The following is a 57,671-nucleotide window of genomic DNA, read 5'->3' as shown; positions in this document are numbered from 1 at the left end:
AGCCCAGATCCGAGGCCTGCAGGTCGGCCAGATTGCGGCCCGCCACCTCTACCATAGCCTGAATGCCCGGACGACAGCGTCCACTACGAATCCGCTGAAGGCCCTGGTGGACCAATACGCGATTGTTCTGATCCAGCATCACCACGTCGGCAATGGTCCCTAAGGCCACCAAATCCAAAAAGTCCGCCGGATTCGGCGCCTTCTGCTGTTCGAAATAGCCCTGCTGCTGCAGATGACGACACAAGGCCAGCATCAGGTAAAATGCCACCCCGACTCCCGCCAGGTGTTTCGACATAAACTCACAGCCCGGCTGGTTGGGATTAACGATAGCATCCGCCTCGGGGAGTTCTTCCGCCGGCAGGTGATGGTCGGTAACGATAAGATCCATGCCTAATTCACGAGTCCGGCGAGCTCCGGCCAGACAGGCAATGCCATTGTCCACTGTGATAATCAGCTCGGCACCATTTTGATGGGCCACCTCGACGATTTCCGGGCTCAGGCCATAACCAAAGTCAAAGCGATTGGGCACCAGATAATCCAGTGACTGAAAGCCCATCTGTTTCATCGCCAGAAGACACAGTGCCGTGCTGGTGGCACCGTCAGCATCAAAATCACCGACAATGATAATCTTGTGGTTCAACTCCAGTGCCTGACACAAGCGCTCCACCGCCGACGACAGACCATTGAGCCCATCGTAGTGCAACAACGATCTGGTACTGTGGTCCAGTTCAGAACTGTCCGTCACACCACGGCTGGCATAGATCTGTTGCAAGCGCCTGGAAAGGTTCGACAAATTTGGTAACGAATCGGGCACCGCCCGGCGCACGATATTCAGCGGCTCTGACACGAATTACGAACCCGAACCCTGTAATGCCTGTTCCAAACGCGCCGGTGGCTGATAGCCGGGGATCATGCTGCCATCATCCAGAATTAATGCTGGCGTGCCGTTAACACCAACCTTCTGGCCAAATTCATACTGCTGACGCACCTTATTTTCACAGCTGTTTGCTGGGATATTGTCACCCGCTTTAGCGGCGGTCAGCGTTGCTTTTGGCTCATCAGAACACCACACCGACACCATGTCTTTGTAGGTCTGTGTGTTCAAACCACCTCGTGGGAAAGCCAGATAGCGCACGGTAATGCCACGACGGTTATACTCGTCGATCTGGCTATGTAATTTACGGCAATAGCCACAGCTAATGTCTGTAAATACGGTAATTACATGACGTTCGTCGTCGGCTTTAAATTCAATCGTCGAATCCTGAAACTGTTCCAAACCTTCCAGACGGATTTCAGCCAACGCCTGTTCGGTCTCGTTCAAAAGTCCCTTGTTGATGTTATAGACCCGACCATGGATCAGATAACCTCCGTCAGTGCTGACGTAGAACAAGCCCCGACTGGTAACCGCCTGATACAACCCCTCAACCGGGGCAGGCTCTAAACTGGTTACCTTCATCCCTAACTGATCACTCAGGGTCGTTTTGAGCTGCTGCTCGGTGTCGGTTTCGGCCTCTACGGCGAAGGCACTGACTAGCGCGGCCAGCGTTAAACTTGCGATCCAATGTTTCATTCGAACTCTCTAAATTGATTAACTGTTTAATTTGACCCGCTGGTCATCGGAAAAGTTACATTGTATTGAGTCATGGTCTCGGTTTCCATGCCATTCGGTGCTGTTTATATCAGATCCCTCTAGCCTCTGGGGTGATGGTCACTCACCACCTGTTGTAAACGCTCATTAGCAATGTGCGTATATATCTGAGTAGTAGAAAGATCAGAGTGCCCCAGCAACATCTGTACGACACGCAGATCGGCACCGTGATTCAAAAGATGGGTCGCGAAAGCGTGCCGCAAGGTGTGCGGCGACAGACTGTCGTCTATCCCCACCTCTCTGGCATACCGCTTAATACGGTACCAAAAGGTCTGGCGAGTCATGGGCTGACCTCGACTGGAGGGAAACACAATATCGTCCTGCTTCTGCCCGAGTAGAACGGGTCGCGCCTCACGACAATAGCGCGTTAACCAGTCCACCGCGGATTCACCCAACGGTACCAGGCGGTCTTTATCCCCTTTGCCGGTAACCCTGACCATGCCTTGTGTCAGACTCACCATGGACAAGCGTAAGCCCACCAGTTCACTGACCCTGAGACCTGCCGCATACAGCACCTCCAACATGGCACGGTCGCGATGCTGTATCGGGTCACCGATATCCGGCGCTTCCAGCAAGGCATCCACCTGCTGTTCAGTTAATGTCTTAGGCAGAGCCTGAGCCAACTTTGGGTTGGTCAGGTGAGCGAGAGGGTCGTCCTCACGCACCTGATACTGCAGCTGATACTTCACTAAGGTTCGCACACTGGATAACATGCGTGCGGTGCTGCGCTCCGATAAGCCCGCATCATAGCGGCTGGCCAGGTACTGATTGATGCTCAAAGCGTCGAAGTTCCCCAACGTCTGGCTCTGGCTTTGCAGAAACAGAGCCAAACGCACCAGATCGCGCCGATAGGCCTGTACCGTATTATCACTTAAGCCTTTCTCCAGCCAGATGTAATTCTGAAACTCGGTGAGGGCTTCCCGATGAAAGCGGGATAGGGTCGAAGGAAAGGAAGAATCGGACGTGGACACGATAATCAGTTATCCCAAACAGTGGTGACATTCAGGATACCAACTTCCCCCCCTTAACGCATAAAAAAGAGGTGCCGAGGCACCTCAAAGAAGTCTGCGCTAAACAGCGCTTCTGACTCTCCCGGGATGGGAAACGATAACGCCTAAGAGTGGCGATAACGACGATACTCCGCCTGAGACAGAACACCGTCGCCGTTAATATCAAAGCGCGAGAAATCCCCGGCCAGTATCTGATCGGCCGACGCTTCCTGATAACTGATGACGCCGTCATTATCGGTATCCAACAACATAAAGCTTTGCGGCGTGGCCATGGCCACTGCGCTGATGACGAACGGTATCGAAAAAACTGCTTTTCTCACTGTCGCTCCTGATTATGACTGATAGGGAAACGAGGAAAAAGAAAGCCACGGACGGGGGATGAGCGGCCGTGGCTTATACCCAATGTTAGCTATTGAGGTAAGCTTCAACTTCCCCTTTGGAAAGGCGGCCATTACCGTCGGTATCGACCTTAGCAAAGTTGCTGGCTAACTCTTTCGACGCCGCCGCTTCCTGAGGACTGAGCGAACCGTCACCATTCGCATCCAACTGATCAAAGTTTATATTCCCAGCCAAAACACCCATGGCTGGCAGCAGCATCATTGTTGCAATACACTTTTTCATGATTTTCTCCTTTATACTTAGGTTGGGTCGGCACCCAATGTGCCACTATGACTCTCCCACTCCCTGTATCAACCTCCGTGCCAACCATGAAAAATCACTATTTATCAAATAGTTAAACTTTCAACTCAACGCTTCTACCGACCAGACTGTCGCCATACTGCGACCCTTACAGCCCGAAACAAACAAAAACCTTTAATTAACATGGGCTTACACTGTAATAGTCAGGCGACACTGTTAGATTTAAGTGAAATTAAAGCTTCGCCGCCCCCAGGTCACCGGATGCATAAGGCTGGATCTACAGCGGCAACGGCTTACAATACGCGCAAACCAATCAGTCTGACGATTATGACCGACACGGCACAAATTGGCTTATTTTACGGTTCCAGCACTTGCTACACCGAGATGGCGGCAGAAAAAATACAGGCCCAACTGGGTGAGGAACTGGTCGATATCCACAACATTAAGGATGTGCCCCTCAAAGACGCCGAGGGCTATGACATTCTGATCTTTGGTATCTCCACCTGGGATTTCGGCGAGTTGCAGGAAGACTGGGAGTCCAGTTGGGAGGATATTCGCGATCTCAATCTGGAGGGCAAGGTCGTTGCGCTTTATGGCCTGGGCGATCAAATCGGCTACACCGACTGGTTTCAGGATGCCTTAGGCATGTTGCATGACGAATTATCCATACTGGGTGTACACTTTATTGGTTATTGGCCCAACCAAGGTTATGAATTTGCCCAGTCGAAAGCACTGACCGAGGACGGCGACTATTTTGTCGGTCTGTCCCTGGATGACGAAAACCAGTTTGAGCAAACCGATGACCGCATCCAGCAATGGGTCAATCAATTGGTGGATGAGATGCAAAGCATTTAATCCGGTTAGTTAGCTGGTGCGTACCAACCGACTTTAACTCAGGAATGAACTATGACGGCTCCCATTGTCATTACTGGCGCCGCCCAACGGGTTGGGCTCTATTGCGCCCGGGCTCTCAATCAACAGGGCCAATCTGTGGTAATCAGCTACCGTCGCCATCGTCCATTGATTGAAGAACTTGAAGCCGAAGGCATCCACTGTATTCAGGCTGACTTTAGCAGCGAATCCGGCGTCAATGCCTTTGCCGATACCCTAAAGGCTAACTACGGAAGCCTCAGGGCTCTGGTCCATAACGCCTCGGACTGGCATGCCGACAGCGACGACAATCCAGGTCAGGTATTCGAGGCCATGATGGCCGTACACGCCAAGGCGCCCTTCCTGCTCAACCGGGCTCTTGCTCCGCTACTCAATGGGGATAAGGCAGACATAATCCATATGACTGACTTTGTCACCCAGATTGGCAGCACCAAGAATATGGCCTATGCCGCCAGTAAAGCAGCACTGGAAAACCTGACCTATTCCTTTGCCCGTAAGCTGGCTCCTTCGATCAAGGTGAATGCCATTGCCCCGGCATTGATCATCTTTAACGAAGATGACAGTCCGGCCTACCGCCAGAAGACCCTGAAAAAATCGTTGATGGAAATCGAGCCGGGTGAAAAGGAGATATTCAACAGCCTCTGCTTTCTGCTCGACTCCGACTACATCACCGGTCGCAGCATCCCGGTAGACGGGGGCCGGCACCTGAACCTCCCATAGGATAGTGAGCATGACATCCCGCCTGCACCGGCCTTATTTTCGACGTGGACTGGATCACCGCGAAGGGCAGGATATGAGCTTTGCCGATATTGTGCGGATCTTCGGCTTTCGCACCGTCAGCGTCGGCAAATGGGTCACCAGAGATGAACAGCAGCGGGCCGCAAACCTGTTTTTCGATGCGCTGTGCGATCTGATGGACATTCTGGGTGTGCCTGAGCGTGTATTGTCACTCAACGGCACGCTGTCACTGGCGTTTGGCACCGGCGGTCAGAAACATGCCAATGCCCATTATCACAGCGGTACCCGTACCCTGGCGCTGGCAAAAAATGCGGGCGGTGGCTCTCTGGCCCATGAATGGTTTCATGCTTTTGATCACTACATCTGTCAAAGGCTGTTTATGGAAGCACAACCCAATGAGTTTGCCTCCTGCTGCTGGCTGGAATCCCGCAGTGTAAGACAACACCCGCTCAACCAACGTCTGGCGGACTGCTTCAGCCAAACCATGATGGCCTCAGACGGCCAGCAAGCCAATGACTACCTTAAAACAGCGGTAGCCGTCGACAAGCAGATGCAGACTTTTTACTTCGCTCAGCCTCAGGAACTGTGTGCCCGGGCCTTTGAGGCCATCATTCAGGATCACGCAACCAAGAATGCCTTTCTGGTCAGCGGCACCAAACAAAGTCAGGAGGCGGAAATGGGATTATATCCTCAGGGCGAGCACCGCCAGCAACTGGCGCAAAGTTGGCTGGGGTATTTCTATCTGCTGGGACAGGCCCTGGACGCTCAATAAGCGGCCTTCAGCCACAAGGCCCGGGGGCATATTTTAATGGTGACCGGCGTGGAGCCGATGGTGTCGCCATCCGCCTCGATCTCCAAGCCCGGTGTGGGAATGTTAACGGAGCGGGTCTGCCAATAATCCACGGCCACCGAGCTGAGATGCTTCCCTATCAGCATTTTTGCCAGATGATACAGTCGCGGCAATACCGGCAAGGCCGAAACCCAACAGACATCCAGCAGACCATCGTCTGGGCTGGCGTTGGGCGCAATCGGCATGCCACCGCCAAAACAACGCCCATTGGCAAAGGCACACATCAGCATGGGCTCACTGTGCTGCTGTTCCTGTGAATCAATCTGCACCGTTGGGGAACGATAGATCAGCGCCTGTTTCAGGGCCGACAACCAGTAATGTTTAGCGCCCATAAGACGTGTGGCTGACTGACTGGCAACCACCGCTTCACTCAACCCAATACTGGCAATATTGACAAAGTAATGCTCATTGCACCGCCCTAAATCAATTTGTCGACATCGTGATGACATCACCACATCAATAAGGTCGGCATTCTTGGGGTACCACTGTCTGGCAAAATCATTACCGCTGCCGCAGGGCAAAACGCCAATCGCCACCTCAGTGTAGGCAAAGGCATTCGCCACAAGGTTTAAGCTGCCGTCACCTCCTAACACGACGACGTCGGTCACCTCGTTCTGACGCTCTTTCAACAACGCAATATCCGAGGCCCTGTCGCCTGAAGTAACCCAATGTTCAAAAGAGACCCCGTCGTGTTTTAGCTGGCTGACCAGCTTCTGCCGCAGTCGATGCTGCTGAGGAGCATTCAAGGGAGGTTCAATGATAAGAAAGTGTCTTTGGCGGGTCATAATGCCTGGTGCCAGATTGGTATCGCTCAATACTACCACAATAAAAAAGCCGACCCGGGTTGGGAGTCGGGTCGGCTTGGCGTTGCTACTGAAAAAGCTTAGAAGCTAACAGTCACTGTCACCGAGCATGTGCTGCTGGCCGCTTCACAAACCTGGTAGTCATAGCTGGCACCACCTTTATTACCGGTGTTGTCGGTATAGGTACCATCATTGCTGGTAGTGGCAACCAGGCTGCCATTGCGATAGATATCTACGTTGGTAGACGTGGCACCTGACCAGCCCAGATCGATACTGTGGCTACCTTTCACCTTGTAACCGCTGGCCGTCAGTTCGAAGCTTCCGGTATCCCCACCAGAACCGCCATCCGAGCCGCCTGAACAGCCGTTGGTGGTCAGGTAGTTATAGGCATCCAGAGCTTTGACAATACCGTGTCCGAAATAAACGTCTTTACCGGCCGCACCGGCATCTTCGGCGGTTGCTTTCAGGGCCGCACGAATGTCCTGACCAGAACACTCGCTGAAGTGAGACCAGACTAAGGCAGCCAGACCAGACACGGCCGGCGTGGCCATGGACGTACCGCTCATATAACCATAGTCACCGTTTTCGATGGCCACAGTGGCACTTGTAGCGGCCAACAAGGCGTCACGATCTTCCAGCGCTGCACCCACGGCTGGGATGGTGGTGGCATTCGTGTCACCCAGAGTGCCGTATAACATGCCGGCCTCATTGTTGATGATCACTGCCCCTGCACCGCCAGAGTTTTCACAGTTTTGCACCTTGTCGTGGAAGGAGATGCTGCCACGGTCAATCAAACAGATCTTACCATTGGCGCCCGCATCGGTGCTGTCGCCGATTCCCATGTAGTATGTCTCAGCCGAAGCGGTTCCCATATTCTCCATGGCTGAAGAGTCGTAAGACACGCCATCGGCGGTCATGTTAGACAGCGTCGCCAGACCAGCTGGATAAGTAGACAAGGTATTCACCCCGCCTGCGGTCACTTCCACACAGATGTTTTCATTACTGGTGGATTTCTTACCGCGCCCCTCGCTGCAGCTGGGATACTGAGAAAAGCTGGCAATATTGTTGTCGGCGTCGTTCGCACCGATCATCATCACCGACTCATAACCCGCCGGGTAAGAACGCACATCATTGCCGTCGTTACCGGCAGCAGCTAATACCAGGCCACCATTGTTAATAAAGTCATTAAAGGCATTTTCTTCGGTAGAGTTGGCACCACCGCCGCCCAGACTCATATTAATTACGTTAGCACCAGCATTGGCGCACAATTGCGCAGCCTGGGCCAAATCCGAGCTATAACCCCAGCCGCTCTCGTTGAACACCTTGATGATATGCAGTGGTACACCCGGGGCCATCCCCACCACACCGTAGGTGTTGTCAGCTGCGGCTATCGTCCCAGCCACGTGAGTACCGTGTGGACCACCATGGTCAAACCAATTGCCCGTGCCTGAATCATTGTCGCCGGTAACCGCCGACCAATCGAAGTCGGGGTTGGAGTCATCCAGACCGGAATCGATCACACAAACCTTAACATTCGATGTGTTATCAAAATTCAGTTGGTCCGCCTGAGACTGGTAAACCGCGTAAGGCGTTACCTGCTCCATCATAGGATCGCCCGCGTCATCGCTGTACATTGCCATGGGGTAGCGGCGGGTATCTTCCTCGATGAGTTTAATATGAGGGTTGTTCAGCAGTCCCTTCACCTCGGCCAAATCTTTGCCGGAAAACTTAGCGGCAATAAAGCCTTGGGCGTCGACCTTAATGTCACCCCCCAGCTTCTTGGCCAGCGCTTTTACGACGCCTTTTTTACTGTCATCCACCTGGATGATATAGCGGTCATCATCGGCGATTGCAGCGCCTGAGGCACCCAGCGCCATAAGGGTTGCCGCCACCAGCGGCTTCATAGTTAATTTTTGCATTGCTTTTCCCTGTTGACTTGTTGTTTATTATTGAATTTCTGAGGTCGTTCCGGCGATAGCCTGACACCCTACCGACAATTCAACGCATTTTTTGTTTATTTAATCGCGTATGAATTGACGCAGATACTTACCCTAGGGAAATCAACAGAAAAAAATAGGCCACCCACCACAAAGGCAATCCAGTGGCAGTAAGGATTTTTTTACAGTAAAACCATCCTACTTTCGTACAGGCTCTTGTGGGCGTGGATGACAACGTTAGTCATTTTTTTCAGGCATCGACCCGCGCCGATAATCCTGCCACAACTTGATACTAATGCTGGTTAAATTACTGATATTAAAGATGCTACCGAAGATACTGCCAACCACTAACGCATAGGCTAGCCCCAGCCCCTCAGCCAAAATAAACCACTGACGAATACGGTGGGTATGCTGGATCAGAATCGAGCCTAAGGTAAACACCAAGGAAGACGCGTAGGCCAATAAAATGGGCCAACCGTGGTCCAGCCACCACCACTCATAGGCAAAAAAGGCCAGATTCAGGGCGACAAAAAAGTACACCAGCCATAAGTAGCGAAAACGCAGGGCGATGATGTTGCGGATCGAAGCGAGCCCACAGCCAATTCCGGCGGCCATGGCATCCAACAGGAAGAAATGGGTACTCAGGCACATCAGTCCTAGCGCCGAGATCAAACGGTAACGGTTCACCTCATTTTGACGGTAGCCGATAAAGTTGACCACCAATGCCACCGCACCGAAGGCTTCAGCAAATAGATGTTCCATGCGCTCCCAATGATGGTGAGGGTATTGGCCTATTGTTGCATAATCCCCGGCGGATTAAAGTTTAGCAAAATGCCTGAACGATTCGCGGCACCGCCTGATGGCGCGCCGACAATAGCAGGTTGTCTCGCACCCGATCGGCCGGGTAGCCAAACAGGCCAAACTGGTTGCCCCTGACGTGACTGATGATTACCACATGGGCAGGAGGCTGTTCGATGTCACCAAAAAAAGGGTCTAAAACGGGAATGCTGTAACGCCCCTGCAAGATTAACCCCATCTTCCGGCCACGACGGCGAAAGTAATGATCGAACACCGGCGTATCGAGAATAGCGTACACCGAAAATTTGGGGATCTGCAGAGTTCGATGCCGCCATTCGAGCTCCACTAACTGCAAGCCAGTCAGTAACTGGCTAATGGGATCAGGTAAGGGGGACCGTGCCATAACACCTCCTGACAAACCACCGCTCTCACTTAAACTATAGCTTAGAATTTCAGATAGTAGTGACGACAAAGGCGCCGAAAGGCAGCCGTGTACTGATTGTCGTTATCCCGTATGACCAATGTTTTGCTGGAAAAGGGCGTGTCCTGCCAGCCCCAGGCACTGGCTACCAGGCTCACGGGTTTATGAGGTTGAGCGCGCAGCCGAAGTTGTTGATAGCAGCACAGCCGCCAGTCCTTGGCAGCCTGAGCGAGCTCACTCTGCTGAGTATGAGGCAGTACCACCCAGAACGTCCCGTCCCGAGCCAATAGCTGCGCCACAGAAGCCATGAGTTCAGACAGATTCAAACTGCCTTGATGGCGAGCTTGCTGACGACGGGCCTCAAACGACTGTCCGGCCGGGAAATAAGGCGGGTTAGTGACAATCAGATCATAGCTTTTTGTGGGTCGCCAGGACTGCACGGGGCTTTGGTAAAAAGCGATTTGTTGTGACCAGGGAGAAGCCGCGCCGTTGTCTCTGGCCTGAGCGATTGCCGGGAGGTCGATGTCGATACCCTCAATAAAGGCCCCGGCACTGGCCTTTTGCGCCAGCATCAGCGCTAACAGGCCGCTGCCACAGCCGACATCCAGTATTCGCCGGGCACTGCCAACCCGAACCCAGCTCCCCAGTGCAATACTGTCGGTCCCCACCTTCATGGCGCAGCGGTCATGAGCCACATGGAACTGTTTAAACTGAAATCCGGCCATGAACCTCAGAACCGCTGTAGCTGAATCATCTTGTTGGCAACCTCGTGTGCCGCCACGGGCCGATAGCGTTTGAGCGGGCCTATCATCAGTGGCGCCAGCACCCGGGCCAGCCGGATGCCCCATAACTCCAGCGGTCGTGATTCCTTGCGCTGTCCAAGCAACAAAGAGGGTCTGACTGCGGCGGCATTTTCGAAACGCAGCATCGAGAAAATCGCCTGCTCCAGCCGCCCCTTGGTCTGCAGGTAAAAGTTGCGGCTCCTGGAATTGGCCCCCACCGACGATACCCAAACAAAGCTGCGCACCTCAGCCGCGCGGGCTAACTGCGCGGCGATGTGCACCAGCTCAAAGTCCACTTTTTTAAAGGCCGCCTTGCTGCCGGCCTTTTTCATGGTCGTGCCAAGGCACACGTAGACATGATCCACATGAAAATACCCCTGATACTCGGACAATCGTTCGAAATCTACCACCATCGGGCGCAGCTTGGGATGGTGACTGGCCATGGGCCGGCGTACCAGACAGGTCACACTGTGATAGCGCGGGTCGTCCAAAAGACGTGTTAGCAGCGCCTGCCCGACCAGACCGCTGGCCCCCAGAATCAGGGCTTCGTATTGTTGCGCCATTAAATGCTCAGATTTGCTGATTTTGCTCAGTATATCAATTTTACTAAACCACCCTTAACCTGGGTTGTAGCTGGCTGTCGGATTTCAGCATCGGCATCAGCGGCGCAGGCTTGCCCAGGGCAAAGCCCTGTCCATAGCCAATCCCCATCTGAATCAGTAACTGACGGGTCTGTTCATCGGTCACAAACTCCGCCACCGTCTGTTTATGCATGCTGGAGGCAATTTCGTGAATGGCCTTCACGGTCACATAGTTGCTCTTATCCTGCGCCAGATTGCGCACGAAGGATCCATCGATTTTGACGTAGTCCACCGCCATATTCTTAAGGTAGGTGAAGGAGCTCATGCCCGCGCCGAAGTCATCCAGGGCAAACTGACACCCCAACGCCCGCAGGCTGTCGATAAAGTGCCGCGCCAGACTGAGGTTGGTCACCGCCGCCGTTTCGGTGATTTCAAAACACAGCTTCTCGGCCGGAACGCTGCTGTGATGCAAATGCGCTATCACCTTATCCAGAAACGCCTCGTTCCCCAGAGTCACCCCGGACAGGTTGATGGCACATTTGTCCAGTTGTTCCACGTGTTCGGGATGCTGCTCCAGAGCGGTCAGAGTATGCTCAAACACCCATTCATCAATTTTGGTCATCAGGCCGTGTTGCTCAGCCATGGGGATGAAAATCCCGGGGCTGACATAGTCGCCCTGTTCATCCACCATCCTTACCAGAATCTCATAATGCTTGCCCCGCACCGGCTGACTTAAGGGTTCAATCACCTGATGGAAGAGTTCGAAACGATCCTCATGCAGGGCTTTTTGAATGTCGTTTACCCAGCGCAGTTCATCCTGACGATGACCAATCTGCTTATCGTTGCTGTCGTAGATGCAGTAGCGGTTACGGCCCGAACTTTTGGCCTGATAACAGGCATGGTCGGCGGCTTTAATCAGCTCCCCGGCGCTGCGGCCTTCGTCGTTCATTTCAACGACCCCGATACTGGCACCGATATGGAACACATTGTCGCCCCAGGCGAAGCGAAACTCCCGAATCAGATTGAGTAACTGTTGCAACCGAGGTTCGGCCTGCCCGGCACCGAGCTCCGGCAACACCAGACAAAACTCATCACCGCCCACCCGCGCCAGAATATCCTGCTCGCTGATAGCCGATTGCAGTAAGCCCGACACCTGACGAAGTAGTTCGTCACCGGCCTGATGACCACAGGTGTCATTGACCAGTTTAAATTTGTCCATATCGATATAGCACAACGTGGACGCTTGTTGGCTCTTCGCCACCACTTGCAGCTGCTTGCGAAGCTGGCGATCAAAGGCATAGCGATTAAATAAACCGGTGAGCTGGTCGTGGTTGGCCTGATAGGATACCTTGCGCTGTAAGGCCAAATCCTGCGTCACGTCACGGCCAATGCCTTCAATAGCCACCAGACAATGGTCGTCGTCAAACACCGGCGAGTCACGGTATTCGATCTGCCGGATTTCTCCATCGGCAGTGTAATACTCCACAATATAGGGGTCGGGACGCACACCCATAAGCAGCTGCCCACGCACCATCTTGATAATCTGAGGCTGAGTTTTAATGCACTGATCGTGATTGTTCCGGAACCAGTCTGGTGAATAGCCCAGAATATCGGTCACGCTGTTGCTGACAAAAGACACCTCGCCATCCAGACCGTGTGAGTAGATAAAGTGGCCGTTGAGGTTTTCCACCAGACGTCGGAACTTCGCTTCACTGGCCTCCAGCGCCTGTTGGTTATGATAATCTGCGGTGATGTCTCTGACCGTTACGGCAATACCCTGCCCGGCCTTGACGATCTGAATCTTGATCCACTCGGCCCGCACCCACCTGCTGTGTACCTGCACGGTCTTTTCATAACCTGCGCCCGAACGGCACACCTCCAGGGCAGGCATCATTAACGATTCCAGTTCCAGCCGTTCCAGTTGCCGAGATAAAGGGTATGCCTTGAAATTCAGTTGATTAGCACTGAACAGTTGGCGAGCCACCTGATTGGCCTCCACCAGATCAAAATCCTGCCCATGAGATTGTTCGGCGAACACCAGGATGGCATCCAGCGCCGACTCACTGGCTGCGCGGTATCGCTCCTGCGACAGATTCAGCCGGAACGCCGACTTAAGCTGACGATGAAGGAAAAAAGCGATCAGCGACGACATGAGCACCCCCAGTACCGCCAGCACCGCACCTGGGCTGATTTCCGGGCGATCGGCCTGCAGACTCAACGTCCAGTCGCGCCCGGCAAAACTCACTGGTTGATGCACCACCGGCTGGCTGACATCAAACTGATTGTTGCTTTTGAGCACCTGCCCGCCATCGCTGACCGCCAGACTAAAGTCCCCGCCCACTAGCTCGCCCACCATCACAAACAAAGTAGAACGAATATCGAAGCTGGCCGCCACATAACCATGCTCCAGTTCGTAGGGATTGATAGCGCGGGCGATAAACACGTAAAACTGGCTGTCCTCACGTTTTTTCAGTGCGGTGGCAAACTCGCCGGCCTCAGTCGCGTCGAAGTTAAGACCATAATTACTCAGGGGTATCTGCTTTATGCTGTCGCGATAGTCAGGGTTGATACTCCAGACAATACGCTGCTGAGGATTCGCCCAGATAATGTCGTCAAAGCCGGGCAGTACATACTGTAAGGTCTTGGCATGGGCCTGAAACCAGTCCACCGGATTCGGATGATAATCGGGCCAGGTGATCATCAGGTCTTTCAGCGCCCGGCGCCGATCGGCGGCGAACACCTCGATGCTGGACGCCACCTGCTGCGCCACCACCCGGGCCTTAGACTCGCGACTCTGCTGCTCCTGACTTTCCAGATACCAACCTAAAAACAGAAACAGCGATGAGAGTAAAACAAATATCGTCAGGGGCAGTCCGTTGACCCGGTTAAAGACATTGAACGACATAACAACAATGACCCCAAAAGAATTGGCGTCATTGTAGGCAGTGAAAATGACAGCTTTATGAACGACTTGCTAGTCGGTAGCCGGCTTAGATAACTTAAATCTTGGAAAGCGGCTATGTATATCAGATCTTAAGCATATTGCGTTTTTGAGTAAAAGTGAGCGACTCCCAGACTTTTATCGATAATGCACCAATCAACAAATTAACTATTAGTTCGGACTTCTAATCTCGGATATTATCTCTAATCTTCTTTTCAATGCCTGCAAGAACGATCTTGAAAAGATCATCATGAATGGCATGAAACTCAATATTCATTTCCTCATTCCAGTCGGAGGATACTTTGCGACATTTGCCATGTGCTAAAAGGTTACGAATTGAATATTCGCCTACAGACTCCCCTACTTGACTAGATATGTATTTGAGCCTCTTATTGAACTTCCTTTTGTTTTCTGGTTGATTATGAAAAGCGCCTTCAAGTAAAGACTTGAGCGACTTATTCATGTCTGTTTTCTTTGGGTCATCGGCCCACTCAATTTCTATAAAGGACCAAAGCCCTAGATATCCAAGGAATGGGTCTGTACAACGTAGCTCCTTTAAGTAACTGAATTGATGGAAATAATCGTTGAATAATGAGCGCTCTACGATATTTCTTGCTAACAGGAAAGTTGCATCTGCTTCACCTGGCACAAATGGCCGAACAGTGTACACGTTATCTTTTATATCAGGATGTGGCGGCTGCCGGTCAATAAAAGCACCGCTACCGTCAAGCGAAACAGTACCGTGCTCACTGAGAGCGTTATCACTTTTTACTCTGCTAAGTAAGGCGAACAATGTGCCTACGTGATGCGAAAGCTTATTATCTAGAGGTTCTTTGACGAAAATCCAGATTTTATCGTGAGTAGGACAACCCATATTATAAAGCATTTCGACAAAGCGCTTACCGTGCTCAACCAAGGGGGAGTCGCCATTACTTACACTGTTTGTTTCAAAGTATGAAAAACATTCTGAGTCCGAAAGCTTCTCTTCGAAATCTGAATTTATAGTTAGCCAGTATGGTATCTTAGGCATCAATATCCTTAATAACTATTTTCCTTACCATAGCAAAACTTTCTAAGTGTTTGTAAGCAAATTGAAAATACCCGCCTAATCCGCGGCCAACGTAATCCCATAACACTAAGCCGAAGTATGTTGTCTCTTACGCGATTGTCCACTTATCTTCTTCATAAGACGGTCAACACAGGCTTTCCCTGCTGGATATGACTCGCCTTCCGTGGCGAGCCAGCCACTTTTGTCAGCTCACAAAAGTAGCGAAAAAGACCTAGTGGCCCGTGGACACCCTAAGCGTACCGGTCAGGCTTGCAAAAAGTCGGTCGCTCACACTCACTCCCTGTTCGTCTTCGCTTAATCCTCATCCATGATGATTAACCCACTTTTTCCGGCGCCTGCCCGCCACAGGGTGTTTTAACGGGCCAAGGGTGCAAAACCGAAGCTTCTCAGTCTAATGTTGGAGACCCTGAGACAAGCTCAGGGTGACGGTGCTGGTTGGGTTTACTCCTTGTCGCTTTGACTTTTCCTTACCGACACAAGGCTCAATCGAACGCGAAATCCTGGACGATTTCGCGAGGCGATAGCCTTGCAGGACGCTACCTTGAGCCGGTTCGATGCAGTCAGAGCCTTGGGTCGGTAAGGTTCCCGGAAAGTCAGCAGCGACTAAAGACCTTTTCGCCCCTTTTGGGTCTTTCCAAAAGGGGCCGGCGCGTCAGGGATGACGTGTCGTATCAGGCACGGAGGCCAATATTAGACGTGGCCCCCTGATCAAGTCAGGGGTGACTATTACTTTAAGTTTCGCGTTTAATATTCAGCACAGAGGCTAATGCTGGCAATGGGTCCCGACGACGGGTTAAGTACGAGTCCCCTGTTGCGTAGGGGCACGCAGCCGCCTCAAAAGGGCCGCGCCCTTAGGGCACCTCGACGCCGCGAGCCGCTTCCAGTAACGCGAACCAGTGCTGGCGGTCCAGCTTGATATCCAGCGCCTGTACCTGACGACGGATACGCTCAATATTACCACTGCCCAGCAGCGGCATGGCCTGACAAGGCAACGCCAGCACAAAGGCGAGCAGTATCTGGTCCAAACTGGCGTTGTAATGCTCACCGATTCGCTCGGCGACCTTACGCAGGGGCGCAAACTCATCGGCGCTAAACACATCGCCGCCGCCCAGACAGGACCAGGCCATCGGCGCGATGCGCTGCTGCTGGAGGAAGTCCAGATTGCCGTCAAACAGGTAGTCGCTGTGTACGGCGCTGATTTCCAGTTGATTGGTCACCAGTGGTGTCTCCAGCCGTGACTGAAGCAACTCAAACTGAGGCACAGTGAAGTTGGACACCCCAAAGTGGCGCACCTTGCCGTCTTTCTGCAGGCGGTGAAAGGCTTCGGCTACCGCGTCGGCGTCCATCAAGGGGTCGGGGCGGTGAATCAGCAACACATCGATGGTGTCGATACACAGCTCTTTCAAAGACCGTTCGGCACTGGCGATAATATAGTCCGTGCTGGTGTTGTAATGTTTCTCGTGCACTCTGGGCTGATTGTCGCAGGGAAAAAGAATGCCGCACTTGGTAACCACCTCGATCTGCTCACGCAGATGAGGCGCTGCCTTCAGTGCCTTGCCAAACACGCCTTCCTCGGTGAAAGCGCCATAGACATCGGCGTGATCCGTGGTGGTAATGCCCATCTCCAGGCCCTGTTCGATAAACTGCACCAACTGTTGGGTGGTTACCTGCCAGTCAGTCAGCCGCCAGTAGCCCTGGATCATACGGGAAAAGCTCAGCTCGCCTTTAACCAGTTCGGTACGCTGCATAGGGTGTCTCCGTTGTTATGGATTCCCGGGGGAAGCTCCCCGACCAAATTGAAACATGATACATTGCCGCACATCATTTTGCTGTTTCCATACGTATGTCAGAGCATTCATTACCCGATTTCAGTCATGTCCTGGCCGCCGCCGGACGCATTAAACCCTATATCACCCCGACCCCATTACTCCAGTCCAGCCTGCTGGACAGTTGGCTGGGCCATAAGGTGATCTTCAAGGCCGAGTGCTTTCAGCGCACCGGTGCCTTTAAGCTGCGCGGCGCCATGAGTGTGCTTACCGACTTAGCCGAACGCCAGCAATTGCCCAGGCGAATTGTGGCCAACAGCTCCGGCAACCATGCTCAGGCGGTCGCCTACGCGGCAGGTGAACTGGGCATTCCGGTGACCATCTACACCGCCAACAGCATTTCGGCGGTCAAGGCCGCTGCCACCGAGTATTACGGCGCCGAGCTGGTTCGCTGTGAGTCTCGCCTGGAGGCGGATAAGGCCGTGGCCGAAGCTTCCAGACAACCGGATACACTTTGGATCCCGCCTTTTAATCACCCGCAGATTATCGCCGGACAGGGCACGGCCACGCTTGAGGCTTTAAGCCAAACGGGCGAAGTGGATATGGTTTGCGCGCCCTGTGGTGGTGGCGGGCTGTTGTCCGGCACCCTTTTAGCCAGCCGCGCTCTCAGCCCCAAAGCCGAGGTGATCGGTGCCGAGCCAACGGCCGCCAACGATGCCGCTCAGTCGCTGGCTCAGGGTAAGATCGTCACCTTAAAACAGCCGCCACAAACCCTGGCCGACGGTGCGGCCACGCCCGCGGTGGGCGATATTACCTTTGAGTTTTTAAAACAGCTGGATGACTTTTATCAGGTGGAAGAAGCGCAAATTGCCTACTGGACCCAGTGGCTGCAACACCTGCTTAAGGTGCATGTAGAACCCACCTCGGCCATGAGCATGGCGGCGGTGGCGGCCTGGCTACAGGAACAGTCCAGCCCCAAAACCGTTTTGGTCATACTCTCCGGGGGCAATATTGACCAGCAGAAGATGCAGCAAATTTGGGCCGAGGATTATCTGCCCTATCCCCCCATTCTCGACTAGCACCGACGACATCAGGGACTGACCTTCAGTCCCTTTACTTTCTGCGCTTCCCCCTCATACTCAATGGTAAGTACTTGAATTGTTAACCTTAAAGGGGGGTCGATGCGAGTTGCCTTAGGCTATTTTAGTGGCGCCTTAGTGGCCCTGATGCTGGGTCTGCTGGCCCCTTATTGGTTTATCAAGCTGGTGCTGTTCTGGTCCGCCGTGGCACTGGGTATCGTCGCTACCGGCTATCTGTTCAGCATTCACAGCCTGTTTCGCAAGCGCGCCAATGGCCGCATTCCCCGCTACATTCGCTGGCTGTTATGGCCCGTGACCTTAGGTTCCAGCCTGTATAATCGATGGCGTCGTCACCGGGATAAAGGCCCTGCCTTTCATCAGCTCAGTGATCATCTTTATGTGGGCAGCCGCCTGTTTCAGAGCGATATTGAAACGCTCAAACAGGAAGGCATTGTGGCCATACTGGATGTGACTGCAGAGTTTAATGGCCTGGACTGGAGCGAGGATGAAGAGCACCTGCACTATCTGAATATTCCGGTACTGGACCATCGCTTTCCGCCAGCCAAAGAGTTACACCGGGCGCTGAACTGGCTACACAACCACATTCGTCAGGGCCGCAGCGTTATTGTTCACTGTGCCTTAGGGCGGGGGCGCTCGGTGTTTGTCAGCGCCGCGTATTTGCTGGCGTGTAACCCGGAACAAAGTGTCAAAGGCCTGCTCAGCGATATCAGCGCCACCCGCCGTATTGCCCGGCTCAACCGCTCTCAAAAGCGCCAGCTGAATGCCCTTAAAAAAACCAACCACCTCCATTTTGGCGACCCGGCGGCGTTAATCATTAACCCGGTAGCCGGGGGCGGTAAATGGCAGCGGCATAAGGCGCTGATCATGCAAAAGCTCAGTCAGTATTATTTACTGGAGGTGTACAAAACCACCGAGCAGCACAGTGCCTCTGAGTTAGCCCGACAGGCTTTGAAACAGGGCCATACGCGACTGTTTGCAGGCGGCGGTGATGGCACCGTCAATGCGGTGGCCGCGACCATGGTAGACAGTGACGCCACCCTGGGCATTCTGCCACTGGGTACCGCCAATGCGTTAAGTTCGGTGCTGTTAGGCCAGCACTCCAGCCTGATCCCGATGGATATCGCCTGTGATGTTATTACTCGCCAGTACACACAACGCATCGACACGCTCAACTGCAATGACGAAACCGCCCTGCTGATGGTGGGGCTGGGTTTTGAATGCTCTATGATCGAAAACGCCGACCGTGAGGCTAAGGACGCCGAGGGTCAGATCGCTTATTTGAAAGGCTTTTGGCAAGCCATTAATGCCAATGACTCGCTGGAGCTGGAATACCAGCTGGACGATGAAGCCCCCTTCAGCGAGGACACCGCCAGCGTGGTCATCGCTAACGCCGCGCCTTTTTCATCCATTCTGGCCCGGGGCGGCGGCGAACCCCGGTTCGACGACGGACTGCTGGATATGACCCTGATACCGGCGCAGGAAGGGGTCAGCGGCCACATTGCCAGCTTGTTAGAGCTGACCTTTGAAAGCATGACCGAGACAACCCTTCCCGGTAAGACGCATCATTTTACCCCTAAACAGGTCGTAATCCGGGCAGGCCAGTCCATTAATTATGTGCTGGACGGAGAAAAACGCCGTGCCAGCGAACTCACTATCCGGGTTTGTCCCCGCACGCTAAACGTACTGGTCCCACACCCGGAGGTTTAAGACCGGGGATCCGTGCTGGTCACTTCGATGCGATCACGGTGCCTGGTTCGAAATTCTTTTAATGCGTCCAGTCCCGTAAGGTCATGCAGCTGCCTGAATTCTACCCAATCGATCAGGCAATACAGGCAAATCGCCGGGTAATGCCACTGGTCGAATTCACCCTGCTCCACCAGCGTATTCAAGTGGTCCAGTATGGTATCTACCCGCTCCCGCTGCAGGCGCAAAAACAAGGCGTCTTTGTCGCCGTCCATGCCCGAGCGTTGCAACATCAGCAATTCAACAAAGGAGTCATTGGCCGAGTCGATCAGGGTCAGAAAGTTCTCCTGTTGCCAGCTCAGCTGTTCGCGTTGATATTGCTCGTTCAGGAAACGAAAAATGACCCGCGAATCATAGATGACCTGACCGTCTTGCTTAATCATGGGGATTTTCAGGGTCGGATTTTCCTGGGCCAGTTTGGCCCTGTCCGGCCCTTCGAAGATTTGCAGGTTTACAAACTCATGCTCGGTATTCGCCAGCCAGATACGCAGCCGACGAACAAAAGGCGATGTGGTGGAACCGTATAGAGTTAACATGCTGCCATCCTCTTAATCTTGTGAGCGTGGAGAAAAATACAATTGAGCCAAATCAGGGTAGTATTGTTTGGCCTCTCCCGCGAGCACCAACTCCCGCATTCGCCGGTCAAATAATCGTTTAAGTCGCTCACCTCTGGCCGAATCCTGGAATAGTGCAAATACCGGCAGACCGGGGTGAATAACCCGGGTGGCGTAAGCCTCCCGGTGTTCGGACAGGTTATACGGATAATCGACCACGATCTGCAGCTTGTCGTTATCCAGTAGCTGTAAACACTGGTTAATATCCCTGACCTGATAAAGCTTCACGTGTTCGGGCAACCACTGTTCAAAGTGATACCCCATAACCACACAGGCAGTAGCGTTCTGATGCTGCTCAAACACCTGAGACAGGGTTGAGGCGTCTTTCGCAATAGCCACCACATCGCTCTCATACTCCAGATGTACCTCGGCCGAGCGCATATTGCCGCTTATCTCATTGCGATAGGCTCCCAGCAATATATCGTGACGCCCGTTCGAGAACTCCATCTTTGCCCGTCGCCAGTTGGAGAGCCGGGGGTTAACGGTAATCCCCTCTGGGCCAAAAATGGCGTTTAGCAGGCGCCAGTAACTGTCATCAGGAAACTGGGTATAGTCTCCCCATGGCGCCGTCGCCACAGTAATAGATCGAATAACCGGTCCGCCGGCGGACAGTTGAGGCGCTTTAATACCGTACTGTTTCCGGAGCAATGCGATGGTTCCTTCTTTCTCCATCGATGCCAGGTGCTTGCCCAGATGGTCGGCCAGCTTTCGGTGTTTCTTATGCAGATAGTGGTAATCGGTCTGCACTTTTAAAGGCACGATAATACGGTGAGGCTCCTGGGTGTGGACAGTCTCCGGTAACATGGTATCGGCCATTAGCGCGGCATCCACCCGCCCCGAGGCCTGCATGTTTAGAGCCGCCTCCGCCGACAACACTCTGGTCACCCGCAATGACTCTCTGGGGTGCATCTCTAACCATTGTTGTCCGGCTTTGAAGCCTCGTGGCATAGCCAGGCTTAGAATCTGTGAGTAATCGCAAATCCCACAAACCCGCCGATCACCCACCAACACCGTCTGAAAATCAAACAGTGGATGATCTACCCGGATCAGGTTGGGAAACTCGTTGGGCAATTGCTCTACGCGAGCACGCAGACCATCGATAATGCCAGCATTGGCTGCACGCGTGCTGCGTTTGAGAGGAATAAAGGTGTAGTTAACCTGATAACCCAGTCGCGCATAGGCTTGATCTAAAAGCTGTTCGACAAAAAGTGCGTGATTGGATTTGGGTTTATCGTCGCCGGAGCCATCCAGCTCGATCACCTGCTCAGCGGTTACCAGTCCAGAACAGACTAATAACCCCAAAAGCAGGAGAGCACGCAACATCAGACGCTAAAGCTGGCACCACAACCGCATGTGGTAGTGGCATTGGGATTGTTGACCAGAAAACGGCTGCCCTCAAGACCATCCACATAGTCCACTACACCGCCGACCAGATACTGCAGGCTCATGGGATCCACCACTAAGGTGACACTGTCTTTCTCGATGGCCATGTCGCCTTCATTGACCTTCTCATCGAAGGTGAAACCGTACTGAAATCCAGAGCACCCCCCGCCGGTGACATACACCCGTAATTTCAGGTTTGGATTTTCCTCTTCCTGCACCAACTCCTTAACTTTCAGGGCGGCGGCATCGGAAAACTCAATCGGGGTCGCGGCTTGCACTGCGCTCATAGACAACCTCTCAGGGGTAACAACAATCTGTTACCCATTATCTAATACCTGACTAATTTCATCAATTATTATCCGCCAATGGCGTCTGTTCGCCCAAAGGCCAGACAAAGGCCCGGTGAAGGCTCTGTCGCTCAGGCTTGGAGGCGGAAAAATGCACTTCAACCCGCTCGGGGATAAAGCCTTCGGGTAAGGTAAAATTGCCTTCCAACACTTCGAAGAAGCGAAAGTTAAACGACAGCGGACCATTAACACTGGTGTCCAGCTCCAACAGGTCATACTGTTTATCCTTCCCCTGCTGACTGCCAAAAATCAACACCGACGCCTTCCCCCTGACAAACTCATTACGCTGGCTTTGCTGCATCATTACCAGAGAAAAATGGTAGTGGCCGGGAATGCTGCTGGGCTGCACCGTAAAATCATCGATGGCGACGCCCTGCTCCTGAAGCTCGGGGGCCATTACTCGCTGATAGAAGGACAGCTCCTGCTTAAGCGCCGCCTGTCCCTGAATGGCCTGATGTAACTGTGACTGGTTATTTTGATTGGCGAGGCGCTCCACCTCCAATTCCACACCTAACACATTGAGTTTGCGCACCAGCTCATTATTTTTATCCGTAACCGACGTCAGGCTGTTGCGCAAACCTTGAATGGTTTTGTCCTGCGCCTGCTGGCGATAATGGCCAACTTCGTAACCCAGATAGGCCACCAGGGCCAATAGCGCCAAACTCATCAGGTAGAAGCGCATCGCCCCAAGCCGGGCCTTAATATCCTGAATCTTCAATTTTGTTACCCGCTTTGGTTTCTTCTTTTCAATTTTCTTTAATTACAAACACTTGTGTTAGACTTTAACCAACCGTCTGCAATTGTGGTGCTCATGTTTCTCGATCGGCTGCGATTTATACTGGCTCAACCCAAGACCTCGGTTCAGCTTTGTGTGCTGGGCATTGTTGCCGGCAGTAGTGCAGCTTTGTTGATCATCCTGTTTCGCTTAGCCATTGAACATTTGCAGCTTCTGTATCTGCAACAGGTCGACGACTTTACCACGATGCCCGCCTTCGAGCGGCTGTTTCTGCCCTTTGCCGGGGTTGTGTTAATTCTGTTGTTCGCCTACGCGTCTGGATTTAAACATTACCGCACCGGCATCCCTTATGTCATCCACCGTTTAAAGCACAGCTATGGCTATATTCCGCTGCGCAGTACCCTGAACCAATTTTTTGGTGGCGTATTGGCGCTGGCCAGCGGTTTCTCGGTGGGCCGGGAGGGGCCCTCGGTGCATTTGGGGGCTGCCGCCTCAGGCTTTATCGGACGCTGGCTGAAACTGCCCTATAACAGCACCCGGATTCTGGTAGGCTGCGGAATCGCCGCAGGCATCTCAGCCTCTTTTAATACCCCGTTTGCGGCCGTGATTTTTGTGATGGAGGTGGTGCTACGAGAATACCGTATCCACCTGTTTGTGCCTGTGATGCTGGCCGCGGCCTGTGGCTCGGTATTGACCCGCGTCGTGTTCGGCGAGGCCAGTGAACTGGCTTTCTTGCGCTTTGTCAGTTTGCCTCAGTGGTACTATCTGTACCTGGTGCTGTTCGGTATCGGCCTTGGGGCTTTAGCGACCCTGTTTAACCGCCAGTTGATGTTTTTGATCCGAGCTACCCGCCCCTTAAGCATGGTGACGCGACTACTGTTGGCGGCTTTGCTGACGTCCATCGTCGGCTACATGCTGCCTCAAGCGATGGGCTCCGGGGTCAGCGCCATTCAGTTTGTGATTGAGCAGCCAGAAAACCTGATGCTGCTATCGGCGATCCTGGCGGCCAAGTTTCTGCTCACCATTGGTGCGCTGGGGCTGGGTGTGCCCGGCGGGGTTATCGGCCCCGTATTCGGTATGGGCGCACTGGCTGGCACCCTGCTTTTAGTGCCCCTGACTTTATGGATGCCCCAGTCGCAGGATTACGTCAGCAGCTTCGCCCTGCTGGGCATTGCCGGACTGCTTACCGCTGTATTACACGCACCTCTGGCTGCACTGTCGGCGGTGATGGAGTTGTCCTTCTCGCCCGAGGTTATCTTACCGGCGATGCTGGTGATCGTACCGGCCTATGTCACCTCAACCCAGCTGTTTAAAAACCGATCTATATTCCTTCAGCAGCTGGAATTCCAGAAGCTCAGCTACCGCAACTCCTCGGTGCAGGCCCACCTGCAAAAAACCGGTGTGTTGGCGATGATGAATCCGGCGTTTCGGTTGCTGCATAACGCCAACGAACAACAGCTGCTGGCTCAGTTGAATAAGTACCCGGATCACGCCATTATTCACCGGCGGGAGAAAGACGACGAAGTGGAATACCTGTATATCCAATACGATGTCAGCCTGTCCACCAATGAAGAAACCCCCACCCGCAGCTTCCCCATGCCGGCCATTGCCAGCCAGGCTACTCTGGCCGAGGCCTATAATGCCCTACAGGCTAAACGCGATGGCGCAGTGTATATCTACGGCAAGGACGAAAGCGACGTGCTGGGCGTGTTGACCTGGAATCAGCTCAGAAACGAAATCATGCTGGAGCAATATTAGATGTTGTGGTTAAAAGCCTTTCATGTATTTTTTATGGTGGCCTGGTTTGCGGGTCTGTTCTATTTACCGCGACTGTTTGTTTATCATGCCGAGGCCAGCGAACAAGCAGTGAAAGACACCTTCAAGGTGATGGAGCGTCGTCTGTGGTGGTTTGTCACGCCTTTTGCCGTCCTGACACTGGTATTCGGCCTCTGGCTGATTGGCGTTTATGGAATGGCGTGGCTAAAGGCCTCAGGCTGGTTGCATGCCAAACTATTGCTGGTATTGGCGCTGTATGTTTATCACGGATATCTGTTTGTGCTGATGAAGCGCTTCGCCGTGGATAAAAACCAGCACTCGGCCCGTTTTTATCGCATCTTAAACGAGACGCCGGTGCTGGTATTGTTGGCGGTTATTCTGCTGGCGGTATTGAAACCCTTCTAGCGAATCACACTGGCTAAGAAGGATTGCGCCTCCACTTCGGGGTCCAGTTGTCCCAGCCAGATACGCACCAGTCGGGAACGGGAAATGCCGGTCTTCTGGCTCAACGCATCCAGCGTTTCCCTGGCGTCATCGGTCAGACGAACGGAGGTGGTTTTCATCGGTTCGCCCGCACACGGACTTACTGGCCCCGGGCTCTCAACCACCTTTAGCTTGGGATGAGCCTGACCAGCGGCATAATAGCTGGCCTGGTCGATAAACTCGTCCGCCGTCAGCCTGGGTTTAGGCGTGGCCGATGGCGATTTTCGCATCAGACTGCTGAAGGTCATTCGACGACTCCCCCTTTCCCCGAGCCAATAGCTCGTCAACGATACTGCGGATTTCCTGAGCGGCTTTGCCGTTGGGCTCATTTTCCATCACTGACAGCCCCTGCTCCTCACTGTCGTCATAAATATTACGACTGTAAGTCACCGTATTCAGCACCGGCAACTCGAAGGAACGGCATACCTCTTTGGCTTCAATGATACGTCCCGCGAGATTCGGCAACGACGGACACTGAGTGACCACAAAGGCCACATTCATTCTGGGATTCACCATTTTACAGGTGGAGACGATGTCTTCCATGTGCGGCACCGTCTTCAGATCCCGGCGCTTCGGCCGAAGCGGCATCAGAATATGGTCGGCCACCGCCATGGAGGAACGCAGCGCCAGATTATCCTGACCACCACAATCGACGATCACATAATCGTAGAGCTCCTTCATACTCAACAGCTCGTTGCGTATTTTTCCATATAACTGTACACAGTTAATGGTGGGCAAGTCCTGCTCATTGTTGTTACGCTCATGAATCCAGTCTGAAGTGGTGCGCTGCGGATCACAATCCACCATCAGGACCTTGGCCTTGCGCTCGCGGCGCAGATAAACGGCAATATTTTGGGCCAGGCAGCTCTTGCCGCTGCCGCCTTTTTCGCCTCCGACGAGAATGATCATGGTATTCCCCCTTCCGATCACGGAGATTGCTACTGAACACTGGTTAAATTTAAACCAATTTAACGCTGCGCCCTAATAAAAGCGGGGATGACAAACCACTATTAGGAATATTTTACAATACCTAAGGAATCACTACGGTATCCGATGGCCCACTCATTGTCATGCGCAGAGATAGTGTTCATCGACTCGGATTGCTAGAATTGGGCCAATATTCACCATCATCGGCAATTCAGCATGAACGAGTTTCGCGGCAGCCATATTCTGTCGGTTAATCAGTTTGACAGGGACAGCATAGAAACCATCTTTGCGGTGGCGGATAAGATGGAACCCTATGCTCATCGTAAGAAGCGCAACAAGGTTTTAGACGGAGCCATTCTGGGTAATTTGTTTTTTGAGGCCAGTACCCGAACCCGGGTCAGCTTCGGCACCGCCTTCAATTTGCTGGGCGGAGAGGTCAGGGAGACCACCGGTATGACGTCCTCGGCACTGGCCAAGGGCGAATCCCTGTACGATACCGCCCGGGTGTTAAGCAGCTATTCGGACATCGTCGCCATGCGCCATCCCCAGGCAGGCTCGGTGGCAGAATTTGCCGAAGGCAGCCGGGTACCGGTGATTAACGGCGGCGACGGCTCCAACGAGCACCCTACTCAGGCACTGCTGGATCTCTACACCATCAACAAAGAGTTACAGTTCCATGGCGAAACCATCGACGGTATGCACATCGCTATGATCGGTGATCTCAAACACGGCCGTACGGTGCACAGTCTGTCCAAACTGCTATGTCTGTACGACAATATTCGCTTTACCCTGATCTCCCCGAAAGAGCTGGCCATGCCGGACTCGGTGCTGGATACCATCAGCAATGCCGGGCACAGATTTACCATCACCGACAAACTGGAAGGCAGTGTGGATGCAGACATCTGCTATCAGACCCGGGTGCAGGAAGAACGCTTTGCCACTCAGGATGACGCGAATAAGTATCGCGGCAAATTCCGACTGAATCAGGATATCTACACTCGCCACTTTCAGTCCAAGACCGTCATCATGCATCCGTTGCCGCGCGACTCACGCGCCGATGCCAACGAACTGGACAATGATCTGAACCTTAATCCCAATCTGGCCATATTCAGACAGGTGGATAACGGCGTGCTGATCCGCATGGCCCTATTCGCCCTGACACTTGGGGTCGATAATATTCTGCAAAACTATGACTGCGACGTGCAGTGGTACAGTAACAAACAGGTGAACACCTAAACTATGCAAAAATCTATTGAACTGTTTAAACGCGCCCAAGCCCATATTCCCGGTGGCGTCAATTCCCCCGTTCGCGCTTTTAAGGCGGTGGGCGGTACTCCCCTGTTTTTCGAAAAAGCCGACGGTGCCTATATGACCGACGCTGACGGCAAGGACTACATCGACTATGTGCAGTCCTGGGGCCCCATGGTCATGGGCCATAACCATCCGGATATTCACGCCGCCGTATTGAAGGCCGTGGATAAAGGCCTGAGCTTCGGCGCACCGACCAGCAGCGAAGTTGAAATGGCGGATTTGATCAGCGAACTGGTGCCCTCCATGGACATGGTGCGTATGGTCAACTCCGGCACGGAAGCCACCATGAGCGCCATTCGTCTGGCTCGCGGTTACACCGGGCGGGACAAGATCGTAAAGTTTGAAGGTTGTTATCACGGCCATGCTGACTCGCTACTGGTTAAGGCTGGCTCCGGCGCGCTGACCTTTGGTACGCCCAGCTCACCAGGCGTTCCTGCAGACCTGGCCCAGCATACCATTACCGTGGAATACAATAATCTGGACAGCGTCAAGCAGGCGTTCGAGCAGGCCGGTGATCAAATCGCCGGAATTATCGTCGAGCCGGTAGCTGGCAATATGAATTGTGTGCCGCCAGTAGACGGGTTCTTACAAGGCCTGAGAGACGTCTGCGATCAACACGGTTCGGTGCTCATCTTTGACGAAGTGATGACGGGCTTTCGTGTGGCCCTGGGCGGCGCTCAGGCTCACTATGGCATTACCCCCGACCTGACCTGTTTGGGCAAGGTTGTCGGCGGCGGTATGCCGGTAGGTGCCTTTGGTGGTCATAAAGACATTATGAACCATATCTCTCCCAATGGCCCTGTGTATCAGGCCGGTACTCTGGCAGGTAACCCGGTAGCCATGGCTGCGGGACTGGCATCTTTAAAGGCGATTCAACAACCGGGCCTTTACGATGAGCTCACCCGCAAAGCCAACAAACTGGTAGACGGCATTAAAGCGGCGGCCGATAAACACAAGATTCCTTTAACCACGAACACCGCGGGCAGCATGTTCGGACTGTTTTTCACCAAGGATGCCAAGGTCACTCGCTATCAACAGGTGATCAGCGCCAATACGGAGCAGTTTAACCGCTTCTATCACGGCATGTTGGATGAGGGCGTGTATCTGGCCCCTGCCTCATACGAGGCCGGATTTATGTCCGCCGCTCACACTGACGACATTATTGACCAGACCATCGCCGCTGCCGATCGCGTGCTGGCCAGACTCTGATCTTATGGGGGAGCGCAGGCTCCCCTTTTTTGCTTCTCTACTTTGTTTAACCACCCGGCAAGCCTAGCTCTTAGCCGCTATTCCAGCTTCCTCGACTCAACTAACCAAAATGGTGCATCCAGTGTCAGCAAATATTGGCACTGCCTATCAGGGTCTTAACTTTACAACTCGATGACAATCACCGCAGAATGGGATGGCATCCATAATTCCAAGTATAAAGAGATGGCAGCCATGGGATTTCAACGCTCACTCAGCCAACGCATTATCATCAGTAGTATTGCCTGTGTCGCCCTGCTTTTCGCTCTCTATGGCGTCATTCAGGTGGTCAACGTCAAGCACGACACCGAGTCAAAGGTCCATGACGATATTCAGTCTCTGGTCAAACTCAACGCCGAACGCATCCGTGGCTTTTTTGTCGCAAAAGGTCAGGTGATCCACAGTGTGTTCAGTAATCCTCAGGTGCTGGACTGGTTTGAGTCCTACGATGACCGTGGCGGAAATATTGCCGACAATACCGACTATCAGGCAGTAACACGTTATTTTCGCTTTTTCTCCGATCAGGATGACGCCATCAAGAGTGTATTTTTCGGCTCCGCCAATACCTATGAATATTTCGATCTTAATGGTCGCTACAACGACCTCAGCTACTTCACCAACAAGCGGCCCTGGTGGTTCGAAGCCCAGGACAAGGGACGCCTGTATGTCTCCGACCCGGCGGTAGACGCTAACGACGGTTCTATTTCAGCGACCATTAAGACCCCGGTCCATCGCGACGGTCGCTTCCTGGGCATAGGCGGCATGGATATTCTGATCAGTACCATCGGCAAACAGTTGCTGGGCAAGATCAAGTATCAGAATCTTGGCAACGCTTTCCTGGTCACCGATAAGGGTGTACTGGTCTATTTTCCTGGTTTCAATAAGGACTTCCCACCAGGCAGCGATATCACGCAGGTCAACCAGGCCTTCGGTGACACATCGGGTTTCAAGCAGTTAAAGCAACTGACCGGTTCTCAGGATAGCGGCATGACCGAGGTTCAGTGGCAGGGGCAGACTTATCAGGTAATTTTCGAGCCTGTGGCCAGCGACTATCCGGCCATGAACTGGAAGCTGGGCTTTATGGTCCCCACCACCGTGGTGAGCGACCCGGTCTGGAGCGCCGTGGGTTGGACAGTACTTTACCTGGTGATCATATTAGCCATCATTACCGCGGCCATGGTCTTGGTGATCAAGCCTGCGTTACAACCACTCAAGCATATGCTCAGTGCCATGTCTGAGATAGCTCAGGGCGAGGGCGACCTGACAAAACGTATCGACGTCAAACGTCAGGACGAAATTGGCCAGTTGGCCGAGGCCTTCAATCAGTTTATCGGTAAGATCCAACAACTGGTAACACAGACTCTGGATATCACCGCAGAGGTGACTCGCACCACTGACACGGTGTCACGGGTGACGCAGAAAAATGTCTCTCTGGTGAATCAGGAAAAAACCGAGATCGAGACCGTCGCCAGTGCCAGCCAACAAATGGCAGAAACCAGTCGGGAGGTCGCCGCCAGTACCGAACAGGCCATGCAGGTCTCTGACAACTCCCGCCAGCGCGTGGATGACGGTTCACAGGAAGTCAGCCGGGCAGTATCGCGCATTCAGCAGCTGTCAAAAAACATGGACCACAGCGCCACCCTGGTTACCGAGCTGGAAAGCCAGACCGAGAGCATCGGCTCGGTGCTCGAAGTGATCAACAACATCACCGAGCAGACCAATTTACTGGCACTGAACGCCGCCATCGAGGCCGCCCGTGCCGGCGAGCAGGGGCGTGGTTTTGCGGTGGTGGCCGATGAGGTTCGCACCCTTGCCGGACGTACCCATGAGTCTACTCGTCACATTCAGGAAATCATTGAGAAACTGCAAAGCTCAGCCAAACAGGCCAACCAGGCGATGCAAAGCTCAAACCGCGAGGCCGATGAGGGAGTGGAGCAGGTGCAACAGATTCAGCGCGTGCTGGATCAGGCACTTACTGATATAGAGGCCATTCAGCAGCAGATGCACAGTATTGCAGCGGCCAATACCCAACAGGCCCAAATTGCTGAGGATGTGGCCAGGAACACCAATCACGTGCGCAGCATGGCCGACAAGAGCGTCAACGAATCCAACGACGTGGAAAAAAGCATTAAGCAGCTACAGAGCTTGTCCACCGGACTGGATAAGGTACTTCGCCAATTCAGGGTATAGGTATCCCCTCTGTTAGGAAATGCCGGTAGGCCTGAATCGCTTTATCGCTTTTGATGGTGGCCCCATGGCTTGCCTCAGGAATCACCACCAGTAACTTGCTTTCGCTGGCTGCTCGTTCATAAAGGCTTTGCGCGTATTCAGGCGGCGTGGTGGTGTCTTCCTCTCCGACCAGTAACAACAGCGGTCGCTCAAACTGCTGCAGCTGTTGGCGGTTGTCGATGACGGCCAGCTCAGGCGCAAGATTCACCTCGACCACCGCCGGCGAGAGTCGCTCAACCAGCTCAGGCACATTAGCAATAGCACCATCCAGGACCAGACCGGAGACCTCGCTGTTATTGGCCACGTATGCGCCAATCAATGAGCCCATCGACAAGCCGTGTATAAATGTTGGCAACCGAGACGGCAGAAGCTCGGCAACTTCGCCATAGGTAATGAGTGCGTCTCGTTTTAATTGGTCAATACTCAAGGTGCCACGGCCACCGCTGCTGCCGGTACCGCGATAGTCAAACCAGACCAGGTTAACCGGTATACGGGCAAAGTATCTGAGGACTTTATGAGCCTTGGCGATGGTCATGCCATTTCCGCCGTAAAGCAGCACATTAGCCCGGGCCTGCGGCAACTGCATTTTCAGTCCCGACAGCTTAACCCCATCACCCGCAGTCACACTGACAACCTCGGCCTCTGCGTGTGGTGCCGTCTCAGTCAGATTATTTTGGATCGTCTTCAAATCCAGTGGCTGTTGCCGTTTATCCTGATAGATAAAGTTCTCTGGGGTCACATCCACTGCACAGCCTTGAAGTGTCACAGCAACGGTAAGAACTATCGCTAACCAGTACTTCTGATACCCATTATTCATTCCCTGATTCCTTATTATTATTGTCGCGCTGTCTGATCGTAACTCTGATGATCGGCGAATTACACCAATGAGGTCATAAGTGAGTGTTCGCTTTTGTTTCCGGTGACGGAACCCCTGGCTCAGGGGCTTTATCGCGTCACGGGATGTAATGAGCTCAGCCTTATGGTTAGATAATGCGGCGAATAACAACAGGGAAATAACATGCTGAAGCTGAAACACAGTCTTTATCTGGCGCTGCCTTTGGTGGTCGCCTGTACCACCTCCACGACCCAAGCGCCTCAGGCACCTGACGCACAAGTAGGCCAAACTCAACTGACTTACCCTGATACCCGTCAGGGCAATGTAGTGGATAGCTACTTTGGCACCGACGTGGCCGATCCTTACCGCTGGCTGGAAGACGACATGAGCGAGGAAACCGCCGAGTGGGTGAAGGCACAAAACAAAGTGACCTTCTCCTATCTGGATCAGATCAAAGGCCGCGAGCAAATCCGCCAGAAGCTGGAAAAGCTTTGGAACTACGAAAAAGTCAGCTCCCCGTTTAAGGAAGGTAACTACACCTACTTTTACAAAAACGACGGTCTGCAAAACCAGTATGTAGTCTATCGCACCGACAAAGACGGCAACACCGAGGTGTTCCTTGACCCCAATAAATTCAGTGAAGACGGCACCACTTCGCTGGCCCAGTTAACCTTCTCGGAAGATGGCAGCATCGCCGCCTATGCGATTTCCGAAGGGGGCAGCGACTGGCGCAAGATCATCGTTATCGATGCCGAAACCAAAGAACGACTGGAAGCCCCTCTGGTTGACGTGAAGTTCAGCGGTATTAACTGGAAAGGCAACGATGGCTTCTATTACGCCAGTTACGACAAGCCTGAAGGCAGCGAACTGTCCGCTAAAACCGACCAGCATAAGCTTTATTACCATAAACTGGGCACAGAGCAGAGCCAGGATAAGCTGGTATTTGGCGGCACGGAAGCCCAGAAGCACCGCTACGTGGGCGCCAGTGTTACCGAGGATAACCGTTATCTGTTTATCAGCGCGGCGGTTTCCACCTCCGGTAACAAACTGTTTATGCAGGATCTGACCCAGCCTGACTCGCAGCTGGTGACCATCCTGGATCACACCGACTCCGACACCACTGTGTTGGATAACCGCGGCAGCAAGCTGTACTTAGTCACCAACCTGAATGCGCCCAACAAAAAGGTAGTGACCGTGGATGCGGCCAATCCCCAACCGGACAACTGGCAGGACTTTATCCCTGAGACCAACAATGTGCTTACCATCAACAAGGGCGCAGGCTACCTGTTTGCCGAGTATATGGTGGATGCCATTTCTAAGGTCAAACAATACGACTACGACGGCAAGCTGGTACGGGATGTAACCCTGCCGGGCGTGGGCAGCGTGGGCGGCTTCGACGGCAAGAAAGAAGACGAGACCCTGTATTACAGTTTCTCCAACTACAAGACCCCCACCACCATCTACAGCTATGCGCCGGATAGCGGCGAGTCGGCTATCTACAAGAAGCCCGATATCGACTTTAACCCGGATAACTATGTGTCTAAGCAGGTGTTCTACACCTCTAAAGACGGCACCAAGGTGCCCATGATCATCACCCACAAGAAGGGGCTGGAACTGAACGGCAAAAACCCCACCATTTTGTATGGTTATGGCGGTTTTAACATCAGCCTGACGCCACGCTTTAGCGTATCGCGCGCCGTGTGGATGGAAATGGGCGGCATTTATGCCGTTGCCAATCTGCGTGGTGGCGGTGAATACGGCAAGGCCTGGCATAAGGCCGGCACCAAGATGAACAAACAGAATGTGTTTGATGATTTCATCGCCGCCGGAGAATACCTGATTGCCAAGGACTACACCGATGAAGACTACCTCGCCATTCAGGGCGGCTCTAACGGTGGCCTGCTTGTGGGTGCGGTAATGACTCAGCGACCGGATCTGATGGAAGTCGCCCTGCCTGCGGTTGGGGTGCTGGATATGCTGCGCTATCACACCTTCACCGCTGGTGCGGGCTGGGCCTATGACTATGGCACGGCCGAGGACAGTAAGGAGATGTTTGAGTACTTAAAGGGCTACTCTCCGGTTCACAATGTCGAGGAAGGTGAAGACTACCCGGCGACTATGATCACCACAGGCGATCATGATGACCGCGTGGTTCCGGCTCATTCGTTTAAGTTTGCAGCGGAACTGCAGGCCAAAAACGCGGGTAGCGAGCCACAACTGATCCGCATCGAAACCAAGGCCGGTCATGGCGCCGGAACCCCGACGTCGAAGCGCATCGAACAAGCCGCCGATATCTACGGCTTTGCGTTGTTTAATATGGGATTGCTGGATTAATCTCCTGCGGTAATAATAAAAAACCGGCGTTTTTACGCCGGTTTTTTTAGATCTCATCATCACTCAACTGCCGAATAACTGTTCCCAGAAGCTTTTCTCTTCAGGCGGTTCATCCTTAGGTGGAGCTTTATGTACCGTATGACAGGCTTGCCTCGGCGGCAGGCTGTCCAGTACCGCTGGCAGGCTGAGACTGTCCGGACAGCCCTGCATCACCGGCAACCCGGTATCCGGGTTAAACTGGGCAATGCCCAAGCCATCGGGGAAGCGTCGGCTTAATGGCTTGGGATGGGTGGCTTTAAGGTAATTGGTATACAGCTTAAGGGCGCCGCTGGAGCCGGTCATATTGATGGGCTGGTTGTCATCCCTTCCCATCCAAACAGTCACCAGATTATTCAGATCAAAACCCGAGTACCAGCTATCCCGATAATCGTCGGTGGTGCCGGTCTTGCCGGCCAGGTTCAGCCCCGGGAACTGGCTCGCCAGCGAGCTGGCCGTGCCTTCTTCGGCCACCTTATGCATGGCGTAATTCAGTAAGTAGGTGGCTTGCGGCGAGGCCTGTTGCCGACCCATCTGCTGATGTCGGTAGAGCACCTGATTATGCGCCCCCACCACCGCGTTGATGCTGTGCAGCGGCTCCTTACGGCCCTCGTTAGCGATAGTCTGATAAAACTGGTTCACCTCGATGGGACTCAGCTCAATGGCCCCCAGAGTGATCGCCGGATAATGAGGAATCTTCCGCTCAACGCCCAACCGCTGCAAGGTATCGGCCACTCTGTCAATGCCCAGTGCCATACCCAGCTTGACGGTCGGCACATTGAGAGAGTTCACCAGCGCCTCGAGCAAGGTCACCGGACCGCGGAAGGTTTTGTCGTAGTTTTGTGGCTGCCATACCTTACCCTGACTGCTTCTCAGTTTAACCGGTTCGTCTTCCAGAATAGAGGCTAAGTGATAGTGCTGGTCCTGTTCCAGTGCGGTGAGATAGACCGCAGGTTTAACCACAGAACCAATAGAGCGCTGCGCATCGAGTGCCCGGTTAAAGCCGTTAAAATCGGCGTCTTTGCCGCCCACCAGCGCGCGGATTTCGCCGCTTCGAATATCGCTCACCACCATAGCCCCTTGCAGAGGCCCGTTTCCGCGCTGGCGTTCCACCTGATTCAGGCCGCGACTCATGACCTGCTCGGCCCGACGCTGCGCCAGTGGGTCCAAGGTGGTAAAGATACGCACCCCGGCGGTCTGACTTTCCGGGTTCGGCAGCACCTGATTCAGCTCCCGGCGCACCCTGTCAATAAAAGCCGGATGCTGCTTATCGGCATGCACACTGCCGCGACTGAGCATTAAGGGTCGGTTAACCCAGTCCTGATAACGTTCGGCACGGATATTGAGGTTATCGAAGGCGATTTTCAGTACCAGATTGCGCCGCTCGATGGCGCGCTCGGGGTGGCGCTGCGGATGATAATAGGACGGACCTTTGACCATGCCCACCAGCGTGGCCAGCTGAGGTATGGTCAGCTCCTGCAGGGGCCGGTTAAAGTAAAAGTAGCTGGCCAGGCCGAAACCATGCACGGCATTAGCGCCATTTTGGCCTAAGTACACCTCGTTTAAATAGGCTTGCAGGATTTCATCCTTGCTGTAACGAAGCTCTATCACCAAAGCCATCATGGCTTCCCTAGCCTTACGGGTCAGTGAGCGCTCACGCGTTAAAAAGAAATTTTTCACCAGCTGCTGAGTCAGGGTACTACCACCCTGCACCGTGCGCCCGGCGGCAATATTCGCCATCAGCGCCCGGGCTATACCTACCGGTGATATGCCAAAGTGCTCGTAAAAACCCTGGTCTTCCACCAGTAGCAGCATATCAATCAGCGGCTCGGGCACATCTTCCAGACTCACCAACATGCGGTCTTCTTTGGTCTGTGGGGTCAGGCGTGTCACCAGCCAGGGCTCGAGGCGCAAGCTATCCTGCCGCGCCTGGTTATGAATCACCCGAATACGGCGCAGCCGATCGTTGCCAAACTCCAGCTCTACCGGCATCACCGGCTGGGCGCCATCAGCGAAATCGAACGCACGCCGGTAGATGCGCAGTCGCTGCCCATGGCGACTGAACTCACCGCTGCGATCGGCCTGCTTAACCTCGCGGTAGCCCAGCAATTGCAGCTCTTCCACTACTTCCTGAGCTTTCAGGCGCTGGCCTTCGAACAGCGTCATGGCCCGGGCATAAACCTGAGCCGGGACCTCCCACTTCTTGCCGCTGAATTTATCCTGGATCAGCGCATCCAGATAAAGGCCATAAACCACCAGCACAGCCAGGCCAGTGAACCCTAACTTCCATTTATTCCGCCAGATCCAGGCAAAGGGGTTTATACGGCGCCACAGGGACGGCTTTTGTGGTTTGGCGGGCTTTCTACGACTCATTGCATGGCCCTTTTGGTTTTGGTGGTTGGCTTGGCATGGGCCGGATCATCGGGCCAGAAGTGTTTGGGGTAACGACCTTTCATCTCTTTTTGCACCTCTTTGTAGCTGCTCCCCCAAAAGCCCGCTAAGTCCTGTGTCTTTTGCAGTGGACGCCCGGCCGGGGATAAAAGTTCCACCGTCACCGGCACCTTGCCCTGACAAACGCTGGGCGTACTGGCCTGACCGTACATCTGCTGCATCTTTACCGCCAACAATACCTGGCCGTCGGCCAGATAGTCCAGCCTGGCCGTATTACCGGTAGGCAGAGTAAAGCGAGCCGGGCAGGCCTGATTGAGCCTTTGCTGCTCGTCCCAGTTTAAGTATTGCCACAGCAGCTGAGTAAAATCGAGCTGCCGCAACTGTCCTGCGCTTAAGACCTTATCCATAAACGGCAGCAACCACTCTTCCAGAGTGGTTAACAGCGCCGCATCACTGAAATCCTGAATATCCTCGCCCAGTGTCTGTCGGTATAAGGCCACCCGGGCCTGTAAGCGGTCAAAACTCTCATCCAGAGGTAGCCAACGCAGTCCTTTATTCATAATCAACTCCTGCCACAAGGTCGGGAGTTCTGACTGATTAGCCCTGGCAGGCTGACCACTTAACACAATCCGTCCCAGCCTCGTTTGCCGCTCGATACGCATGCGTCCCTGTTGTTCGTCCCAATCGCTGTGATTGGCCTCGTCAAAAATCCTTGGCTGCGCTTCCCTTAACGCCGTGATATCCAGCGGGCAGGCACTGGCGATGCGCGCATCGCTGCGCCCTTCCAGTAGCAATAACTCAGGCGCAACCAGCCACTCCTCGCCGGTTAAAGGACTGCCCTCAGGCAGACTCGCGCCCACCCCCGAGGCTAATAAATAACGGCCCTTGCCTCGGTGTTTAGCAATACGTTCGGCAAAACCCAGAGCCAGAATCAGCGCTATCTCCCCTTCGGGTTGAGTGTTTTTCGCCAGCCCCAGGCGTTTGGCCCAGACCCTGGACATAGGCCAGGCCGGATGTTGAGAGTCGTGCTGTAGCTGCTGCCATTGGTGAGCCAGGTTAGCCGAACCTGTCGTCTGGCGCTGTTCCAGAAGGGCGGCTAACTGGCAGGCCAACATGGCCTCGCCTTCGCCTAATGCCTGAGCCCCAATCAACATGGCGGCAATATGGGGATCACTGCCCAGGCTACACATCTGCCGCCCCTTGGCAGTCACCTGACCACTCTCCGATAAGGCGCCGAGCTGCATAAGCAGTTGCCGGGCCGCCTCTTGCTGGGCGGCACTGGGCTTATCCAACAAGGCGAGCTCGTCGATACCGGCCCCCCACACGGCCGTTTCCAGCATCAGGGGCGCGATATCTTCCTGAAGGATTTGCGGCGGCGCCTGCCGGGCCAGACGGGACTGCTGTGACTCAGCCCACAGCCGGTAACACACGCCTTGCTGAGTACGTCCGGCACGCCCGGCACGCTGAGTGGCACTGGCCTGGGAGATCTGCCGCTGTATCAACTGCGACACGCCCCGTTTTAGGTCGAAGCGCACCCGTTTTTCCAGGCCGGAATCCACCACGATGCGGATACCATCGATGGTCAAACTGGTCTCGGCAATATTGGTGGCCAGCACGATCTTGCGCTGGCCCTCTTCGGCCGGGCGGATGGCCTGTTGCTGCGCGCTCTTGCTTAGAGCGCCGTATAATTTGTGAATCTGTGTGTTAGCGCCCACTTTACCGCTGAGTCTTTCTGCCAGGCGGTTAATCTCGCCCGCGCCGGGTAAAAACACCAACACGGAGCCCGCCTCCTGCTTCAGAATAGTGGGAATGAGCACGGCAAGCTGAGCTACCACATCCGGCTGAGGTTTTAGGGGCTGATAGCGCACATCCACCGCATAGCTGCGCCCTGCGGACGCCAGAGTCGCAGCATCGGGCAGCAGGCTTTGTAAGTCCAGCCCTTCCAGGGTGGCGGACATCACCAACAGGCGCAGGTCCTCTCTTAACGCTCCCTGCGTTTCCAGCGCCAGCGCCAGGGCAAAGTCGGAATGAATGCTGCGTTCGTGAAACTCGTCGAACAGGATAAGCCCGATACCGTCCAGTTCAGGATCTTGCTGAATCTTGCGGGTCAACAGGCCTTCGGTGATGACTTCCAGTCGGGTCTCGCTGCTGACCATACTCTCGCCGCGAATACGATAGCCCACGGTTTTTCCCACCGGCTCGCCCAGCTGTTCGGCCAGAAAGCCTGCAATGGCGCGTACCGCCACTCGCCGAGGCTGTAGCATCAGGATCTTCTTGCCCGTTAACCAACCCTGCTTTAACAGCTGCAAGGGTAAATAGGTGGACTTACCCGCTCCCGGCGGCGCGGAGAGAATCACATTACGCTTGGGCAGCTCGGCGGTAAGCTGAGGCAGTATTTCGGCAACGGGTAACAATTCCGGTCCCTTTACGACTGGCGGATCAGAGAATGCCTAGTGTACCCTTAAACTAATGGCGAACAAATGCCACGGCGATTCTGCCCCCAACGTGCGGAGGATTTATGCGTACCTTTTTTGCACTGGATTTAGCCTCTGAGGACAAGCTGGCTCTCGAGAAGTGGCGCAGTAAGAACTTCCCGTTTTTCCACCGGCCGGTGCCGATGGCCAACTTTCATATCACACTGGCGTTTTTAGGCGACACCAGCGCCGATAAGATGGAGAAACTATTAAGCGGTGCTGATGCTATCGAGGCAGCGCCGGTGCGCTTCGATGCCAATCAAATGGGTTACTGGCAACGCCCCGGCATCGTCTTTCTGGGTGATAAACAGCCCGATGACGCCCTCTATGCACTGGCACAGAAGTGTCAGGCACTGGGCGCACGGCTGCGCCTTAACAAAGAAGACAAGCGCTACCACCCGCATGTCACACTGTTTCGCAAGGTGGAGCAGGCCCCACCGGTAGCACTGACTGAGCCTGATTTTTCGCTGAGATTTGACCACTTTAGCCTGATGCAGTCCATCCCCGCCCGCGACGGAGTGCAATACCGCGAGCTGGAGCGCTGGCCGCTGCGCAACACGTCCGAGAGCGATATGAGCATCCGCGAGCAACTAGCCAGGGGGTTATTGCGCTGAGGCTGGTAGGCCGGGAGTAGCAAACCAGATAGACAAGCTACCTATGATTAGCGATGATTAACCAAAGCCTTTGATTTGTAGACTAAGATGCAACAAACCTTTCGTCTTGTTATCGACTGCCCGGATCAAGTCGGGTTGGTGGCGGCGGTCAGTCAGTTCCTGGCCCAGCACAACGCCACCATTGTCGAAGCGAACCATCATACCGACCAACAAACCGGGCGCTTTTTTATGCGCCACGAAATTCGTGCCGACTCCCTGCCGTTGAGCCTGGAAGCCTTTCGCGGCGAGTTTGAGCCCATCGCCGACAGATACCAGATGAACTGGCGGCTGACCGACTCTCACCAAAAACAAAAAGTGGCCTTGCTGGCCAGCAAGGAGTCCCACTGCTTAAACGACTTACTGCATCGCTGGCACACCGGCGAGCTGCATTGTGACATCGTCTGCATCATCGCCAATCATCCGCACCTTCAGCAGTTTGCCGACTGGCATGACATCCCCTATCACTGGGTAGATTTCGACGCCTTAGGCAAGGCGCAGGCCTTTAGCGATATCGAGCACCTGCTGGATTTTTATCAGGTGAATCTCACCGTGCTTGCCCGCTTTATGCAAATTCTGCCCGATAACTTATGCCAGCGACTGGCGGGTAAGGCCATTAATATTCATCACAGCTTTTTGCCCTCCTTTGCCGGAGCGAGGCCTTATCAACAAGCGTACGAGCGCGGTGTGAAGCTTATCGGTGCCACCTGCCACTATGTCACCCCGGACTTAGACGAAGGCCCCATTATCGAGCAGGAAGTAATGCGCATCAGCCACTCAGACACCGCGGAGGATATGGTGCGCAAAGGCAAAAACTGTGAAAAGCAGGCTCTGGCCAATGGGATTCGCTACCACCTGGAAGAGCGGGTGATCATTCACCAGAACAAGACAGTGGTGTTTGCCTAGTTTTGCGTTACCTCAGGCAACGTCTCGATGCTAACCGGCTCGCCGGTACGCCAGGCTTCCCGCAGCTTGCGCTTAATCTGCATAAACAGAGCAATAAGCCGCAGGCTTTCATCCACATACAACGCATCGTCACCGGATGAAAGCTGCTGACCAATAATGGCTTTTCGCAAGGCGTTATAGCTATTCGTAAAGGCCTGCCAGTCTGCCGTGCTGTCGGCCTCTTGATGCTGCTGCAGCCAGTTTACAACCTCACCCGGTAAGTGCTCGGCCGGCAGTAATTGTTGTAGTTCCAAACAGGCATCCAGCGTCGAGTTCAGACGATCCAATACCGACAGTGCGGAGGTCAGTTGCTGGGATTGTGCCTGAGTCAGTGGGGAGACCGCCGTTTGGCGGATAAATTCATCCAGGCCCTCAGCCTGCTCCTTATATAGCCGCAGAGCCCCCTTTTCATCTTTGTGCAGCAAGGCAAAGCGGCTGATTTCGGCAAACAGAACATGCAGCTGCTCATCGATGGCATCCGCCGCCAGTGCGGGCACCGAGGCCAGGGATTTATCGATATTCAGCGCCTTACGCTGACGCCGGAATTTTTGCAGCAGCCAGTGACTGAGCTTTGGCTCCAGAAACACCATGATGACGGCGCCCAGTAGGTTAAAACAGCTGTGAAAGATGGCCAGAAACATCGGTATGTTATCGGCCTTCACAGAATCCCCCACCCATATCAGTAACAAGGGCAACAGCAACAATGCCACGCTGGCGGTAATCACATTAAACAATACATGCATGCTAATAAGCCGTTTGGCTGCGGCCGTTGCCCCAAAACTGGCCAACATAGCGGTTGAGGTGGTGCCTACATTGGCACCGATTACCGCAGCGGCCGCCATATCAATCCCCGCCACCCCAGTGGCCGATGCGGTTAACACAATGGCGATGGCGGCACTGGACGACTGAGTAAGAGCCGTCAGCAGCAGTCCCAACAGCGCACCAACGGCCACCGGCGACTCGAGCCAGTCGAACGACAGACTGTCCGGGGAGATACCGGTAAATGCGCCGCCCAAACCGTCGATGCCCATAAACAGCAAGCCAAAGCCTGCCAGCGCCATACCCAGCGACTGACCTTTGACATAGGGCGAGAAAATACGCAAAAAGGCACCGATGCCAATAATGGGCAAGGTGATGGCCGTGAGCTGAAACTTGAACCCGATCAGGGTCACAAGCCATGCAGTAAGGGTGGTGCCCACATTACTGCCAAACACCACCCATACAGACTGGGCAAAAGTCATCAATCTGGCATTGACAAAACCGATGGTGGCGACCGTTACCGCACTGGAAGACTGCACTAAACCGGTAATGGCAACACCGGCCACAAAGCCGCGCCAGCGACTGTTGATCCAATGTTTGAGGATGGATTTGAGAGCATTACCGCCCGCTACTTTCAGGCCTTCTGTCATTAACCACATGCCGGTCAAGAACAGCCCCAGAAAACCGATAATTTCACCCCAATTCATTGAGCACTGGCTCCTTTATGCCTTCAACTACAGACAGTATAGGCTCGAATACACAGTGATGGACCTGGATGAGATCAAGAGAATTGACAAAGAATGGCGATTAAATAGCCGACTATACAGGAGTCTTGGGTGGCCGAAGGTCGGATTGATAGCGGCGCTGTCTATACTCAGGCCTCAGAATAGAGCAGGTCTGGCGTTGTCAGCCCGACCTGCATTAACTCAGTAGCGCCCTCTACTGAGGGCGCATAATATCACTCACTGTGTGGCCAGCTGTCAGAAGCCGGATCGAGTGCAGGCTTATCCAGTCCGTAGCAGAAATTGCTATCATTAGCGGCATAGAAGACAGCCGGTAAAGATACAAACCCTGCCAGATCCAACTGGTTCTCGGCTGCGCTACTGTAACTCAGACCATATAAGTCGAAGAGCGCACGGTAATCCCGCTCAGCGGCATTACTCAGTGCTATCAGCATCCAGTCATTGTTACTCAAAGCCTTAGCTTCGGTAAGAGTAAAGCTGCCAAAACCCAGTCCATCACGAGCCTTTGACCAGGCTGTTACACTGTTCAGTGCAGCACTAAAATTGCGCTCCAGAATGTGTAAACGGCCCCACAAGTGCCACCCATTGTCCAATGCACCGCTGTTTTCAGCCGCCATTATAAATTGAACATAGGTCGTCACACCCAAGTCCCAATGAGTCAGGTTGTTTTTAGACATGGCTTGTTTGGGATCAGCCTCCTGTGCAGCACTCGAGAGTTGTTCATACAACTCCTCAAACGGCAGGCTCTGACACTCGGAGTCGGTCCCGTACTCAGCAGCGTAACGCGACTTAGAGTAGTAAGAGTAGATGTTGGTGGTTGCATGCAACTCCCAGATACTGCCATTCTCAGTGTGGAAACGGAACCGGTCGCTCTCCAGACCGTGACCAAGTTCGTGCAAGTCACCGTGCTTGGTCGGCCCGAATGCCCAGTTTGCATCATAAGGGTTACCGGAACAGCCTGCACCACAAGTGGCGCGATCGGCGTTCATATGCTTCGCCATGCTAAGGGTTTCAACGGTCAAGCCCCGGGCATTCGCGAAGTCATGTATCTCACCGACGGTATCGATACCATCGCCCTGCAGCCCCGCCACGATGTGGGGATAATTGGAGATATAAGTTTGGGTAGCGTTTGCAATCTCGCTGGCCGAAGACCAGAACTCGCTTGCGCTTACTGTTTCGCGCATTTTCTCCAATTGACTATGCACCTCAAAGCCAGGCGTAGACAACTCAGCCCAGTCGAAAGCGCCATCGGATAACGCCATATCGAACGTGTTGTCGTCTTCGGGACCATTCCAGTAAGGGTGCTCTCCCACCTGCTCAAACTCCACCGTTACATCGACTTCTTTGGTATCGAAATCGATCTGGATGGGACCGCCATAAACAGAAACGAAGGTCACACTTTCACCCGGTACAAGAGGCAGGGTTTCTCCTCTAAGGAAACGAGGACGGTCAAATCCCTTCTTCCAGATTTGGGTCGCCGCATCCCGCTGCGTATTCACAAAAACACCGGTAGTTACTGCATTGGTATCGGTGCGGGTTACTGTAACCGGCACACCCGGCAAAGCGTAGACTCCAGCAGCCAGGAACGGCTCTTGAGATGTGAGCGTGATGGTTCGATCAACCGGTGTAATGTGACTGAAATCAGTCCGGCTGAAAGCGCCCAGATCAGGCGGAGCTACCGCGGCATTGCGGCTTTGATACTGCGCCATGTCGGCAAACAATGCTCGTATATAGGCGGTATCTTCACCTGAGGTGTGATACATCGGATAGTTCACTTCCTGGCGATACAGGTCAGCCAACAATACAAGAAGCTTGTCTAATCTGTAGTCCGTCTCCTCGAAAAGACGAACACCCATGCGATCATAGTATTTTAAACCTGACTGAATTTGCGTAGCCACAGACAGGAAGTCAGATTCCAAACCAGCTACGTTACTGCACCAATCTTCAGAATCGCAGTTACTCAGGTCAAACGACCAGGCACCGTCTTCAAGATGCTGAATCAGCGCACTAAAGCTGGTGCGTTCGTCCGATATGTCGCCTCTCAAGTCACTGATACGATAGTTCTGTACTTTGTACTCGCTAAAGTAGTTCGAAGAACCAAAGACAATACCGAGTTCGTTGAAGATCGCCTGGCTCAGTTCGCGATGATACCAGCTTCTGTGCATGTATAGCACGGGGATGCCTTGCGCGCGTGCCTGTGCCAGAGCAGGCCGCACTGAATCGGCAATAATGCCATTCTCTCCGTAGCTGTTAGACAAAATCAGCAGTTGAACAGCATCGTCCGCCAAGCATTCCGCTAAAGCCTCACCATTACACGCTGTGCGCGCGTTGATGGTGACATCTGGATTCAAGCTTTGCAGCCAGTCCTCTGTGTAGACGCGGTCGTTGTAACCCACGTGAGAGAACACCACATTATTGATGGCTTCTGGCGGCTCTCCCGTGAGCCACTCCAGGCTGTTTCTCATCACTGTCAGCATAGTATCACTGACTGTAGCGTCGTTCTCAGCATCGTCGGCCAATGGGTTTCCTGCCATCGCCAGAAACGGCGCACTGGTATCCAGGCCTGCCAATGCCAATGCTACGGAGTCAGCTTTGTTATTACTTATCAATATCGGTGTGGCGTTACCAGCAACGCTATTGAAATAGATGGACTGTCGACCCGGATCCCAGGTAAGGTCTGCCAGCGACAGATTCCCTTTGGACAACAGGGCCTCTTCAATCTGTTGTGCCGTGGCCGAGGTTTCTCTCTGCAAATCTTCAAGAGCCTCTGTCACTTGCGCCGGCCCTGACAGACCTTCAATTGACCCCGTAGCCAGAGCACGCTCCAGTGGTGAGGACTCATTGGAATCGCTGTTTGCCGGATCCTCAGACATCTCAGCATCAGTGTCCGTTGGCTCATCGCTCACAACACCATCGTCGGTGGCCTGCTCGTCGCTCACAACACCATCATCGGTGGCCTGCTCATCGCTCACAACACCATCGTCGGTGGCCTGCTCATCGCTCACTACACCATCGTCGGTGGCCTGTTCGTCGCTCACAACACCATCATCGGTGGCCTGCTCATCGCTCACAACACCATCGTCGGTGGCCTGCTCGTCGCTCACTACACCATCGTCGGTGGCCTGTTCGTCGCTCACAACACCATCATCGGTGGCCTGCTCGTCGCTTACAGCACCATCGTCGGTGGCCTGCTCATCGCTCACAACACCATCGTCGGTGGTCTGCTCATCGCTCACAGCACCATCATCGGTGGCCTGCTCGTCGCTTACAGCACCATCATCGGTGGCCTGTTCATCAGTGACACCGCTGTCACCAACGACCTGATCATTAGAGGAATCACTGTCATTCTCTGCCGGATCACCAGACATGCCACTATCTGCACTCCAGGACGATTCTCCTGAGTCGAACGTCAAGCTCCAATCAGTCTCGCCCGATCCCGACCAATTGAAAACGTCCAGGTTGCTGCACCAGTCTTCAGAACTACAGTTACTCAAGAAAGACAACCAGACACTCTCACCAAGATCTTGAACTTGCGCTTCTATGTTTGTGTATTGTTCTGATATCTGCGCGTTCAACTCACTGACAGGGTAATCCACTACTTTATGTTCGGTGAAGTAGTTCATAGAACCACCAACAATACCGAGTTCCTCAAAGACTGCCTTGCTCAGGTCCTGGTGGTCCCAACTGTTGTGCATGTACAGCACCGGCATTCCCTGCGCACGCGCTTGCGCTAAAATAGCGCGAACAGACTCGGCGACATCGTCTCCGCCGCTGTTAGACAGGATCAACAGTTGGACGGCATCGTCCGCTAAACAATCCGCCAAAGCACTGCCATTACATGCGCTACGTTCATTGACAGACATATCGGCATTAAGGTCCTGCAACCACTCAACAGAATAGGTGTAGTCGGTGCGACTGAGATGGGCCAGCACCACATGGTCAAGGTTCTCCGGTGGGGTTCCGCTCAGCAGCCACGTTACGCCATTTCGCATCATTGTCATTAGAGTGTCACTGGCTGTAGCGTCGTTCCTTCCGTCGTCGCTCAGTGGATTGCCACCCATCGCAAGAAATGGCGCATTCTCACCCACGCCTGCAAGTGCCAGGGGCACCGACTCGTCGTTATTATTGCTCATCAGAAACGGAATGTTGTTACCAACATCGGTATCGAAATAGATGGAGTATTTACCGGGGTCCCAGGTCAGGGACTTTAAATACAGCTCCCCATTGCCCCACAGAGCGTATTCGAACTGCTGCACCGCAGTCACGGTTGTTGTCTGTGAGATATTGAATCCATCGGTACCGGAGACTGTGACCTCCGCTACCTGTGCCAGGCCAGGACCGCTGAAAGCGGCCGTGACGAACAGAGGTATCAAATTTTTCCTAAACATTAGAATGACTCATTTTGTAGATGATTTTGCGGAACGGTTGCAGCATCTAGCCTCATTTTTCGCAACTTCCGTTCCTTGTTTAAGTTGATCCCGTCCGCGCGATTTAGGTTAACCGGATTGCCACATAGCAATCGCCTAACTCGACCAAATTATACTTTCGGGCAAGGTAAACTGTAGCCATATCACTGTAGCCATCTGTAGCTATCTGTAGCCATCTGTAGCGATACAAAGGTATAAAAAACGCAGCGAAGCTCGAAGGTGGTACTGTTTAACACTGTTTCGGTGAAAAAAATAAACCAAGCAACAAAGACAATTGGAGGGGGTTATCAGCGACAGCACTGACCTTGCTGTACCGGCGGACATTTGACTGTGCCATAGGAGCAGTACACACAGCAGTCTCCCGGCTTGGGCCTGATGATGCGATGGCATTGTTCACATTGATAGAAAAACTGACAGGCGTCCGTCGGCATGGTTTCCTGTTTTTGATACCCACACTCCGGGCAGGTTATGGTGGATTCGAGGATTATCGAATTCATAGTGTTCACTCACCTCCGTATTAAGTCCGTGACTGGCTAAGCCGACTGTGTCGCGGTGTGAGCCTCACGCAAAATTTTTCCCCCACCCCACATCACTAACGCGGCAATCAGGGAGCCAATCAGTAGATCGGGCAAACGACTGCCCAGCACGGCCACCAGCACGCCCGACAACATCACCCCAATATTGGCGATGACATCGTTAGCAGAAAAGATCCATGAGGCGCGCATATGCACGCCACCGTGCCGATGTTTGGCAACCATCGCCAAACACACCACATTAGCCACCAGTGCACCAAGGGCTACGGAGATCATCAACAGGCTCTGTGGCTCGCTGCCATACACCCATCGCCGGACAACTTCGAGAAGCACTCCCAGTCCCAGAATCAGTTGCAGATAACCACTCACCCGCGCCGCCCCCGCTTGCCGACGAAGCCCCTGCCCCACTGCGTAAAGGGATAGCCCATAGACCAGGGCATCGGCCAGCATATCCAGTGAATCGGCAAGCAGGCCGGTGGACTGGGCAATAATTCCAAAGATCAACTCAACCACAAACATCACCCCATTAATCGTTAACAGCGCGATCAGGGTTTGCTTTTCAAGTTGGTCGGCCTGTTCACAGCCACAGTCAGACATTAAGGCGCTCGGCTAAAAACTGAGTTTGCATGGATGATCTATAACACAAACGGCAGCCTCTCGAACACGCCCCCGAGATAACGAGAGTCAATACTGTTGAACTGGTCGCTCGGCATCAGTTGCATTATGTATTTGGGCGTAGATTCCGAAGCAGACCAACTCCTGTCAGTAGCATTGAAATGGCTAAGCAAGCAATACCGACGTACATCACCCACTTAAAACCCGGCATGAAAGCCACACCAAAAAAGCCTGCAGGAACAATCACCGAAGCGATGGGCGCTCCAAGTCGAGCTAACCATTTAAGTGAGCCTGTGAAAGCGGTTTGATCGACCAATGGCTGAAGGATTAGGGATAACAGAACATAAACGCCTGCGTGAGCATGACCGGCTCGCCACAGTGACCACTGAGTTTCATTGAGGGACAAATTCCCGGGTTTTAACCCGGCAGTCCCCTCAGTGAGAATACCCAGAAGGGTAAGGCCACCATACATGATGCTTGGTACGGCGATGAGCAATAAAGCACTGACGATTTTACTCTCTCGGGAGAGTTGCATATAAGCGCTCCTGATTGAATGACGTAAAGTAACAATTAACCAATAATTTAACCTGCAGCAAAGCTGTCCTGGCATAGCCTAGCTGATATTGCGCTGTTTGCTTGTTCGGACTCAGAAAATAGCTTTCTCTCTATATCTCTGGAGTAAAAAGGGTCGTATATAAATTTATCCATCATCGCCAGGGCCTCTTAACCATCGACTGTCCTTGCCCATGAACACACCCGGCCAAGGTGTCTTCCCACCGCAGAGGCGGTGCGGGTCAAGGCACAAGCAAAATGATGCATCAATCATGAAGCTAATGAGGTGTTGAAAGTAACCGATGGCAGGCACAAAGCGGAGACTGGCCCCGGCTCGGTATTTTGATTATATTGCTATCCTGAATGGATTAAAAATCATACAATTTGAGAGTCACGCTTTGAAAAAAGGTAAGAGCATGTGAATGTAACCAGGCTGATAAGCGGGCAACGGATACTGCTGCTTCTTGGGGTGCTTCTCTATTGCCACTCAGCACAAGCACAACCTTCCGATTCACTAGCCATTGTCACTGGTGATGACTACTTTCCATTTGTAAAACAGAGTCTCCCCGAGTCGGGTTGGTCTCCCGCCCTGGTTAAGGCAGCTTTTAACGCAGTCGACATACCGGTCAGCATTGAGCACTTACCCTGGCCCGACGCTTACGACGCGACGCAAGCGAATCAATTCGATGCTATTTTTCCTTATGTACATACCCAGCGCCGCAGCGAGCAGTTTCTTTACTCAAACCCGCTCAACGTGACGCAGTTGCGTTACTACGTGAGCTCTCAGTCAGAGATACAGCACACACAAGACAGTATAGGCCGGTGTTTCTGCCTGCCTGAAGGCTACGAACTTGCCACCAACATTGCCAAGACCCAAATACCTTATGGGTATGATTATCATCGCGCGGACAGCGCATTAGCCTGCGCCCTATTAGTGGAACAACAGCAATGTGATCTGGGCTTCATCGATGCGCATCAAAGCCTGAGGTTGTTCTCCGACCAGCAGGGTCGATCTTTGGATCTCAGGGTATTGCCTGACATCATCGGTCGTACCACGCTGCACCTGCTTGTTCCCAAATCTCACCCGAGAGCTGGATGGGTACTAGAGAGATTTAATACCGGTTTAAGAAAAATAAACCAAAGCGGTCAGCGAAGTGTCATTAATCAACGCTTTGAAGAGATAAAAGACGAGGAGTAGCACTTGAAGAGTGTTCCTCAGACTACTTCATATGCACCTTACCTCCGATCATCTTTAGCGCTGGCGCGCCTCGAATCATGGTTTCACGGGCAAAGGCCTGTTTACAACCGGGGCAAACGCCTTCTTGATCGGTATGGTCTTTGACGATGCGCTCTTTAAAACACTTAACCAAGGCCCCTTTGCCGCCTTTACGGTACTTATAAAGCTGGGTCCAGCATTTGGCACAGTAGATATCAACGGTTTTTTGCGGGCCTTTAGGGTTCGGTTTTGCCATAAAAATCAGGCTACATCAATTAGACAGAATTGAACAAGCCAACCTTCTTCCTGACCGCTCGGGTCCGTATAGAAGGCTGGCCAATGTCGAGATTGTTAGCTTAGCGTCACCCGGGCGAATTTACGCTTACCCACCTGATACACGGCAGTACCTTTGTCGGTCAACGTCAGCTTGGTATCGGTGACTTTTTCACCGTCGATCTTCACCGCGCTTTGTTTGATCATGCGCATGGCATCGGAAGTAGATTTCACCAGCTCAGCCTGCTTTAACAGGTTACCAATGGCGATACCTTCCGCGTCCAGAGTGATCTCAAGTTCCGGCATTTCATCGGGAATGGCGTTTTTCTGGAAGCGCTGAACAAAGTCCTGATGGGCTTTTTCGGCCGCATCTTCGTCGTGGAAGCGGGCAATAATCTCCTTGGCCAGCTCTATCTTCACATCCCTTGGGTTGCGCCCTTCGGTGACCTGCTGTTTTAACTGCTCAATATCTTCGATATCGCGGAAGCTTAATAGCTCGAAGTAGCGCCACATGAGATCGTCGGAAATGGACATCAGCTTACCGAAAATATCATTGGGCGCTTCGGTGATACCGATGTAGTTATTCAGCGACTTGGACATCTTCTGTACGCCGTCCAGACCTTCCAGCAGCGGCATCATCAGAATCGACTGAGGACGCTGGCCTTCTTCTTTTTGCAGCTCGCGACCCATCAGCAAGTTAAAGCGCTGGTCGGTACCGCCCAGCTCCACATCGGCTTCCAGCGCCACCGAGTCCCAGCCTTGCACCAGCGGGTAGAGAAACTCATGGATGGCAATGGATTGGTTAGCCTGATAGCGTTTCTTAAAATCGTCGCGCTCCAGCATCCGAGCCACAGTCTGGCGGGCGGCCAGCTTGATCATCCCGGCCGCGCCGAGCTTTTCCATCCATTCAGAATTAAAGCGAATGGTGGTTTTTGCCGGGTCCAGGATCTTAAACACCTGCTCTTTGTAAGTTTCGGCGTTATTCAGCACGTCTTCCGGTGACAATGGCTTGCGGGTGACATTTTTCCCTGTAGGGTCGCCAATCATGCCGGTGAAGTCGCCAATCAGAAAAATCACCTCATGACCTAGTTGCTGAAAGGTACGCAACTTATTGATCAGCACCGTATGCCCCAGGTGCAAGTCCGGCGCTGTAGGATCGAACCCTGCCTTAATTTTCAGTGGCTTACCCTGCTTAAGCTTGTCGGCCAATTCGTCTTCGATCAGGATCTCTTCCGCCCCGCGACGGATCTCCGCCATGGCCTGTTGCCAATCAGTCATTGTCAGTCTCTACCTAGCACGATTAAAATAATCGAGCATTCTAGCGTCGCCCAAGGCCTATTGAAAGGCTGCCGGGAGTAGAAATTGCGCTTTATTCAGGATATTCTGCTATATCAATAAACGATGCGCCCGATAAACGATAACCATTATAATTTTGCGCGGCATCGCATCGCTGAGGTTAGGTAAAGTGGTACATAAAACGATTCAACAGCTTCCCCGTCGGCATAAGGTGTTACTGATGGTTCTCAGTGCCCTGACAGCCATTATACTATTGCTGCCTTCTGAGCCGGCAACGGCGTCCAGAAATACTCAGGAGCTTGAACTCGGTAAACGTTACGAGCTGCCGATTAATATCGAGACTGAACAAGCCGCCACTTCAACGGCTAAAGAACGCCCTTGGCAGACCTACAAAGTCAAATCCGGTGATAACCTGGCCCGGTTATTTCAGCGGGCGGGTTTTACCCCTCAGGAAACATACAAAGTCAGTAACGCCGGTGACCAGGCCAAAAAGCTATTAAAGATGATGCCCGGTGACGAACTCAGACTGGCTAAGAGTGACGATGGTAGCTTTGAGGCCTTATCGTTTACCTATTCGCCCACCGAGCAATTGCTGATTGAACAAACCCAGGACGGCTTTCACAGCGAAATACTCACCAAGGACGTAGAAGTACGTTTAGGGTACGCGGCCGGTGAGATCCAGCAAAGCTTCTGGCATGCCGGGGTTAAAGCCGGACTCAGCGAAAGCCTGATAATGAACCTGGCCGGTATATTCGGCTGGGATATCGACTTTGCTCTGGAGATTCGTCAGGGTGACAGCTTCAATCTGGTGTACGAAGAAGAGTATATCGATGGCGAATTTGTCGGCTACGGAAAAATTCTGGCTGCCGAGTTTGTCAATCGTGACGAACAATTCCAGGCCATTCGCTACAAAGATGGCCAATACTACACTCCTGAGGGGCGCAGCATGCGCAAGAGTTTCTTGCGTGCTCCGGTCAGCTTTAAGTACATCAGCTCCAACTTTAACCCCAATCGCCTCCATCCGGTGTTAAAGACACGCCGGCCTCATAACGGCATCGACTATGCCGCCAGCACCGGCACTCCGGTAATGGCCGCTGGCGATGGGCGGGTGGTCGAAGCCAGTTATAACCGTTACAACGGCAACTATGTGTTTATTCAACACGGCGGCAAGTATGTGACCAAATACTTGCACTTCAGCAAGCGCGCCGTGCGCAAAGGACAATACGTGAAACAAGGTCAGACGATCGGGTATGTTGGGGCCACTGGACTGGCCTCCGGTCCACACCTGCATTATGAATTTCTGGTTAACGGTGTGCATCGTAACCCGCGTACCGTGGAGCTCCCCAAAGCTAAGCCCATCGATCGTAAAGAACGTACCGAATTTGCCAAGGTTGCAGAAGAGTACCTGGAGCACCTGAATAATAATCGTCGCATTATGCTGGCCATGGCCCGTTAGGTGTGATGGTAAAACCTGAGCCAATTGAGCTGGCTGTATTAAGCCAGCGCTACCAGGAATATCACCCCCACCTTGATCTGCCAGAGGCTGGCTGCCAGATCTTACTGGCCGATCCGGATCTGGCCGCCACCGCTCTGAACCGTTTACCGAAGGTGCAATGGATTCAGTCTACCTGGGCAGGTGTTCGCCCCTTGCTGAATCATAACCGCCGTAACTACCAACTCACTGGTATCAAGGATGTATTCGGCGTTCAGATTCGTGAGTATGTACTGACTTACCTTCTTTATTTCACACGCCAAGTCCCTGAGTATTTAAGCAAACAAAAGAGGCAATGCTGGCAGCCTGAATCGCCGAAAACATTGGCAGGTCAGACACTAGGCATTCTGGGAGCAGGAAATATCGGCACCGATGTCGCCAGAGCCGCAAGTGGACTGGGTATGCGTGTTGTCGGTCTGACACGCTCCGGCCAGTGCAAGGACGTATTCGAGCAGTGCTATGCCCCTGCGCAGCGTCTGGAGATGACGGCCCAGTGTGATCACTTGGTTTCTCTGCTACCTCAAACGCCCGATACCACTAACTTGATAAATGCCGAGTTATTGCGCCAACTACCTCGTCACGGGGTAATTATCAATGCAGGACGCGGCAACGTTATTCATCAGCAAGCACTGATCGACAGCCTCACTAATAAGCAAATCCGCGGTGCTGTGTTGGATGTATTCGAACAAGAGCCTCTTCCTGACTGCCACCCTTTCTGGCATACGCCCAACCTCATCGTCACTCAGCACACTGCTGGGGTGTCCTTCCCTAAGGATATTGCAAAATTGTTTTTGAACAACCTGAGGCACTGGCGAGAAGGTCAGCCTCTGCTGCACCGAATCGACTTTGCGAAAGGCTATTAGAGTCACCTTGCTTTTTCACTAAGAACCACCAGCCTTAATAAAGCCATTGAAAGCCATTGAAGATAACAAGGAGGCGACCTTGCTAGGTTGGTCACTATTTTTCCTGATTGTGGCACTGATTGCCGGGGTACTTGGCTTTTCAGGTATCGCTGGCACTGCTACCAGCATTGCAAAACTGTTGTTCTTTATTTTTATTATTTTACTTGCTGTATCTGTGGTCGTGCGACTGTTAAAAGGGAAACGGCCCTAACCTTCTAATTCAACCATTCCACTAAGCCGGAGGCGCTTTATGATGAAAACGTTAAATCTACTGTTACTAATGTCGATAATGAGTTTTTCCATAGTTGGCTGTAGTCAGCAAAAAGACGAAGAGAAGGAAAGCGAGAAGCTGGTCGAAGAAATACAACAGCAAGCTGAAGAGGCTGGCGAGACCGTTGAAGATACCGCCGATGATGTTGGCGACGACCTTGCAGAAGCCGCTGATGACGTGGGTAACGACATCGAAGACGCGTGCGAAAACGTCAAAGAGAGCGTCGACGCTGAAGACGACGACTGTTAATTAAAGATTCGCTCGCCAGAGGGGCGAGCGCTATCGAGCCTAACCTTGGTATAGGGTTTCTATCCATTTCTTCTCATCGATAAAACGCCAGGACCAAGGTTGCCATTGTTCCTGCAAGCCGGTTTCGATAGCCTGTTCCAGGCTCAGGCCCTGCTTTTTAAGACTCTGCACATAGGCATAGGTGGTTTTGATCATATTCAGGAATCTTTGGTAGTCGGCTTTATTGGCCAGTTTTCCATGACCGGGAATAATCTGAGTGTCTGCATCGACCCGATCGATCAACGTCTCCACATTAGCGATGTAACCGGCCACATTCCCACCACCGTTCAGGTCGATGTAGGGGAAACGCCCTTCAAAGAAAAGGTCGCCCGGATGCAGGACATTGGCATTTTCAAACCAGATTACACTATCACCATCGGTATGCCCCGAGGGCAGATGCATCACATGAATCGTATCGCCATTGAAGTGAAATTTAACCCCTTCGTCATAGGTCACCACCGGTAAACTGGCGGGCTGTGTCTCAGCTTTATCGCTAAGCCGCACCCGCACATTATGATGGGCAAACACTGTGGCGTGGTGATGTTCGGCAAACCAGGCATTACTACCGGTGTGATCCCCATGATAGTGAGTGTTTACTATATAACGAACCTCTGAGTTGCCAATCTCTGCCACGCTGGCGGCGATTTTCTCTGCCAGTGGTGCAAACTGATCATCGATGATCAATACGCCGTCTTCCCCGGCCGATACGCCGATATTCCCCCCGGCGCCCGTTAACATATGCACCGAGCCACTCAGGTGTTTACGCTGGATTTCAACATCGTCATAAGGATTTTCGGTGGCACCCACCGCTGGCAGCATAAACGCCAGTAAAACCGTTAACCATCGCATCATTTTGCTCCTTTTAGGTGTGTCTGATTAAAGATAGCAAGGAGGAACAGGATTGGATCAGTCTGAAACAACACCATCAGGGCGCTACCCTGTGTCACGAGGACCTTGCGGCCATCCATCCCCGCAAGGCCTGTTAAAAACGGTCTAATCTACCGACCTTAGATAACGCGCTGCCAGTGCTACTACAGGCGCACCTGAGGGGTGATTGTGCTGGATATCCGGCCCATCAATGGCACTACCAGCAATATCCAGATGCATATAAGGTAATGGCTTGTCGCTGTCGCTACCATTTTTTGCCAGACCCGAGGCCACGTCCAAAAATGCCATCGGGAACTGGTGCCCTCTGGAGGTTGCCGCCGATGAGGCGTTATTACTGGACAATACGTCGTCGGCCTGTGTGCGCCCCTTGATAAACTCATAGTCTTCACGACGAGAGCGAGTCACTTCCGCCGGGTCACCCCATTGGTCGGCCTGCTCCACCAGTTTATCGCCCAGATGCAGTGACCTAGCCGGGCCATTTTCCACGCAAGCGGTGTATTGCCCGTAGCATTTCACAACATGGCCTGTCAGAGTCGCGATGGTGAACAGGGTCGGCGATACCGCCTGCTGAGCCTCTTCACGAAGCTCTGAGAGTAGGTCAGCCATTACCAGACGACCTTCAGCGTCGGTATTACCAATACGCACTCTCACCCCAGAATGAGCTGTGATAATCTCATCGGCGACAAAGGCGTCAGAGCCAATGCTGTTGCGCACTACGCCTAGAGCGGCCACCACTTTAATGCCTTTAGGCTTGAGCTCCGCCAGTATTTTCATAAACCCGGCCGCCGCTGCAGCGCCCCCTTTATCCCGGCTCATCCCCGCCATATGACCGTCAGTTTTCAGATCGGCGCCGCCGGTGTCATAAACAATTCCCTTACCCACAATAAATAGCGTCTGTTGGATCTCGCCCTCGCCGGTGTACTCCAGCCTGACCACTCTGGGCTGATGACGAGGTACATGAGTAGACGCCCGCGCGACGGCGTGCAGTAAGGGGTAATTCTTGCGCAGCACATCATCATCGCTGATTACGGTACAGGCCACCTCGGAGTTTTTAAAGGTCTGTTCACAGTATGCGGCAAAGCCCGGTGGTGACATTCGCTCCGGCTCGGTACCACATAAATCCCGAGCCACGCGACGACCGGATTCCACCCCAGCCAGCCAGTCCAGGTCGGTCTGATCCGGGGCATAGATGCCAACTTCGGCGATGGGCTCAAGCTTTTCCTCAGTAAGGGCTTCGCGGGCTTCTAATGGCTGCCACAGCGCCTGACAGAAGTTTAAGTAAGCGACTTCAATGGCGTGGGCATAGTCTTCGTTATCGGGCACTCCTGAAAGCACCATCACAGGATGGCGCGCGCCAGCATCAAGCGCGATCTTAGCGGCTGCTTTGGCGGCATCTCCGAAACGGCGCACGTCATCATAATCCCGCTCCAGGGGGCCAGTGGGCGAGTATATTAAACGCCCTCCGGCAATATCACTGGAGATGAGCAGTAAAGGCTCCTGGCCTACACGGCTGTCAATTCGGTGGTGGGCGTCGATGTTTTCTTTGATTTGCAAATTATCGATATGGTCATAATTGGGCGCGATAAAGATCACCGCATCCCAGTCACCATCGGGCTCAAGCGCCTTGTTCAGATTGGTGACTCTAAAAGGTTTGGGGAAAGCCATAGTGCCTCACTTCTATCGTTAGTATTGGTTATTATTTTAGCTTTGTATCAACTGTAGTCGCTTAGGCAGGAAAATCTCAACTTTCCAGCGGTAACGCCAGTTGGGGTGAGTTCGGTTCGGTTGGCAGGGTAACATGCATACCCACCAAACGAATGCCCCGATGCTGTTGTCGGCTCAATCCTTCGTCCAGAAGCTGTCCAAAATAAGCACGAGACAATCGCAGCTGCCGGTGTTCGACAGTAGTCTGGCGAAAGTCATCAAACTTGAGCTTCAGGCCCTGACCGTAAATGTGCAAATCGGGCTGATACGCTTTAAGCCGTGCTTCGAGCTTATCATACAGCCGCTCGATAACCTGCCAGCACTCAGCCCGAGTGTATATATCCTGAGGTAGGGTGACTTCGGCTCCAACGGATTTACGTTGCCGCTCGTTGCTCACCGGTCGCTCATCGATGCTATGTGCTCGTTGCCACAAAGCCTTGCCAAACTTGCCGAGTATCTCAACCATTTGGCTCTCATTGCTTTGGCGTACATCCTCGCAACTTAGCAACCCCAGTTTAGCCAGCTTCTCGGCGGTCACTTTACCTACGCCGGGTATGAGTTCTAAAGGCAGCTGGCGCACATAGTCATCCAACTGTTCCGGTGTGACCACGCGGATGCCGTCGGGCTTGTTTTCGTCACTGGCGATTTTGGCAACAAACTTACAAGGCGCTACGCCGGCGGAAGCCGTTAGCCCGGTTTCGCGGTAAATGGCCGCACGTATATCCTGTGCAATCAGGGTCGCGCTACCATTAAAAGCCAAACAATGTGTCACATCCAGGTAAGCCTCATCCAGGGATAAGGGCTCAATAAGATCGGTATAACGACTGAAAATCTGGCGTATTTGCGCAGATACCTGCCGGTACAATTCCATTCGTCCGGGCACCAGTAGCAGCTGGGGACATAGCCTGAGTGCATAGGCCGTAGCCATGGCACTGCGCACTCCATACTCCCGTGCGGGATAATTGCAGGTGGCAATAACCCCTCGGCGATCGGCACTACCACCAATAGCAATGGGAATGTCTCGCCACTCGGGATGATCACGCATCTCCACTGCGGCGAAGAAGCAGTCCATATCAATGTGAATAATTTTACGCACAGGCCAGCAAACTGTATTTATATACAGTTTATTCTGCACAAAAAGGGGGAGTAATCAAGGATAGGCGGCGACTGGCCGCGCTATCATAGGAGCATCAGAGGATTTGGTTGCGCTTCCATTCAGCCAGTTTTTCATTCCTTGCTTCTTCTTTTTCCATCCGTGCTTTCTTTCTGTCACAGGGCT

Annotated in this window: 52 protein-coding genes (2 of these 52 running past the window's edge); 18 read left to right on the top strand and 34 right to left on the bottom strand. The window is 53.2% G+C overall.

Features of this window, described 5'->3' with window-relative positions; genetic code table 11:
* From recJ to HMF8227_RS02550, 5 genes are all read right to left on the bottom strand, one after another.
* A protein-coding gene (gene recJ, locus HMF8227_RS02570) for a single-stranded-DNA-specific exonuclease RecJ (protein WP_420820516.1) crosses the window boundary here: on the bottom strand, window positions 1-847 show its start. The gene continues 878 nt to the left of window position 1, outside the view; 847 of the gene's 1,725 nt are visible here — the first part of the coding sequence; the start codon lies at window positions 845-847; its stop codon lies beyond the left edge, outside the window.
* 3 nt (window positions 848-850) lie between these two features.
* Window positions 851-1,570 carry a bifunctional protein-disulfide isomerase/oxidoreductase DsbC gene (gene dsbC, locus HMF8227_RS02565; RefSeq protein WP_109338685.1) on the bottom strand — a complete coding sequence of 240 codons (720 nt, stop codon included), beginning with the start codon at window positions 1,568-1,570 and terminating at the stop codon, window positions 851-853.
* 119 nt (window positions 1,571-1,689) lie between these two features.
* Window positions 1,690-2,622, bottom strand: coding sequence for a site-specific tyrosine recombinase XerD (gene xerD / locus HMF8227_RS02560; RefSeq protein WP_420820549.1), 933 nt, complete (start codon window positions 2,620-2,622; stop codon window positions 1,690-1,692).
* A gap of 140 nt (window positions 2,623-2,762) precedes the next feature.
* Complete coding sequence (locus HMF8227_RS15010; protein ID WP_162558463.1) at window positions 2,763-2,978, bottom strand: EF-hand domain-containing protein; 216 nt, start codon at window positions 2,976-2,978, stop codon at window positions 2,763-2,765.
* 85 nt (window positions 2,979-3,063) lie between these two features.
* Window positions 3,064-3,279, bottom strand: a complete 216-nt coding sequence (locus tag HMF8227_RS02550) for an EF-hand domain-containing protein (protein ID WP_109338682.1) — start codon at window positions 3,277-3,279, stop codon at window positions 3,064-3,066.
* Window positions 3,280-3,624: 345 nt separating this feature from the next.
* Here HMF8227_RS02550 and fldB point away from each other — a divergent pair, with 345 nt between their 5' ends.
* The 3 genes from fldB to HMF8227_RS02535 are packed head-to-tail and all read left to right on the top strand — an operon-like array spanning window position 3,625 to window position 5,698.
* Window positions 3,625-4,152, top strand: a complete 528-nt coding sequence (fldB, locus tag HMF8227_RS02545) for a flavodoxin FldB (protein ID WP_109340987.1) — start codon at window positions 3,625-3,627, stop codon at window positions 4,150-4,152.
* Between the two features lie 51 nt (window positions 4,153-4,203).
* On the top strand, window positions 4,204-4,908 hold the full coding sequence (folM, locus tag HMF8227_RS02540) for a dihydromonapterin reductase (protein ID WP_109338681.1): 705 nt from the start codon (window positions 4,204-4,206) through the stop codon (window positions 4,906-4,908).
* 10 nt (window positions 4,909-4,918) lie between these two features.
* The gene (locus HMF8227_RS02535) at window positions 4,919-5,698 is read left to right on the top strand and encodes a CLCA_X family protein (RefSeq protein WP_109338680.1); all 780 of its coding nucleotides are present in this window, start codon (window positions 4,919-4,921) and stop codon (window positions 5,696-5,698) included.
* Here HMF8227_RS02535 and HMF8227_RS02530 read toward each other — a convergent pair.
* The 9 genes from HMF8227_RS02530 to HMF8227_RS02490 all read right to left on the bottom strand — a co-directional run bounded on the left by HMF8227_RS02530 (window position 5,692) and on the right by HMF8227_RS02490 (window position 16,856).
* The gene (locus HMF8227_RS02530) at window positions 5,692-6,591 is read right to left on the bottom strand and encodes a diacylglycerol/lipid kinase family protein (RefSeq protein WP_162558462.1); all 900 of its coding nucleotides are present in this window, start codon (window positions 6,589-6,591) and stop codon (window positions 5,692-5,694) included. The two genes, HMF8227_RS02535 and HMF8227_RS02530, sit on opposite strands and share 7 nt — an antisense overlap.
* Window positions 6,592-6,659: 68 nt before the next feature.
* Entirely contained in the window at window positions 6,660-8,498 is a 1,839-nt protein-coding gene (locus HMF8227_RS02525; RefSeq protein WP_109338678.1) for a S8 family serine peptidase, read from the bottom strand.
* 255 nt (window positions 8,499-8,753) lie between these two features.
* Complete coding sequence (locus HMF8227_RS02520) at window positions 8,754-9,278, bottom strand: YgjV family protein (RefSeq protein ID WP_109338677.1); 525 nt, start codon at window positions 9,276-9,278, stop codon at window positions 8,754-8,756.
* A 61-nt stretch (window positions 9,279-9,339) separates the two neighbouring features.
* The gene (locus tag HMF8227_RS02515; RefSeq protein WP_109338676.1) at window positions 9,340-9,717 is read right to left on the bottom strand and encodes a hypothetical protein; all 378 of its coding nucleotides are present in this window, start codon (window positions 9,715-9,717) and stop codon (window positions 9,340-9,342) included.
* Window positions 9,718-9,758: 41 nt separating this feature from the next.
* Entirely contained in the window at window positions 9,759-10,460 is a 702-nt protein-coding gene (locus HMF8227_RS02510) for a tRNA1(Val) (adenine(37)-N6)-methyltransferase (RefSeq protein ID WP_109338675.1), read from the bottom strand.
* A 5-nt stretch (window positions 10,461-10,465) separates the two neighbouring features.
* A complete protein-coding gene (locus tag HMF8227_RS02505) occupies window positions 10,466-11,080 on the bottom strand; it encodes an NAD(P)H-binding protein (RefSeq protein WP_109338674.1) in 615 nt (204 codons plus the stop codon).
* A 43-nt stretch (window positions 11,081-11,123) separates the two neighbouring features.
* Window positions 11,124-14,003, bottom strand: coding sequence for a putative bifunctional diguanylate cyclase/phosphodiesterase (locus HMF8227_RS02500; protein ID WP_109338673.1), 2,880 nt, complete (start codon window positions 14,001-14,003; stop codon window positions 11,124-11,126).
* 220 nt (window positions 14,004-14,223) lie between these two features.
* Complete coding sequence (locus HMF8227_RS02495) at window positions 14,224-15,069, bottom strand: hypothetical protein (protein WP_109338672.1); 846 nt, start codon at window positions 15,067-15,069, stop codon at window positions 14,224-14,226.
* Between the two features lie 890 nt (window positions 15,070-15,959).
* Window positions 15,960-16,856 (bottom strand): aldo/keto reductase, encoded by an 897-nt coding sequence (locus tag HMF8227_RS02490; protein ID WP_109338671.1) that lies wholly within the window; start codon window positions 16,854-16,856, stop codon window positions 15,960-15,962.
* Between the two features lie 95 nt (window positions 16,857-16,951).
* Here HMF8227_RS02490 and HMF8227_RS02485 point away from each other — a divergent pair, with 95 nt between their 5' ends.
* Together HMF8227_RS02485 and HMF8227_RS02480 are read left to right on the top strand one after the other, a co-directional pair.
* Complete coding sequence (locus tag HMF8227_RS02485) at window positions 16,952-17,953, top strand: serine/threonine dehydratase (RefSeq protein ID WP_109338670.1); 1,002 nt, start codon at window positions 16,952-16,954, stop codon at window positions 17,951-17,953.
* Window positions 17,954-18,055: 102 nt separating this feature from the next.
* On the top strand, window positions 18,056-19,681 hold the full coding sequence (locus HMF8227_RS02480; RefSeq protein ID WP_109338669.1) for a diacylglycerol kinase family protein: 1,626 nt from the start codon (window positions 18,056-18,058) through the stop codon (window positions 19,679-19,681).
* On the opposite strand, the gene HMF8227_RS02475 is transcribed toward HMF8227_RS02480, so the two are convergent.
* The 4 genes from HMF8227_RS02475 to HMF8227_RS02460 all read right to left on the bottom strand — a co-directional run bounded on the left by HMF8227_RS02475 (window position 19,678) and on the right by HMF8227_RS02460 (window position 22,779).
* Complete coding sequence (locus tag HMF8227_RS02475; RefSeq protein ID WP_109338668.1) at window positions 19,678-20,253, bottom strand: glutathione S-transferase family protein; 576 nt, start codon at window positions 20,251-20,253, stop codon at window positions 19,678-19,680. The two genes, HMF8227_RS02480 and HMF8227_RS02475, sit on opposite strands and share 4 nt — an antisense overlap.
* A gap of 12 nt (window positions 20,254-20,265) precedes the next feature.
* Complete coding sequence (locus tag HMF8227_RS02470; protein WP_109338667.1) at window positions 20,266-21,654, bottom strand: type 2 periplasmic-binding domain-containing protein; 1,389 nt, start codon at window positions 21,652-21,654, stop codon at window positions 20,266-20,268.
* Window positions 21,654-22,001 carry an iron-sulfur cluster insertion protein ErpA gene (erpA, locus tag HMF8227_RS02465; protein WP_109338666.1) on the bottom strand — a complete coding sequence of 116 codons (348 nt, stop codon included), beginning with the start codon at window positions 21,999-22,001 and terminating at the stop codon, window positions 21,654-21,656. Before erpA ends, HMF8227_RS02470 begins: the two co-directional genes overlap by 1 nt.
* 61 nt (window positions 22,002-22,062) lie before the next feature.
* Window positions 22,063-22,779 carry a DUF6776 family protein gene (locus HMF8227_RS02460; RefSeq protein WP_109338665.1) on the bottom strand — a complete coding sequence of 239 codons (717 nt, stop codon included), beginning with the start codon at window positions 22,777-22,779 and terminating at the stop codon, window positions 22,063-22,065.
* 93 nt (window positions 22,780-22,872) lie between these two features.
* Here HMF8227_RS02460 and HMF8227_RS02455 point away from each other — a divergent pair, with 93 nt between their 5' ends.
* Both HMF8227_RS02455 and hemJ read left to right on the top strand, forming a co-directional pair.
* On the top strand, window positions 22,873-24,555 hold the full coding sequence (locus HMF8227_RS02455) for a chloride channel protein (RefSeq protein ID WP_204101020.1): 1,683 nt from the start codon (window positions 22,873-22,875) through the stop codon (window positions 24,553-24,555).
* Entirely contained in the window at window positions 24,556-24,978 is a 423-nt protein-coding gene (gene hemJ, locus HMF8227_RS15105) for a protoporphyrinogen oxidase HemJ (protein WP_204101019.1), read from the top strand.
* Here the strand turns inward: hemJ and HMF8227_RS02450 are convergent.
* Window positions 24,975-25,304 (bottom strand): ribbon-helix-helix domain-containing protein, encoded by a 330-nt coding sequence (locus tag HMF8227_RS02450; protein ID WP_109338664.1) that lies wholly within the window; start codon window positions 25,302-25,304, stop codon window positions 24,975-24,977. The genes hemJ and HMF8227_RS02450 overlap by 4 nt on opposite strands.
* Window positions 25,258-25,965 (bottom strand): AAA family ATPase, encoded by a 708-nt coding sequence (locus HMF8227_RS02445; RefSeq protein WP_109338663.1) that lies wholly within the window; start codon window positions 25,963-25,965, stop codon window positions 25,258-25,260. Before HMF8227_RS02445 ends, HMF8227_RS02450 begins: the two co-directional genes overlap by 47 nt.
* Before the next feature lie 234 nt (window positions 25,966-26,199).
* Between HMF8227_RS02445 and HMF8227_RS02440 the strand changes: the two genes are divergently transcribed.
* The 3 genes from HMF8227_RS02440 to HMF8227_RS02430 all read left to right on the top strand — a co-directional run bounded on the left by HMF8227_RS02440 (window position 26,200) and on the right by HMF8227_RS02430 (window position 30,729).
* Window positions 26,200-27,219 carry an aspartate carbamoyltransferase gene (locus HMF8227_RS02440; RefSeq protein WP_109338662.1) on the top strand — a complete coding sequence of 340 codons (1,020 nt, stop codon included), beginning with the start codon at window positions 26,200-26,202 and terminating at the stop codon, window positions 27,217-27,219.
* 3 nt (window positions 27,220-27,222) lie between these two features.
* Window positions 27,223-28,503: a glutamate-1-semialdehyde 2,1-aminomutase gene (hemL, locus tag HMF8227_RS02435; RefSeq protein ID WP_109338661.1), complete on the top strand. Its 1,281-nt coding sequence runs from the start codon at window positions 27,223-27,225 to the stop codon at window positions 28,501-28,503.
* A 231-nt stretch (window positions 28,504-28,734) separates the two neighbouring features.
* A complete protein-coding gene (locus HMF8227_RS02430; RefSeq protein ID WP_162558461.1) occupies window positions 28,735-30,729 on the top strand; it encodes a methyl-accepting chemotaxis protein in 1,995 nt (664 codons plus the stop codon).
* On the opposite strand, the gene HMF8227_RS02425 is transcribed toward HMF8227_RS02430, so the two are convergent.
* Window positions 30,719-31,585: a serine aminopeptidase domain-containing protein gene (locus HMF8227_RS02425; protein WP_109338659.1), complete on the bottom strand. Its 867-nt coding sequence runs from the start codon at window positions 31,583-31,585 to the stop codon at window positions 30,719-30,721. The genes HMF8227_RS02430 and HMF8227_RS02425 overlap by 11 nt on opposite strands.
* Window positions 31,586-31,786: 201 nt before the next feature.
* On the opposite strand from HMF8227_RS02425, the gene HMF8227_RS02420 reads away from it, so the two are divergent.
* Window positions 31,787-33,937: a prolyl oligopeptidase family serine peptidase gene (locus HMF8227_RS02420; protein ID WP_109338658.1), complete on the top strand. Its 2,151-nt coding sequence runs from the start codon at window positions 31,787-31,789 to the stop codon at window positions 33,935-33,937.
* A gap of 63 nt (window positions 33,938-34,000) precedes the next feature.
* Here the strand turns inward: HMF8227_RS02420 and mrcB are convergent, their stop codons facing one another.
* A complete protein-coding gene (gene mrcB, locus HMF8227_RS02415; RefSeq protein WP_109338657.1) occupies window positions 34,001-36,346 on the bottom strand; it encodes a penicillin-binding protein 1B in 2,346 nt (781 codons plus the stop codon).
* Window positions 36,343-38,778 (bottom strand): ATP-dependent helicase HrpB, encoded by a 2,436-nt coding sequence (gene hrpB, locus HMF8227_RS02410; protein ID WP_109338656.1) that lies wholly within the window; start codon window positions 38,776-38,778, stop codon window positions 36,343-36,345. Before hrpB ends, mrcB begins: the two co-directional genes overlap by 4 nt.
* A 104-nt stretch (window positions 38,779-38,882) precedes the next feature.
* On the opposite strand from hrpB, the gene thpR reads away from it, so the two are divergent.
* Together thpR and purU are read left to right on the top strand one after the other, a co-directional pair.
* Window positions 38,883-39,452: an RNA 2',3'-cyclic phosphodiesterase gene (gene thpR, locus HMF8227_RS02405; protein ID WP_109338655.1), complete on the top strand. Its 570-nt coding sequence runs from the start codon at window positions 38,883-38,885 to the stop codon at window positions 39,450-39,452.
* A gap of 87 nt (window positions 39,453-39,539) precedes the next feature.
* Window positions 39,540-40,394 (top strand): formyltetrahydrofolate deformylase, encoded by an 855-nt coding sequence (gene purU / locus HMF8227_RS02400; protein WP_109338654.1) that lies wholly within the window; start codon window positions 39,540-39,542, stop codon window positions 40,392-40,394.
* Here purU and HMF8227_RS02395 read toward each other — a convergent pair.
* The 5 genes from HMF8227_RS02395 to HMF8227_RS02375 form a co-directional block, all read right to left on the bottom strand.
* On the bottom strand, window positions 40,391-41,899 hold the full coding sequence (locus HMF8227_RS02395) for a Na/Pi cotransporter family protein (RefSeq protein ID WP_109338653.1): 1,509 nt from the start codon (window positions 41,897-41,899) through the stop codon (window positions 40,391-40,393). The genes purU and HMF8227_RS02395 overlap by 4 nt on opposite strands.
* A gap of 251 nt (window positions 41,900-42,150) precedes the next feature.
* Entirely contained in the window at window positions 42,151-46,323 is a 4,173-nt protein-coding gene (locus tag HMF8227_RS02390) for an ImpA family metalloprotease (protein ID WP_109338652.1), read from the bottom strand.
* Between the two features lie 326 nt (window positions 46,324-46,649).
* Window positions 46,650-46,859 (bottom strand): GDCCVxC domain-containing (seleno)protein, encoded by a 210-nt coding sequence (locus HMF8227_RS02385; protein ID WP_109338651.1) that lies wholly within the window; start codon window positions 46,857-46,859, stop codon window positions 46,650-46,652.
* A 36-nt stretch (window positions 46,860-46,895) separates the two neighbouring features.
* Entirely contained in the window at window positions 46,896-47,492 is a 597-nt protein-coding gene (locus HMF8227_RS02380; protein WP_109338650.1) for a cation efflux transmembrane domain-containing protein, read from the bottom strand.
* Between the two features lie 124 nt (window positions 47,493-47,616).
* On the bottom strand, window positions 47,617-48,045 hold the full coding sequence (locus tag HMF8227_RS02375; protein WP_109338649.1) for a hypothetical protein: 429 nt from the start codon (window positions 48,043-48,045) through the stop codon (window positions 47,617-47,619).
* A 435-nt stretch (window positions 48,046-48,480) separates the two neighbouring features.
* Here HMF8227_RS02375 and HMF8227_RS02370 point away from each other — a divergent pair, with 435 nt between their 5' ends.
* Window positions 48,481-49,260, top strand: coding sequence for a substrate-binding periplasmic protein (locus HMF8227_RS02370; protein WP_109338648.1), 780 nt, complete (start codon window positions 48,481-48,483; stop codon window positions 49,258-49,260).
* Between the two features lie 22 nt (window positions 49,261-49,282).
* Here HMF8227_RS02370 and HMF8227_RS02365 read toward each other — a convergent pair whose 3' ends face one another.
* Complete coding sequence (locus HMF8227_RS02365) at window positions 49,283-49,534, bottom strand: hypothetical protein (protein ID WP_109338647.1); 252 nt, start codon at window positions 49,532-49,534, stop codon at window positions 49,283-49,285.
* Window positions 49,535-49,629: 95 nt separating this feature from the next.
* Window positions 49,630-50,829, bottom strand: coding sequence for a tyrosine--tRNA ligase (gene tyrS / locus HMF8227_RS02360; protein WP_109338646.1), 1,200 nt, complete (start codon window positions 50,827-50,829; stop codon window positions 49,630-49,632).
* A 187-nt stretch (window positions 50,830-51,016) separates the two neighbouring features.
* Here tyrS and HMF8227_RS02355 point away from each other — a divergent pair, with 187 nt between their 5' ends.
* From HMF8227_RS02355 to HMF8227_RS02340, 4 genes are all read left to right on the top strand, one after another.
* Window positions 51,017-52,303: an OapA family protein gene (locus HMF8227_RS02355; protein WP_109338645.1), complete on the top strand. Its 1,287-nt coding sequence runs from the start codon at window positions 51,017-51,019 to the stop codon at window positions 52,301-52,303.
* A gap of 5 nt (window positions 52,304-52,308) precedes the next feature.
* Complete coding sequence (locus HMF8227_RS02350) at window positions 52,309-53,202, top strand: D-2-hydroxyacid dehydrogenase (protein WP_109338644.1); 894 nt, start codon at window positions 52,309-52,311, stop codon at window positions 53,200-53,202.
* Window positions 53,203-53,281: 79 nt separating this feature from the next.
* Entirely contained in the window at window positions 53,282-53,452 is a 171-nt protein-coding gene (locus HMF8227_RS02345) for a DUF1328 domain-containing protein (RefSeq protein ID WP_109340986.1), read from the top strand.
* 39 nt (window positions 53,453-53,491) lie between these two features.
* A complete protein-coding gene (locus HMF8227_RS02340; RefSeq protein ID WP_109338643.1) occupies window positions 53,492-53,761 on the top strand; it encodes a hypothetical protein in 270 nt (89 codons plus the stop codon).
* A gap of 39 nt (window positions 53,762-53,800) precedes the next feature.
* Here HMF8227_RS02340 and HMF8227_RS02335 read toward each other — a convergent pair whose 3' ends face one another.
* The 4 genes from HMF8227_RS02335 to nqrM all read right to left on the bottom strand — a co-directional run.
* On the bottom strand, window positions 53,801-54,652 hold the full coding sequence (locus HMF8227_RS02335) for an MBL fold metallo-hydrolase (RefSeq protein ID WP_109338642.1): 852 nt from the start codon (window positions 54,650-54,652) through the stop codon (window positions 53,801-53,803).
* Between the two features lie 141 nt (window positions 54,653-54,793).
* On the bottom strand, window positions 54,794-56,353 hold the full coding sequence (locus tag HMF8227_RS02330) for a M17 family metallopeptidase (RefSeq protein WP_109338641.1): 1,560 nt from the start codon (window positions 56,351-56,353) through the stop codon (window positions 54,794-54,796).
* A gap of 76 nt (window positions 56,354-56,429) precedes the next feature.
* Entirely contained in the window at window positions 56,430-57,488 is a 1,059-nt protein-coding gene (dinB, locus tag HMF8227_RS02325; RefSeq protein ID WP_109338640.1) for a DNA polymerase IV, read from the bottom strand.
* Window positions 57,489-57,582: 94 nt separating this feature from the next.
* Window positions 57,583-57,671, bottom strand: partial view of a (Na+)-NQR maturation NqrM gene (gene nqrM / locus HMF8227_RS02320; protein WP_109338639.1) — the 3' end only. It continues 145 nt past the right edge of the window; only the last 89 of its 234 coding nucleotides appear in the window; its start codon lies off the right edge, out of view — the gene reads right to left on this strand; it ends in the stop codon at window positions 57,583-57,585.

It is taken from the genome of Saliniradius amylolyticus (assembly GCF_003143555.1).
Lineage (GTDB): Bacteria > Pseudomonadota > Gammaproteobacteria > Enterobacterales > Alteromonadaceae > Saliniradius > Saliniradius amylolyticus.
This window is presented reverse-complemented; position numbering and strand designations above follow the sequence as displayed.

What these genes read in the sequence shown, in the direction of transcription:
- HMF8227_RS02340 (WP_109338643.1), top strand. Translation starts at nt 53,492, where the DNA reads ATGATGAAAACGTTAAATCTACTGTTACTAATGTCGATAATGAGTTTT.
- HMF8227_RS02430 (WP_162558461.1), top strand. Translation starts at nt 28,735, where the DNA reads ATGGGATTTCAACGCTCACTCAGCCAACGCATTATCATCAGTAGTATT.
- HMF8227_RS02470 (WP_109338667.1), bottom strand. Translation starts at nt 21,654, where the DNA reads ATGTTGCGTGCTCTCCTGCTTTTGGGGTTATTAGTCTGTTCTGGACTG.
- HMF8227_RS02420 (WP_109338658.1), top strand. Translation starts at nt 31,787, where the DNA reads ATGCTGAAGCTGAAACACAGTCTTTATCTGGCGCTGCCTTTGGTGGTC.
- erpA (WP_109338666.1), bottom strand. Translation starts at nt 22,001, where the DNA reads ATGAGCGCAGTGCAAGCCGCGACCCCGATTGAGTTTTCCGATGCCGCC.
- HMF8227_RS02385 (WP_109338651.1), bottom strand. Translation starts at nt 46,859, where the DNA reads ATGAATTCGATAATCCTCGAATCCACCATAACCTGCCCGGAGTGTGGG.
- mrcB (WP_109338657.1), bottom strand. Translation starts at nt 36,346, where the DNA reads ATGAGTCGTAGAAAGCCCGCCAAACCACAAAAGCCGTCCCTGTGGCGC.
- HMF8227_RS02550 (WP_109338682.1), bottom strand. Translation starts at nt 3,279, where the DNA reads ATGAAAAAGTGTATTGCAACAATGATGCTGCTGCCAGCCATGGGTGTT.
- HMF8227_RS02390 (WP_109338652.1), bottom strand. Translation starts at nt 46,323, where the DNA reads ATGTTTAGGAAAAATTTGATACCTCTGTTCGTCACGGCCGCTTTCAGC.
- HMF8227_RS02440 (WP_109338662.1), top strand. Translation starts at nt 26,200, where the DNA reads ATGAACGAGTTTCGCGGCAGCCATATTCTGTCGGTTAATCAGTTTGAC.
- HMF8227_RS02485 (WP_109338670.1), top strand. Translation starts at nt 16,952, where the DNA reads ATGTCAGAGCATTCATTACCCGATTTCAGTCATGTCCTGGCCGCCGCC.
- HMF8227_RS02505 (WP_109338674.1), bottom strand. Translation starts at nt 11,080, where the DNA reads ATGGCGCAACAATACGAAGCCCTGATTCTGGGGGCCAGCGGTCTGGTC.
- folM (WP_109338681.1), top strand. Translation starts at nt 4,204, where the DNA reads ATGACGGCTCCCATTGTCATTACTGGCGCCGCCCAACGGGTTGGGCTC.
- HMF8227_RS02515 (WP_109338676.1), bottom strand. Translation starts at nt 9,717, where the DNA reads ATGGCACGGTCCCCCTTACCTGATCCCATTAGCCAGTTACTGACTGGC.
- HMF8227_RS02510 (WP_109338675.1), bottom strand. Translation starts at nt 10,460, where the DNA reads ATGGCCGGATTTCAGTTTAAACAGTTCCATGTGGCTCATGACCGCTGC.
- HMF8227_RS02395 (WP_109338653.1), bottom strand. Translation starts at nt 41,899, where the DNA reads ATGAATTGGGGTGAAATTATCGGTTTTCTGGGGCTGTTCTTGACCGGC.
- HMF8227_RS02520 (WP_109338677.1), bottom strand. Translation starts at nt 9,278, where the DNA reads ATGGAACATCTATTTGCTGAAGCCTTCGGTGCGGTGGCATTGGTGGTC.
- HMF8227_RS02375 (WP_109338649.1), bottom strand. Translation starts at nt 48,045, where the DNA reads ATGCAACTCTCCCGAGAGAGTAAAATCGTCAGTGCTTTATTGCTCATC.
- HMF8227_RS02365 (WP_109338647.1), bottom strand. Translation starts at nt 49,534, where the DNA reads ATGGCAAAACCGAACCCTAAAGGCCCGCAAAAAACCGTTGATATCTAC.
- HMF8227_RS02525 (WP_109338678.1), bottom strand. Translation starts at nt 8,498, where the DNA reads ATGCAAAAATTAACTATGAAGCCGCTGGTGGCGGCAACCCTTATGGCG.
- tyrS (WP_109338646.1), bottom strand. Translation starts at nt 50,829, where the DNA reads ATGACTGATTGGCAACAGGCCATGGCGGAGATCCGTCGCGGGGCGGAA.
- HMF8227_RS02480 (WP_109338669.1), top strand. Translation starts at nt 18,056, where the DNA reads ATGCGAGTTGCCTTAGGCTATTTTAGTGGCGCCTTAGTGGCCCTGATG.
- HMF8227_RS02350 (WP_109338644.1), top strand. Translation starts at nt 52,309, where the DNA reads ATGGTAAAACCTGAGCCAATTGAGCTGGCTGTATTAAGCCAGCGCTAC.
- hemL (WP_109338661.1), top strand. Translation starts at nt 27,223, where the DNA reads ATGCAAAAATCTATTGAACTGTTTAAACGCGCCCAAGCCCATATTCCC.
- HMF8227_RS02495 (WP_109338672.1), bottom strand. Translation starts at nt 15,069, where the DNA reads ATGCCTAAGATACCATACTGGCTAACTATAAATTCAGATTTCGAAGAG.
- HMF8227_RS02335 (WP_109338642.1), bottom strand. Translation starts at nt 54,652, where the DNA reads ATGATGCGATGGTTAACGGTTTTACTGGCGTTTATGCTGCCAGCGGTG.
- purU (WP_109338654.1), top strand. Translation starts at nt 39,540, where the DNA reads ATGCAACAAACCTTTCGTCTTGTTATCGACTGCCCGGATCAAGTCGGG.
- HMF8227_RS02450 (WP_109338664.1), bottom strand. Translation starts at nt 25,304, where the DNA reads ATGACCTTCAGCAGTCTGATGCGAAAATCGCCATCGGCCACGCCTAAA.
- HMF8227_RS02445 (WP_109338663.1), bottom strand. Translation starts at nt 25,965, where the DNA reads ATGATCATTCTCGTCGGAGGCGAAAAAGGCGGCAGCGGCAAGAGCTGC.
- HMF8227_RS02455 (WP_204101020.1), top strand. Translation starts at nt 22,873, where the DNA reads ATGTTTCTCGATCGGCTGCGATTTATACTGGCTCAACCCAAGACCTCG.
- fldB (WP_109340987.1), top strand. Translation starts at nt 3,625, where the DNA reads ATGACCGACACGGCACAAATTGGCTTATTTTACGGTTCCAGCACTTGC.
- HMF8227_RS02500 (WP_109338673.1), bottom strand. Translation starts at nt 14,003, where the DNA reads ATGTCGTTCAATGTCTTTAACCGGGTCAACGGACTGCCCCTGACGATA.
- thpR (WP_109338655.1), top strand. Translation starts at nt 38,883, where the DNA reads ATGCGTACCTTTTTTGCACTGGATTTAGCCTCTGAGGACAAGCTGGCT.
- HMF8227_RS02490 (WP_109338671.1), bottom strand. Translation starts at nt 16,856, where the DNA reads ATGCAGCGTACCGAACTGGTTAAAGGCGAGCTGAGCTTTTCCCGTATG.
- HMF8227_RS02380 (WP_109338650.1), bottom strand. Translation starts at nt 47,492, where the DNA reads ATGTCTGACTGTGGCTGTGAACAGGCCGACCAACTTGAAAAGCAAACC.
- HMF8227_RS02475 (WP_109338668.1), bottom strand. Translation starts at nt 20,253, where the DNA reads ATGTTAACTCTATACGGTTCCACCACATCGCCTTTTGTTCGTCGGCTG.
- hemJ (WP_204101019.1), top strand. Translation starts at nt 24,556, where the DNA reads ATGTTGTGGTTAAAAGCCTTTCATGTATTTTTTATGGTGGCCTGGTTT.
- dsbC (WP_109338685.1), bottom strand. Translation starts at nt 1,570, where the DNA reads ATGAAACATTGGATCGCAAGTTTAACGCTGGCCGCGCTAGTCAGTGCC.
- HMF8227_RS02330 (WP_109338641.1), bottom strand. Translation starts at nt 56,353, where the DNA reads ATGGCTTTCCCCAAACCTTTTAGAGTCACCAATCTGAACAAGGCGCTT.
- HMF8227_RS02535 (WP_109338680.1), top strand. Translation starts at nt 4,919, where the DNA reads ATGACATCCCGCCTGCACCGGCCTTATTTTCGACGTGGACTGGATCAC.
- HMF8227_RS02425 (WP_109338659.1), bottom strand. Translation starts at nt 31,585, where the DNA reads ATGAATAATGGGTATCAGAAGTACTGGTTAGCGATAGTTCTTACCGTT.